The organism is Halorubrum salinarum (assembly GCF_013267195.1).
GTDB classification, from domain to species: Archaea; Halobacteriota; Halobacteria; order Halobacteriales; family Haloferacaceae; genus Halorubrum; species Halorubrum salinarum.
In genome coordinates this window covers 443,204-500,044 of record NZ_CP053941.1, presented here as the reverse complement: position 1 = coordinate 500,044, position 56,841 = coordinate 443,204, and the positions used below count along the sequence as shown (strand labels likewise).

Sequence of the window (56,841 nt, the reverse complement as noted above, 5' to 3'; positions counted from 1 at the left end):
GACTCCAGCGCGGCCGCCGCGGCGTCGGCGTCCCCCCGAGCCAGCGCCAGCCGCCCCCGGACCCGGTCTAGCTCCGCCAGCCGCTTGTGTCCCGCGTGGTCGTCGAGCAGCGACGCGGTCCGGTCGACGCGCCGCTCGGCCGCGCCGAGGTCGCCGCGGTCGATGGCGACCTCCGCCAAGATGGCGGTCACCATCGCGCAGCGCGTGTCGGCGTCGAGCGCGTCGAGGCGGTCCAGCGCGTCCGTGAGGAAGCGCTCCGCCCGGTCGAGGTCGCCGGCGACGTGGGCCGCGCTGCCGAGGTGGCTCAGCGCGAACGCCTCGTACAGCTCCGACCCGACCCGCTCGGCGATTGCCCGCGCCTCCGCCGCGCGGGCGACCGCCTCGCCGACGGCGCCGCGCTGCTCGGCGACCGCCGCGAGGTTCAAAAGCGAGATGGCCTCGCGGTGTTCGTCGCCGACCGTCCGGTAGCCGTCGAGCGCGCGCCGCGCCGTCCGCTCGGCCGCGTCGAGGTCGCCGCGACGCCGCAGCGCGACCGCCTGGTTCGCCCGCACGTTCGCCGCCCCGTGTGTGTCGTCGTAGGCGCGGAACAGGTCGCCGGCCACCCGGTAGTGGGCGAGGACGGCGTCGGTCCCGTCGAGCCCGTCGAGCGCGTTCCCGACGTCCATCAGCGCCTTCGCCTCCCCGATTGGGTCGCCGACCTCGACGGCGATGGCGTACGCCCGCGAGGCCGCCTCGTAGGCCTCCTCGAAATCCCCGTCGAAGTGGGCCGCCTGGGCGCGGCCGCGGACGGCCGCCGCGAGCCCGCCGCGGTCGCCCGCGGCCCCGAACAGCTCCTCGGCCCGCTCGTACCGCTCGCGCGCCGCGTCGTACTCGCCGCGGCGCCGCGCCACGTCGCCGTACCCGCGCTGGCGCTCGGCGGCGCCCGCCTCGTCGCCGGGCCGCCACGCGTCGAGCGCCGCCGTCGCCCCGTCGAGGTCGCCGGCCTCGACGTACATCCGAGTCACCCACTCCGGCGGCCGGTCGCGCAGGCCGTCCGGGCACGCGTCCGGGAGGTCGATCCGGGCGTAGCGAACGCGCCCGTACAGCGGGGCCAGCCGGGGGTACCGGCGGCCCACGCCGTACACCGCCCGGACCGTCTCCGCCGCCCACGCGCCCGGGTCGCGCTCGATCCGATCGACCGTCGGCGCGTCGCCCCCCACGGCCCGCCGGACGCGGGCGCGGCGCGTCGGGTCGTCGGCGAGCGCGAGCACCCGCGAGACGGCCCGCCCCACGCGCCTGGCGACGACCGGCGCCGGCTCCCGCTCCACGAGCCGCTCTAGGAACAGCACCGACCACTCGTCGTGGACCGCGCGGTACCCCTCGTCCCCGGAGCGCACCAGGGCCGTCCCGACGAGGCGGTCGAGCGCGCGCCGCACCCCGTCGACGGTCGGCGACGGGCGGCCGTCGTCTCCGCCGCGGTCGCCCCCCGGTCCCGCCGCCGGCCCGTCGACGAGCGCGTACGCCAAGGTCTCGACCTCGCCCACGCCGGCGACGTTGAGCAGGTTCACGAGCACCGCGACGTCCGCCGTCGGCGGCGGCCGGTTCCGGACCTCCCGGACCGCCTCCGCGACCGCCGCCTCCAGCCCGGACTCGGGACCGGCGTCCCCCGCGCGTCCGGCCGTCCCGTCGCCCGTGCCGTACTCTCCCGAGGCGCCGCCCGCGCTCCCTCTCGGGTCGCCGGCGCCGGTCGCGCCCTCGCCGCTCGCGCGGACGAGGCGGTGGACGAGCGCGAGCAGCTCCCCGACGCGCTCGTCGTCCGCGCGCCGCACGTCGTCGAGCAGGGCGTCCGGGTCGGCCGCCGGCGCCGACCCGGTACAGTCGGCGACGTGGGCGACGAACCGCTCCACCTCGCGCGCGTCGAGCCGGGGCATCCGCACGGTCTCAATCTCCCGGCGGTAGCGGAGGTCGGTCGGGGACAGCGGGAGCCCGTCGGGGTCGTCGTACGGCTCCTCGCGGGCGTCGAACAGGAAGGACACGTCGTCGCGGTCGGCCAGCTCGCGGGCGAGGCCGACCGCCTCGGCGGCCCCGGGGTCGACCGCGTCCTCGACGACCACGAGGTGGTGGCCGTCCCCCGCGGTCACGCGCTCGCGGAGCCGCTCCGTCGCGGCGAACGGGTCGCCGCCGTCGCTCGGCCGGTACGTCACCGGACCGCGTCCCGACCGGTACCACTCGACCGCGACGCTCCGGCACACCGTGCTCTTGCCGCTGCCCGGCGGGCCGACGAGCGCGTGATCGGTGCCCTCGGCGAGCCCGTCGACGAGCAGGCCGGCGATCGACCGCCGCTCGCCGTCGCGCACCGCGGTCCTGTCGAGGACGTACCCCGCGTCGACCTCCGGGAACGACGCGGTGGTGCGGAGCGGTCCGTACGGGTCCGCCTCGCCGGCGAGCCGGTCCTCGTCGACCGCGTGGAACCCCTGCGCCGAGAGCGCGCTCCGCCCGGGGTCGTCGGACCCGGCTCCCCCGAAGAGCCGACCACCGGTGCGTTCCGCCCTCCCGTCAGCTCCGGCGGATCGCTCCCGGCTGTCGGCCTCCTCCTCGGATCGGTCGCCGCCCGTCGACGAGTCGCCCGCGCTTCCTTCGGGTCGGTCGTCGCCGCGCGCGTCGCCCTCGGTCTCGCCCGTCTCGGCGTCGTCCATCGCCGCGAGCGCGTCGCCCGTGTCGCGCCCGCGGTCGATCAGTCCCCGCACCTTCCGTTCCGCCCACTCGACGGCCTCCGGCTCGCTCGACGCCGCCGCCCCGTGGAGCGTCCCGCCGTCGTCGAAGGTGAGAAGCAGCGCGGTTCCGTCGGCCGCGACCACCCCCGCGTCGACGACGTCGACCGCGGCGACGCGGGACCCTTCCCGGCGCGCGACGGCGCCGAGGTCGTCGGCGAAGCGCTCGGCGGCGTGTCGGTACGCCCGGTCCGCGAGCGCGAGGTCGACGGTCCCGCCGCCCGCGGCCGTGCGCCGGAGCCGCTCCGCGACCCGCGGGTAGGGGAACGCGGGCAGCGCCGCCGCGACCGCGTCCGCGTCGGCGAGCGCCCCGTCGAGCACCTCCAGCGGCCGGTAAGGGTCCGGGGCCGCGGCCCGGTACGTCTCCGCCTCGCGGAGGACCGCGGGGTCGACGTCGACGTCCGCGCCGAGCGGGTCCAGCACGTCGCCCGCGGCCGCGAGGTCGTCGGCGGCCGTCAGGAACTCGCGGTACTCGGTCGCGAGGAGGCGCCCGGAGAGCGTCGTCCGATAGCCGTCGGTCTCGCTCGCGACGAGCCCGGCCGCCTCCAGCTCGTCTATCGCCCGGTTCACCGTCGACCGGGAGTGGCCGAGCGCGTCGACGAGCTCGTGCTTGCGCAGCGGCTCCGCGGCGAGCCGTTCGAGGAAGTCGAGGCGGCGCTCGACGGCGCCCACGAGCTCCGACGGCTCCGTCATACGTGCCCCCGCACCACACCCATCGGTATAACTGTTTCTTCGGTGACGGCTCTCGCGCGCGGTGGCACAGTGTTTCACTGGGTGAGAATAAGGGCGTCACCGACACACTCGCTCGCATGAACGAGGACCGCGGGGGCGGGGGCGACGAGGCGGAGGCGTCGGCCCGGCTCGACGAGGCGGAACCGAGCGGCCCGGACGAGGCCCAGCCGGTCGAGTCCGCCGGGCCGACGCCGGACGAGGCGGACGCGCCGGACGACGGCGCCGACACCGACTCCGACGCGGCGGGCGCCGGCGACACGGCGCCCGGCGGGTCCGAGACGGGCGCCGCGGACCTCCCGTGCCGCGCGTCGCGGACCGTCGCGGCGTCGCGGGCGGCCGCGGACGAGCTGGCGGCGTGGGACCCCGGCGACGTCGACGCGCTCGTGCGGTCGGTCGGCGAGCGGCTGGCCGACAGGGAGACGGTCAGCCGGCTCGCCCGGTCGGCGGCAAACGAGACCGGGCGCGGCCACCCGGGGACGAAGGCCGAGAAGATAGCGACCGCGCTCGACGCCGCCCGGCGGACGCTGCGGGACGCGCCGACCGCCGGCGTGGTCGACCGCGACGGCGCGCGGGGGACCGTGACCGTCGCCGGGCCGGTCGGCGTCGTCGGCGCGTCGGTCCCCGCGACCCACCCGGTCGTGATCCCCGCGGTCCTCTCGCTGTACGCGCTCGCCGCCCGGAATTCGGTCGTCTTCGCGCCCTCACCCTCGACCGTCGAGACGTGCGACGTGGTCGTCGAGACCGTCCGGCGCGCGCTCGCCGACGCGGGGGCGCCGACCGGCGCGGTGTCGATGCTGCCGGCGCCCGCAGCGAAGCCCGAGACGGACGCGCTGTTCGAGCGCGCCGACTTCGTCGTCGCGGCCGGCTCCGCGGCGACGGTCGCGGCGGGGCAGCGCTGCGGGACCCCGAACCTCGCCGCCGGCGCCGACGGCGTCGTCGCCGTCGCGGACGGGTCGGTCCCGGCCGAGGCCGTGGCGACGCGGGTCGCGGTCGGCGCGACGTACGACTTCGGCGCGCACCCCGCGGGCGACGCCGCGGTCGTCACGGTGTCGCCGGCGGTCGGATCGCTGTGTTCCGCGCTCGAAGCCGAGGGGGGCTACGTCCTCGACGCGTCCGAGCGCGACCGGCTGCGGTCGCTCCTCGGCGACGCCGAGGACGGGGCGACGGACCCCCGCGGGAACTCGCCGCGGTGGCTGGCGGCCGAGCTCGACCTCCCGAGCGCGGCCCGCGAGGCGGCGTTCCTCGTCGCCGAGCCCGACGGCGTCGACGACCGGCTCGCGGCGCTGCCCGGGGTCCCTGCGGTGGCGGTCCACGGTCGGAGCGGGTTCGACGGCGCGCTCGCGCTCGCCGCGGAGATCGGGTCCCCGCACGCCGCGGCGGTCCACACCACCCAGCAGCGCCGCGCCCGGCGCGCCGCGGAGCGGCTCGCGCCCGGGCGCCTCGTCGTCAATCAGCCGGGGATCGCGGCGACGGGCGCGCGCTCGAACGGGTTCGAGGCGGCGCCCGTGCTGGGGGGCGGCGCCGCCGAGGGGAGCCAGCTCCGCGGCGGGCTCACCCCCGACCGCCTCGCGGAGACGGCGACCGTCGCGGCGACGAGCGTCGCGGACGAGGCGTCCCACCGGAACGGGGCCGGCGACACGCTCCGCGGGCCCTGAGCCGCGTCGTCGGACTCGGACGGACCGGCCGGCTCAGAGCTCGATGCGGTCGACGATCGAGCCGTTCCCGTCCCGGCCGTCGCTGTGGGTGTTGATCGCGACGGTCCGGATCCGGTCTTCGAGGAGCGAGCCCTCTATCTTCGCCTTCAGGAGGGAGTCGACCTGGTAGACGCCGGCGGCGTTGTTCATCCGGATAACGACCTGAACGGGGGTCTCGTCGCCCTCGCGGAGCGAGACGCGCTCGATCGCCTGCGAGGAGACGGTGTTGATCCCGCGCCCGCCCTCCTCGTAGGGGACGCGCGAGCGACCGCGTTCCATGTCGAGGCCGTCGGCGATCCGGACCACTCCCGCCTCCAGCGTGAGCGGCTGCTCCTCCGTGTGGTGACACAGGATCGCGTGGAGCACCTCCGCCTTCACGCGCACCCGGTCGGCAACGCCGTAGAACGTCGGGAGGAGGTCGTCGAGCAGGTCTGCGGCCAGCGGGATCGAGTAGTAGGGGTGGTCGTGGCGGTGGACGACGTGGCCGATGTCGTGGAGCGTCGCCGCCAGCGCGACGATCACGGGCTCGTCCGCCTCGTCGAGGCCCTGCTGGCGGGCGCCGTTGAACTCGACGCCGCCGGACTTGAGCAGGTCGTACAGCCGGAGCGCGCGGTCGCGGACGATCTCGACGTGCTTGGCGCCGTGGTCGTTGTACCCCTTCCGGGCGACCGGGTTGACGTTCTGCGCCTCCAGGTAGGCGACGACCTCCTCGTCCGATTCGAGCCGCGCGAGGACCTCGTTGAGGCGCTCGTCGGGGAACGCGTGCTCGGCGTCCGGGTCGTACTCGTGGCGGGCGGCGTCGGTGTCGGCGCTGACCTCTTCGCCGGCGGTCGGTTCGTCCGCCGGGACCGGGTCGGGGACGTCGTCGCCGTCGGTCGGGTCGGGGGCGTCGTCGGACGGGTCGCTCATGCGTCTCCCAGAGTCGCCCGGCCGGGATAAATGTGCGAGCCCTCGGTCTCCCGCCCGGACCGCCGAGGCCCGGACGGGCCGCGACGGATCCTGCCGGCGTCCCGACCGCTTATCCGGCCGCCGGCTGTGCCACCGCCCATGGCGCTCGACCCGGACCGCGTCTCGACGGTGACGTTCGACTCGTACAGCACGCTCGTGGACGTGGAGGCCGCCGAGGCGGCGCTCGCGGACCGCGTCGCCGACCCCGAGCCGGTGTCGCGGCTGTGGCGGTCGCGGTCGCTGGCGTACACGTTCGTGGCGAACGCGGTCGACGCCTACCAGCCGTTCTACGAGATGAACCGCGACGCGCTGACGTACGCGCTGGCGGCGCACGGCGTCGACCTGTCCGAGGCCGAGCGCGACGAGATCCTCGCGGTGTACCACGAGCTGGAGGTGTTCGACGACGTGCGCGACGCCATCGGGCGGCTCCGCGACGCGGGGTACGACTGCTACGTCCTCTCGAACGGCGATCCCGAGATGCTCGCGTCGCTCGTCGACCACGCCGACATCGCCGATCTCGTCGCGGACACGGTCAGCGCCGACGAGGTGGAGACGTTCAAGCCGGCGGCCGAGCTCTACCGCCACGGCGCGGCCCGGACGGGGACGCCGATCGACGAGGTGGTCCACGCGACCGCCGGCTGGTTCGACGTGCTGGGCGCGCGCCACGCCGGGATGCAGGCCGCGTGGGTCGACCGGAAGGGGACGCCGTGGGAGCCGTTCGGCGGCGACCCGGACGCGACGGTGGAGACGCTCCACGAGCTGGCGGACCTGCTCGGGGCCTGACCGCGTGCGCCTCCGCGGTCGGCACCCCGAGACGCTGGCGCTGATCGCCGTCCTCGCGCAGCTGTCGGTCCGCGCGCTCGTCGGGGGCGCCGCCCTGATCGCCGCGCCGTCCGGTCGAATCGTCGGCCTGTCGCCCGCCGCGCTCGGCCGCACGCCGTTCGGCGACTACCTCGTTCCGGGGATCGTCCTCTTCGCCATCTTCGGGGTCGGGTCAGGGGCCGTCTGCTACGGGCTGTACGCCGGTCGGGAGCGGGCGCCCGCGGCCGCGGCCGCCGTCGGCCTCGCCCTGCTGGGGTGGCTGGCGGTCGAGGCGCTGGCGGGGTTCGACAGGCCGACGCTCTGGCTGAACCTCGCGACCGCGGTCGCGGCGGTCGCGCTCGCGACGCGGCCCGCCGTCCGCGGCGACGACCGCGGAGCGCCCCCGTGACCCGCCACCGCGGCAGTTTCGACCCGAGACACAACGTATAAGCGCGCGACCGATCCATTTGTCGGTGTGACCCGACCCGCGTCCGCACGCGGCCCGCAGTCGACGCCAGCGGCGCGGCTCTTCTCGAAAAAACGCGCGTGAGCCGTCCGCCGGCGGGAGTGGCGACCCCGTCCCGGACGACCCCCGGCTCGCGCGCACCGACCCGTTGACCGACCCGGACTCACCGCAGCACCCATGACAGACACGACCACCACGACGCCCTACGCGACGCACGACGCGACGGACGGAGAAACGACCGACGCGCCCTTCGAGGGCGTGTACCCCGCGATGACCACCCCCTTCACCGACGACGACGCGGTCGACCACGACCAGCTCGCCGCGAACGCTCAGTTCCTCGAACGCGCGGGCGTCGACGGCGTCGTCCCCGTCGGCTCGACCGGCGAGTCGGCGACGATGAGCCACGACGAGCACGTCGCGGTGATCGAGACGGTCCGCGACGCCCTCGACGACATCCCCGTCATCGCCGGCACCGGCTCGAACAACACCGCGGAGGCGCTCTCGCTGTCGCGGCGCGCGGCCGACGCGGGCGCCGACGGCCTCCTCCTGATCTCGCCGTACTACAACAAGCCCGAGCCGCAGGGGTTCCTCGACCACTACCGCACCATCGCGGACGAGGTCGACCTCCCGCAGATCGTCTACAACGTCCCGAGCCGCACGGGCCAGTCGATCCCGGTCGACGTGACCGTCGAGCTCGCCGAACACCCGAACATCCGCGGGTACAAGGCCGCCTCGGGCGACCTCAACCTCATCAGCGAGGTGATCGAGCGCACCCGAGACGAGGCGTTCGCCGTGCTGTCGGGCGACGACGGCCTCACGCTCCCCGTCCTCTCGATCGGGGGGACCGGGACGATCAGCGTGGTCGCCAACGTCGAGCCCGAGCGGACCTGCGCGATGGTCGGCGCCGCGCTCTCGGGCGACTACGACCGCGCGCGGACGCTCCATCACGAGCTGTCGCCGCTCGTCCGCGAGCTGTTCGCCGAGACGAACCCGATCCCGGTGAAGGAGGCGATGCACATCCGCGGCCGGGGCGGCCCCCGCGTCCGCTCGCCGCTCTCGCGGCTCTCCGAGGACCGGCGCGAGTCGCTCCGCGACCTGCTGGCCGCGTACGACGAGCACGCGCCGGGAGCGATCGACCCGACCGCCGTCGACCCCGCGGCGACGGAGGGCGCGGAATGAGCGCGGACGCGCTCTCGCTCGCCGTCACCGGCGCGGGCGGCCGCATGGGCCGCGAGGTGATCGAGGCGGCCGTCGACCGCGAGGGCGTCGCCGTCGCGGTCGCGGTCAACCGCACCGAGACCGACCCGGTCGCGGGCGTCCCGGTCGCCGACGCCGCCGACCTCGACGACCTGCTCGCGAGCGAGGCGCCCGACGCCCTGATCGACTTCACCGGCCCCGACTCCGCGGTCGCGTACGCCGAGACCTGCGCCGACGCCGGCGTCCCGCTCGTCACCGGCACGACGGGGTTCGCAGACGCCCAGATCGACGACCTCCGGGCCGCGAGCGAGGCGGTGCCCGTGCTCAAGGCGTCGAACTTCGCCCGTGGCGTGGCCGCGCTCCGCCGCGCGGTCCGCGAGGCCGCCGCGGCGCTGCCCGGCTACGACGTGGAGCTGACCGAGACGCACCACAACGCGAAGCGCGACGCGCCCTCGGGGACCGCGAAGTCGATACTCGACGACGTGGAGTCGGTCCGCGAGGACCTCGACGAGCGCGTCCACGGCCGCGAGGGCGACGCGCCGCGGGGCCCGGGCGAGGTCGGCGTCCACGCCCGCCGCGCGGGCGACGTGACCGGCGAACACGAGGTGCTGCTGGCCGGGAACCGCGAGACGCTGGAACTCACGCACCGCGCCGGCGACCGCGGGGTGTTCGCAGAGGGCGCGCTCGACGCCGCCGACTGGATCGCCGGCCGCGACCCCGGCTGGTACGGGTTCGGCGACGTGCTGGACGCCGGAGCCGAATAATCACGAGACATCCTCACATCGACGAATAAATACCGACACTCATCCATACACTAGCCAATGACGCTCCGAGCCGACGTATCCGATCTGTGGGACCGCTATCAGGACGGGCTGACCGCCGCCGACGCGACCGACGCGGACGCGGCCGTGATCGACGAGTTCCTCGCCGCCCTGGAGGCGGGCGAGGTCCGCGCCGCCGAGAAGACCGGCGACGACGTGACCTCGTGGGAGGCCAACGAGTGGGTCAAGCGGGGGATCCTGCTGAACTTCGGGCTGCGCGAGACCGAGCCCCGCGAGTACGGCGGCGTCACCTACCACGACGTGCTCCCGCTGCGCGACACGGACGACCTCGCCGAGCGCGGCACGCGGAACACGCCGGACGGGACCGCGATCCGCCGGGGCGCGTACCTCGGCAGCGACTGTATCATGATGAGCCCCTCGTTCGTCAACATGGGCGCGTACGTCGGCGACGGCACGCTCGTCGACTCCTGTGACACGGTCGGCTCCTGCGCGCAGCTCGGCGAGAACGTCAAGCTCGGCGCCAACACGCTGATCGGCGGCGTCCTCGAACCGGTCGAGGACGCGCCGGTGATCATCGAGGACGGCGTCTCGCTGGGCGCGGGCTGCCGGGTCACCAGCGGGTTCCGGGTCGGCGAGAACTCGATCGTCGGGGAGAACACGCTCCTCACCCCCCGGATCCCCGTCTACGACCTCGTCGAGGAGGAGGTCGTCTACGGCCACCTCCCGGCCGAGCGCCGCGCGTTCACCCGGATGGTGGAGTCGTCCGTCGGCGACCACGACCTCTTCGAGGGCGGCGCGTACAAGCCCGCGGTCGTCGCGACGCACGTCGAGGAGGAGACGCTGGAGGCGACGCGGCGGGAGGACGCGCTCCGGGAATGAGCGACGCGGACGCGAGCGCGGCGCCGACCGCCCCCGACGAGAACCCCCAGGTCCGCCGCGTGAGCGACTGGGACGCCGACCGCCTCCGCGACCTCGCGGCCGAGCACGAGACGCCGCTGTACGTCCAGGACATCGACCGCGTCCGCGAGAACTGCGAGCGGCTGCTCGCGGCGTTCCCCGACGCCGACGTGCGGTACGCCGTCAAGGCGCACACCGGCCGCGCCGTCCTGGAGGCGGTCCGCGACGCGGGCCTCGACGCCGAGTGCGCCTCGGCGGGCGAGGTCGACCGCGCACTCGCGGCCGGCTTCGACGGCTCGCGGCTCCACTACACCGCGGTCAACCCGCCGGCCCGCGACCTCGACTACGTCGCCGGCGTCGCCGCGGCGGAGCCGGACCTCACCGTCACCGTCGGCGCGGTCGACACCCTCGACCGGCTCGCGGAGCGTGGCTACGACGGTCGCGTCTGCGTCCGCGTGAACCCCGGCGTGGGTGCGGGCCACCACGAGAAGGTCACCACCGGCGGCGCCGCGAAGTTCGGGATCCCCTATGACCGCGCCGCGGACGCGGCGCGTGACGCGGCCGAGCGCTTCGACGTGGTCGGGATCCACGCCCACGCCGGCTCCGGCATCGACCCGGAGCAGCTGGACAGCCACCGCGAACTGGTCGCGCGGATGGGCGACCTGGCGCGCGAGCTGGCCGACCCGGACGGCGGCGCGGCCCCCGTCGACCTCGACTACGTCGACGTGGGCGGCGGGTTCGGCGTCCCCTACGAGGAGGACGCCCCGCCGCTCGACCTGCCGGCGGTCGCCGAGGCGACGCGCGAGGCGGTCGCGCCGCTGCCCGACGGAACCGACCTCGCCGTCGAGCCCGGGCGCTACGTCGTCGCGGACGCGGGCGTCCTCCTGACCCGGGTGAACACCGTGAAGCCGACGCCGGACGAGACGGTCGTCGGCGTCGACGCGGGGATGACGGACCTCCTGCGGCCGGCGATGTACGACGCCTACCACCCGATCCGCAACCTGGGCGGCGGGCGGGACCGCGACGGGGGCGACGCGCCCCCCGTCGCCGAGCGGGAGGCAACCCCTGTCACGGTCGCCGGACCTATCTGTGAGACCGGCGATACGCTGGGTACGAACCGCGCGCTCGCCGACCCGCGCCGGGGGGACCTCCTCGCGGTCGGGATCGCGGGCGCGTACGGATACGAGATGGCGAGCCAATACAACTCACGACCGCGGCCGGCGGAGGTCGCGCTCGACGACGGGACCGCGACGGTCGTCCGACGCCGGGAGGCGCTCGACGACCTGACGACGGTCGAGCGAGAGGCGGCGCGTGGCCGCGCCGACCGGACGGAGGGCGGCCGATGAGCACCCACGCCGTCCCGGTCGAGAAGTACCACGGCACGGGCAACGACTTCCTCGTCGTCGACGCGGCCGCCGAGAACGTCGGCGACCGCGCGGCGTTCGCCCGGGCGTACTGCGACCGCGAGACGGGCGTCGACGGCGGCGACTTCGCCGACGACCGCGGCGCGCCGTCGGGCCGACGCGGCGCGGACGGCGTCCTCTTCCTGTCGATCGAGGAGCGGTTCGACCCGACTCGCGTCGTGATGACGCTGGTCCAGCCGGACGGCTCAACCGCGACGATGTGCGGCAACGGCGCCCGCGTCGTCGCGCGCTGGGCCCACGACCGCACGGGCGACCGCGAGTTCATGATCGACACGCAGGCGGGCACCCGCCGCGCCACGGTGACCGCGGACGGGAGCGCCGCCACCATCGAGATGGGCGAGCCGACGTTCGACCCCCGCCGCGTCCCGGTCGCCCGCGAGGGCGCGCTCGCGGACGAGCCGCTGGTCGACGAGCCGGTCGAGGGGCTGACCGTCACCGCCGTCAACACCGGCGTGCCGCACGCGGTCGCGTTCGTCGACGGCGGCCGCGACGACCACGACGGGATCGACGCGGTCGACCTCGACGCAGTCGCGCCGCCGGTCCGGCACGCCGGCGTCTTCCCCGAGGGCGCGAACGTCAACCTCGCCGCCGTCGTCGACGACGGCGCCGGCGACGGGCCCGCGGTCCTCGACCAGCGCACCTTCGAGCGCGGCGTCGAGGGCGAGACGCGCTCCTGCGGCACCGGCGCGGTCGCGGTCGTCGCGGCCGCCCGCCGCCTGGGCCTGATCGAGGGCGAGTCGGCCGTGAGTCGGCCGCCGGGCGGCGAACTGGAGATAACGGTGCCGGACCGCGGCCACGCCACGCTCGCCGGGCCCGTCGCCCACGAGTTCTCGGGGGCGCTCCCCGCCGACCCCAGATGAGCGGCGACGGCGATGCCGGCTCGGGTTCGGACGCGGGGCCCGACTTCGACCCGGTCTCGTTCCTCGAAGACGCGGTCCGCACCCCCTCCCACGAGTCGGCCGACGAGATGCGCGAGTCCGTCGTCGACCTCCTCGGCCGACGGGGCGCCGACCCCGCGGTCGTCGCGGACGGCTGCGTCCTCGCGGAGAAGCGCTCGCCGGCGCCCGAGGCGGGGCCGCACCTCGTGTTGAACACGCACCTCGACACGGTGACGCCGCACGTCGCGTTCGAGCGCGGGCCGGCGCGCGACGGCGAGCGCGGCGCTCCGACGGGAGCCGGAGACGACCCGGACGAGGTGATCCGCGGCCGGGGTGCCTGCGACGCGAAGGGGCCGCTCGCGGCGCTGCTCGCGGGCTTCCTCGCCGCCGACCCCGACCGCGGGCGGATCACGCTCGCGCTCACGCCCGACGAGGAGTCGCTGTCGCTCGGCGCAGCGGCGCTGACCGGGCGGCTGCCGGGGACCGACGACCGGCTCGACGGCGACCTGTTCCTCGTCGGCGAGCCGACGGGGCTCGACGCGTGTACCGCCGCGAAGGGGCGGTTCCAGGCGACCGTCGAGCTGTCCGGGACCGCCGCGCACGCCGCCGAGTTCGCGGGCGCGAACGCGGTCGCGGCGGCCGAGGACGCGCTCGCGGCGATCCGCACGTTCGACGCGGAGGCGACCGCCCACCCGCAGTTGGGGCCGCCGAAGCTCACCCCTACGGTCGTCGAGGGCGGCGCGGCGACGAACCAGGTGCCGGCGGACTGCGAGATAACGGTCGACCGGCGGAGCGTCCCGCCGGAGACAGCCGAGGAGTTCCGGTCGGCGCTCGCGGACGCGGTGCGGGAGTCGCTCGCGAGCGGCCCGGCCGGCGACCGCGGGGTCGACGCCGCGGTCGCGCTCACCGACCGCGAGTCGCCGTTCCTGGAGGCGTTCGCGACGGACCCGGACCACGACCTCGTCCGAACTGTCGCCGACGCGGCGCGAGAGGCGAGCGACGCGGTCGGCCTCCCCGACGGTCGCGGCGGCGGCGTCCGGCCGTTCGGCGCGGCGACCGAGGCCTCCTACTTCGCGCCGGCGCCGACGGTCGTGTTCGGGCCCGGCGACCTCGCCGACGAGTCGGGCGCGGTCGCGCACGCCGAGCGGGAGTACGTCCGGGTGCGCGAGGTCGAGGCGGCGGCGGCGACGGTCGAGGAGACGGTCGCCGCGCTGCTCGGGTGAGCGCGGCCGCGCTCGGGCGCCCGCTCGCAACGCCGGGCGGGTCGTTCGCCGGCTACAGCAGGAACGTCTCCTCCTCCTCCGCGAGGTCGACGAAGTCGTCGGCGGCCTCGATCAGTTCGTCGGCCGCGGAGTTGCCGAACCCCATCGCCTCCACGCGGACGCCCTCGTGGCGGAGGTGCGAGCAGAGCCGGGCGAAGTCGCCGTCGCCGGTGCAGAGGACGACCGTGTCGACGTGGCTCGCCAGCGAGACGGCGTCGAGGCTCATCCCGAGGTCCCAGTCGGCCTTCTTCGAGCCGTCGGCGAACGTCTTGATCTCCTTGATCTTCGTCTCGAAACCGATGTCGCGGAGCGCCTCGAAGAAGCTCTCCTCCTCGGGCGAGTCGGCGCGGATGACGTACGCGATGGCGCGCACGAGCGACCGGTCCGCGACGGCCTCCTCGAGGAGGCCGGAGTAGTCGATGTTCCGCGAGTAGACGCTCTGCGCGGAGTGGTACAGGTTCTGCGAGTCCGCCAACACCGCGACGCGCTGGTCCGGGTGAATGTCGTTCATAGGCTCTCCTTCACCGCCCGCCGTTAGGGGCTTTGGGATCCGCGCGGCCGCGGGTTCCGGGCGCGGGCGAGTCGCGGCGACCACCATGGTTTATGTCAGCCGATGGCGACCGTGGCCCATGGACGAAAAGCGGTTCGTCGTCGCCCTCTTCGGCCTCGCGGTCGCGCTCGTCGCCGGCTACGTGGCCTACCGGTTCGTCGCCCCGCTCACGGTCGCCGTCTTCCTCTACTACTCGACGCGGCGGTTCTACCACCGGCTCGAACGCTTCCGGCTGCCGGCCCGGGTGCGCGCGGTGGTGTCGCTGTCGCTCATCGGCGTGCCGCTCATCGGCCTGGTGAGCTACACCCTGGTGCTGCTGATCTTGGAGGCGCGCCGGTTCATCGAGACGTACCCGGTGGCCGACACCATCGGCGCGGAGAACTCGGTGATCGGCGACCTCGCGGAGCTGTCGAACCCGACGGCCGACGAGCTGCTCGCGGCGTACCGGTCCGGGCAGTTCGACCCCCTCATCGACCTCGTTTCCGAGCAGGCGTCGCTGCTGGCGAGCACCCTCTCGGGGCTCGCCCTGAACCTCCTCATCACCATCGTCGTGACCTACTACCTGCTCATCGACGGGTCCCGGTTCCACAGCTGGCTCCTCTCGTTCGACGACGACGCGGTCGTCCGCGAGTACCTCGAGGCCGCCGACGACGAACTGGAGGCGGTGCTGTACGGGAACCTGCTCAACGTCATCGCGATCGGCATCATCGCCGTCGTCACCTACCTCGGGTACAACGCGGTCGCCCCGGCCGCCGTCGAGATCCCGTACCCCACGCTCGCCGGCGCGCTCACCGGCGTCGCCAGCCTGATCCCCGTGATCGGGATGAAGATCGTCTACGTCCCGATCGCGGCGGCGATGTCGGTCCCGCTCGCGCTCGACGGCGACCTCTCGCTGCTCGTGTACGTCGCGGGGTTCCTCGCGGTCGCGGCCGTGGTCGTCGACACCATCCCCGACATCGTCCTGCGGCCGTACTTCAGCGGCAAGACCACCCACGTCGGGCTGCTGATGCTCGCGTACATCTTCGGCCCGGTCGTGTTCGGCTTCCACGGGCTGTTCCTCGCGCCGATCATCCTCGTGCTGGCGCTGACGTTCGCGGACACCGCGCTGTTGCGCCTGCTCGGGGTGGAGCCGGACCCGGGGCCCGAGATCCCCGCCGGACAGCGTCAGCTCGACGAGTTCTGAGCCGTCGCGGGCGCAGGGCGGTTCGGTAACGGTTCGCGCCGAGCCGAAGTCATATATCCCCGGTCGACGACCGGGCCACGTATGCGACTCCACGTCATCGGACTCGGCGGGGCCGGCGGGCGGGTCGCCGACCGGCTCGCCGCGGCGCACGGCGACGACCCGTTCCTCGGGGGCGTCAACGCCTTCGACACCGACATGGACGCGCTCGGGGCGCTGGACGCGCTCGGCGAGGAGCGCCGGTACCGGTTCGGCGACGCCGCGGGCGGGGACGGGCTCGGCGGCGACCTCCACGCCGGGCGCCGCCTGGGAGACGCGCACGCGAGCGAGCTCGGCCGGGCCATGGACGACCAGCGGCCGTCGCTCGCGGAGGCGTTCCTGCTCGTCGTCGGCCTCGGCGGCGCGGCCGGCGCGGGCGCGGCCCCCGCGCTCGCCGCGGAGCTCTCGCGCCTGTACGACGCCCCCGTCTACGCCTTCGGCCTCCTTCCCACCCGCGCCGAGACCGAGGAACCGGACGACGACGGGCCGCGGAGCGCGTCCGCCGGCGGGGCGAGCGGCGCGGGGCCGGGCGCGGGAGCCGGCGACGGGTCGGCGGCGCCGACGCCGCACCGCCCGCTCGCCGAGCGGAACGCGGCGCGGACGCTCGACGCGCTCTCCGAGGAGTGCGCGGCGGTCTTCCCGTTCGACAACGCGGCGTGGCTCCGTCCGAGCGAGACGATCGGCGGGGCGCGCGACCGGCTCAACGGGGTCGCCGTCGAGCGGATCGCGGCGCTGTTCGGCGCGGGCGAGACGCCGGAGGGCACGGAGACGCCCCAGCAGGTGCTCGACGCGAGCGACGTCGCCCGCGCGGCGGGCGGTGACGGCGAAATCGCGGCGATCGGTCACGCGACGCAGGCAGTCGAGGCGCCCGACTCGGGCTCGAAGTTCGGGCTCGGGCTGTTCGGCTCCTCGGAGCCGACCGAGGTCGACACCAGCGCCGCGGTGTCGGCCATCGAGACGGTGATCCGGAAGGCGACCCGCGGCAAGAACACGATTGAGGTCCCCGACGGGCGCGCCGACCGGACCCTGCTCGTTGTCGGCGGCCCGCCGGCGTGGCTCAACCGCGAGGCGATCGCCGACGGGCGCCGCTGGCTCGCCGAGGAGGCCGGCTCGGACGCGATCCTGAGCGGCGACGCGCCGGTCCCGGAGGGCGACGAGGTGTTCGCCGTCGTGATCCGGTCGGGCATCGACGAGCCGGACCGGGTCCGCGAGATCCGCGAGACGATCGAGTGACTGCGCCGCCGCGGACCGGCCGCCGACGCCCGGCGGGCGACCCGAATCGATTAACCCGGTGGCGCGCCCAGTGATCTCGTGACGACGCAGGCAGATCTCGGGATCGACCTCGACGTGCGCGACGCCGCGGCCGTCGCGGAGCGGCGCGACGAGCTCGTCGCCGCCGTGCGCGACCACGCGGGGGCGATCGCCTATCAGCTCGCGCGGCTCCAGGGCGGCGACTACGGCCGTGAGACGCTGTCGACGCCCGGCGGCGAGTGGACGGTGAAACACGAGGCGGGCGAGCTGGAGTTCCTCCTGTTCTCGCCGAAGTCGGGGTCGGACACGTACGTCATCTCGACGAAGCAGCCGCCCGACCCCGCCGACCTCGCGGTCGCGCTCGACGACTACGCGGCGTTCGTGGCGGCGTGGAACGACCACGTCGACTCGCTGTCCGGCGTCCTCGACGGCGTGAGCGCCGAGTTCCCGGAGCCGGCGACAACCGACGGCGTGGTGGCGGAGCGCGACCGCGTCCTCGACGCGATCCGCGAGACCTGCGCGGTCATCGCGGGGGAGATCCACCGGTACGAGGGCGACGACTACGGGACCTTCACGGCGCGCGTGGAGGGCGACCGCTGGGAGCTGAAGTACGACGAGGGGAGCGTCTCGTACCTCCGGATCGGCGGGTCGGGCGGCCTCTACCTCCTCTCGCAGTACGGCGCGCCCTCCGCGGCCGACGTCCGGGAGTACGCGGACGGGTTCCGCGGCTTCGTCGCGGCGTACAACGAGTTCGTCGACGGTCTCGAGAGCGACCTCGAACGGATTTCCGTCTGACGCTCCGTCCCGGCCGACCGGCCGGCCTCTTCACGCTCACCGGTCGGCCCCTTCACACTCACCGGTCGGTCCCGTCCGCGGCGCTCAGGAGGTCGCCGAGCCGGACGGGGTACCGGCGCGAGACGACCACCGCGTACACGGCGGCGGAGACTCCGACGCTCACCGCGACGGCGACCCCGAACCCGACCGGAGAGAGGGCGGCGAGTCCCGGTGCGTTCAGGGCCCACCCGACGCCGACGAGGCCCGCGGCGGCGGCGAGCGCGCCCGCGACTGACCGACTGATCCGTGTTCGTGTCTATCTGCTTCGCATTTTGGCAATACTTATTCATCTCTGTTCAGTACCGACTCGCACATGTCGATCACCCTTCCGGGGCCGACGCTCGGCGTCGTCGGCGGCGGACAGCTGGGCCGGATGCTGGGCGAAGCCGCGGCGCCGCTCGGCGTCGACCTCGTCGTGTTGGACCCGACGCCGGACTGCCCGGCGGCGCCGGTCGCGACCGACCAGGTCGTCGGCGACTTCGACGACCTGGACGCGATAGACGAGCTCGCCGCTCGCGTCGACGCCTTGACCTTCGAGATCGAGCTCGCGGACCCGGCCGTCCTCGCGGCCGCGAGCGAGGACCACGGCGTGCCGGTCCATCCCGACCCTGCCACCTTGGAGACGATTCAGGACAAGCTGGTCCAGAAGGAGGCGCTCGCGGACGCCGGGATCCCCGTCCCCGAGTTCGTCGCGGTCGCGACCGCCGAGGGGCTCGAACGCGTCGTTGAGGAGTTCGGCGGCGTCATGCTGAAGGCCCGCGAGGGGGGCTACGACGGCCGCGGGAACGTCCCGGTCGAGACGCCCGACGGGGCCGCGGACGCGCTCGACCAGGTCGGCGGCGCCGCGATGGCCGAGGAGTTCCTCGACTTCGAGCGCGAGGTCGCCGTGATGGGCCTGAAAGGCGCGGACGCCGAGACGCGGACCTACCCCGTCACGGAGACGATCCACCGGGAAGAGATCCTCCGCGAGAGCGTCAGCCCGGCCCGGGCCGACGACGCGGTCGTCGCCGAGGCGGAGTCCGTCGCCCGCGACGTGCTGGAGGTCCTCGACGGCCGGGGCGTCTACGGGATCGAGCTGTTCGAGACCCGCGAGGGGGAGGTGCTGGTCAACGAGATCGCGCCGCGCCCGCACAACTCCGGCCACTGGACGATCGAGGGCGCCCGCACCTCGCAGTTCGAGAACCACGTCCGCGCCGTCCTCGGCTGGCCGCTCGGCCCGACCGACCTCGTCGCGCCCGCGGTCACGGCGAACGTGCTCGGCGATGTGGACAAACGGGAGGCGGCCACGCTGCGGAACGTCGAGACGGTCCTCGGCGCGCCCGACGCCGACCTCCACTGGTACGGCAAGGACGACGTGTACCCGCTCCGGAAGATGGGCCACCTGACGGTGACGGACCGGGGCGCGACCGACGAAGTCGACCCCGACGCGCTGCTCTCGCGGGCGCGAGAACTCCGCGACGGGCTGACGTTCCGAGACGCGTAGATCTCGGGGGTAACGGCGACGACTGTTCATGAACGAACTGCGGTGGCGCGTGCCTGCGAGCGGCCGCCCTCGGCGGTCGCGAGTCCGCACGCGCGAGGGAGTCGGTGGCGGCGCCAGCCGCCAGCGACGAGGCTGGGGAGGCGTGTGGTGCGGTCGCGGTGTGGTCGGGTGGGACTCAAAGGGGCAGTCGCGAGGGCGAAGCACGACGACGCAAGGACCGGAACGAGGGAGCGATAGCGACCGAGTGAGGACCGCAGCAAGGCGCGCGAGCCCTCGCGACTGGGGCTTTGGAGGTATTCGCTCCCGATCCGCCGTCAGCCATCTATCAGTAAGTGGCCGGGGCTTCGGCGGCGTCGACCGCAACGATAACCAGGGCTACCCACTGATCCACGTAGTCGCCGCATCCGGGAGTTCCTTGTAGCCCTCCGCCGAACCGCCGTGTATGACCACGGTGGACGACCTGATCGACCGGCTCGAAGCGGAGGCGGCGGCCGACGCGGACCCGGCGACCACCCCGGACGTGGGGATCGTCATGGGCTCGGACTCGGACCTCCCCGTCATGGAGGACGCCTACGAGGCGCTCGACGACCTCGGCTTCGCGGAGCAGACCGACTTCGACGAGGCGCCGGACGCCCGGTTCACCTACGAGAGCTACGTCGTCTCCGCGCACCGCACCCCGGAGCTGATGTACGCGTACGGGGAGACGGCGACCGACCGCGGCCTCGACGTGATCATCGCCGGGGCCGGGGGGAAGTCCGCGGACCTCCCGAACATGACCGCCTCGATCGCCTACCCGGTGCCCGTCATCGGCGTGCCGGTCCAGGAGAAGTCGGTCGACTCCGTCATCGGGATGCCGACCGGCGCGCCGATCGTCGCCGTCGACGCCGGGAAGTCGTACAACGCCGCGCTGTCGGCCGCTCAGGTGCTCGCGCGCGAACACGACGAGGTCGAGGAGCGACTGGTCGAGCTCCACGACGAGCAGAAGGGAGGCGTCGCGGACGTCTCCGCGGCCCTCCACGACCTCGGACTCGACGGGTTCCGCGAGCGGTAGCGGGACGGCGTCGCGTCCGGCCGTCCTGTTCCCGACGCGCCACCCCTTTTCGCCCCGCGACGAACCCGTTCGGCGGCTCTCGGTGACATTTCCGGCGCTTCGACCGCGAACGGCCGGCACCGGCCCGCACGCACGCGGACGCACAAGACTCAACGCTTATGAGGGGGCGGTCCAAACGCCAGCACGTTACGGAGACCTATATGAGCGATTGGATAGCGATTGGCGCCTTGGCGGCCGTCGGCCTGCTCATTCCGATAGGGATGATGACAGTGTCGGCGCTGCTCCGTCCGAGCGTGCCTGAGACCGGTAAAAGTACCACCTACGAGTCCGGCGAGACCCCGACGGGCGGGACGCGGATCCGGTTCAACATCCAGTACTACATGGTCGCGTTGTTGTTCGTCGTGTTCGACATCGAGACCGTGTTGCTGTTCCCGTGGGCGGTCATCTACCGTCCGGCCGTCCAGGCCGGCGTGCCGATGGCCGACCTGCTGTGGCCGATGTTGGCGTTCGTCGGAATCTTGGCCGTCGGACTCGTCTGGGCGTGGCGGTCGGGGGCGATCAGCTGGGCCCGCAGCCCCCGCGCGACCAGCAGAAAGACGACGGAGGACCTCAACTAATGAGCAGCGATCAACCGTTTATCACCGACGATTCGCAAGTCGTAACCGAGACCCGAGACGCCCGGATGACCGGGCAGGGAGACCGGTTCAACTCCCGCCTGCGTGAGGCGTTCGGCTCCTCGCCGTTCATCCTCACCAAGTTCGACAAGTTCCTGAACTGGTGTCGGGGATCCTCGATGTTTATGCTGCAGTTCGGCATCGCCTGCTGTAGCATCGAGATGATGCACACCTACGCGGTGAAACACGACCTCGACCGCTTCGGGTCGGGCGTCCCCCGCGCCTCGCCGCGCCAGGCCGACGTGATGATCGTCCCCGGGACGATCGTCTCCAAGTTCGCCCCGCGGATGAAGCGCGTCTACGACCAGATGCCCGAGCCGAAGTTCGTCGTCGGCATGGGCTCGTGTACCATCTCCGGCGGCCCGTTCCAGGAGGGGTACAACGTGATCAAAGGCGCCGAGGAGGTCATCCCGATCGACATCCACGTCCCCGGCTGCCCGCCCCGTCCCGAGGCGCTCGTCTACGGCGTCGTGAAGCTGCAGGAGCGCGTCGCCAACGGCGAGGCCGCGCCCGTCACGGTCAAGCCGTACGAGCTGGAGGAGTTCTCGGACCTCGAACGCGACGAACTCGTCGACAAGCTGGCCGACCAGATCGACGACGACGAGCTCGTCATGCGGTACAACTTCGCTGATTCGCCATGAGCCTCGAACGACCAGACGCAGTCGACGACGGCGCCGTCGAGCAGACGCCCGACGAGCTGGAGGCCCTGCTCGGCGACCTCGTCGTCGACCGCGACGACCACCTGAACGCGCCCGGCTTCGTCATCCGCCCGGACACCGTCCAAGAGACGCTCCGGACCCTGAAACAGCAGGCCGGGTACGACCACCTCTCCGTCGTCTCCGCACAGGAGTACGAGAACCGTTACGAGTCGATCTACCACCTGAAGAAGTACGACGACCCGACCCAGGAGGTGAGCGTCGTCGTTCCCGCGGACAAGGATAATCCCGTCTCCGAGTCCGCAGAGCCCGTCTTCCGCACGGCCGACTGGCACGAGCGGGAGGCGTACGACCTGATCGGGATCGAGTACGACGACCACCCCGACCTGCGTCGGATCCTGCTGCCGGAGACCTGGCAGGGCCACCCCCTGTCGATGGACTACGACAAGGACCGGCCGCAGATCGCAACGCTCCCGGAGCACGCGAACCCGCTCGAGGACCACCACAAGGACGCCGAGTCCGACACGATGTTCCTCAACATCGGGCCGCACCACCCGGCGACCCACGGGGTCCTCCACCTGAAGACGGTCCTCGACGGCGAGCAGGTCGCCGACGTCGAGCCCGACATCGGCTACCTCCACCGCAGCGAGGAGCAGATGGCGCAGTCCGGGACGTACCGCCACCAGATCATGCCGTACCCGGACCGCTGGGACTACATCTCGGCGGGGCTGCTCAACGAGTGGGCGTACGCCCGCGCGGCCGAGGACCTCGCGGACATCGAGGTGCCCGAGTACGCGCAGGTCATCCGGACGATGGGCGCTGAGATGTGCCGGATCGCGGCGCACATGCTCGCGCTCGCCACGTTCGCGCTCGACATCAACGGCGACTTCACGGCGACGTTCATGTACGCCATCAACGACCGCGAGCGCGTCCAGAACCTCTTGGAGGACCTGACGGGCCAGCGGCTGATGTTCAACTACTTCCGCCTCGGCGGGGTCGTCTGGGACCTGCCCGAGCCCCGCGAGGAGTTCTTCTCGAAGACCCGCGACTTCCTCGATCAGCTGCCGGAGTCGATCGAGGAGTACCACAACCTGATCACCTCGAACGAGGTGTTCCAGATGCGGACCATCGACACCGGCATCCTGCCGCCGGAGGTCGCGAAGAACTACGGCGCGACCGGCCCCGTCGCCCGCGGGTCGGGCGTCGACTACGACCTGCGCCGCGACGACCCGTACGGCTACTACGACGAGCTCGACTGGGACGTGGTGACCGAGGACGGCTGCGACAACTTCAGCCGCCTGCTCGTCCGGATGCGCGAGGTCGAGGAGTCCGCGAAGATCATCGAGCAGTGCGTCGACCTGCTCGAGGACTGGCCGGAGGACGAGCGGACGATCCAGGCGAACGTGCCGCGCACGCTGCGCCCGGACGACGACACGGAGATCTACCGCGCCGTCGAGGGCGCCAAGGGCGAGCTCGGCATCTACATCCGGTCGGACGGGACGGACAAGCCCGCCCGGTTCAAGATCCGGTCGCCGTGCTTCTCGAACCTCCAGACGCTGCCGGAGATGGCGAACGGGGAGTACATCCCCGACGTGATCGCCGCGCTCGGTAGCCTCGACGTCGTTCTCGGGGAGGTGGACCGCTGATGGGCACGGCGCCCGCGCAGCTGTTCCCCGAGTTCATCACCGACACGCTCGGTCTCGACAGCGTGATCGGCGACGTCGCGGCCTCGCTCGTCGCCGCGTTCGTCGTCGGGAACATCATCCTCGCGTTCACGGGCGTCGCGGGCCCGTGGGCGAAACGGAAGATCACGGCCGCGTTCACCGACCGGATCGCGGTCGACCGGATCGGTCCCTACGGGCTGCTCATCATCCCGGCGGCCGCGGTCCAGCTCCTCGCGAAGGAGCTCATCATCCCCGAGGGCGTCGACCGCCCCTCGTGGGACATCGCGCCGATCCTCCTGCCGGCGTCGGCGCTCCTCGGCTTCTCCGTCATCCCGATGGGGCAGCTCGGCCCGATCAACCTCCACCTCGCGGACCCGGAGGTCGGGTTCGCGCTGGTGTTCGCGTTCGCGTCGATCGCGTCCGTCTCGCTGGTGATGGCCGGCTACGCGTCGAACAACAAGTACTCGCTGCTCGGCGGGCTCCGCGCGGTCGCGCAGAACCTCGCGTACGAGATCCCGCTCATCGTCACGGCGATGTCGGTCGTGATCTTCGCCGGTACGCTCCAGATGAGCGGCGTCGTCGGCGCGCAGACGGAGACGCTCGTGACGATCGCCGGGGTCTCGATCCCGTCGTGGTACGCGTTCGTCAACCCGTTCGCGTTCGTGCTGTTCCTCACCGCGAACATGGCCGAGATCGGCCGGAACCCGTTCGACATCCCCGAGGCGCCGACGGAGATCGTCGCGGGGTACCAGACCGAGTACTCCTCGGCGTACTTCGTCCTGTTCTACCTCGGGGAGTTCGTCCACATCTTCCTGGGCGGCGCGATCCTCGCCGTGACGTTCCTCGGCGGGGCGTCCGGCCCGGGCCCGGAGAGCATCGGCTTCATCTGGTTCGTGGTGAAGATCTGGGGCTTCTTCCTGTTCACGCAGTGGGCCCGCGCGGCGCTGCCGCGCGTCCGTATCGACCAGCTGATCGAGATCGGCTGGAAGGGAATGCTGGTGCTGTCGTTCGCGAACCTGGTGCTCACGGCCGTAATCGTGGGGGTGATCGCCTGATATGATCGGACTCATGAAATCGATGGCGACGACGATGAAACACGCGCTGGACGGGTCGACGTTCACGGTGGAATACCCGGAGGACGCGCCCGAGGTGAGCCCGCGGTTCCGCGGGGTCCACAAGTTCAGCCAGGAGCGGTGTATCTGGTGCCGCCAGTGCGAGAACGTCTGTCCGAACGACACGATCCAGATCGTTCAGGACGACCAGCGCAACGGCGAGCAGTACAACCTCCACATCGGGCAGTGTATCTACTGCCGGCTCTGCGAGGAGGTCTGCCCCGTCGACGCCATCCTGCTGACGCAGAACTTCGAGTTCACGGCGGACACGAAAGACGACTTCGTGTTCAACAAAGAACAGCTCAAGAACGTCCCGTGGTACAAGGGAATCGACCCGCTGGAGTCCCGCAACCCCGATCGCGGCGCGTGGATCGGGGAGGGCGACGGCGAGGTCGACTACCAGTAGCGGGCACGTCTCGAAATCTTCAAAGGGGTTCTCATAGGAGACAAACACAATGGTTTATGCTACCATCGCGTTCGGGCTGTTCGCCGCGGTCACGCTGGCGTTCGCCCTCGGGGTCGTCCTGGCGCGCGACGTGTTCCACGCCGCGCTGCTTCTGGGCGGAGCCCTCACGAGCGTCGCGGTGCACTACGTGATGCTGCGGGCGGAGTTTATCGCCGCCATGCAGATCCTCGTCTACGTGGGCGGGGTCCTCATCCTGGTCACGTTCGCCGTGATGCTCACGCGATCGGATTCAGAAACGGAGGTGAGTAGCGCGTGAGCAGCGACGAGAGCCGCGGCTCCCGGATCGCGCCCGCGATCGCCGTGGGCGGACTGTTCGCGGTGTTGGCCGCGACCGTCAACGGGGCGACGTTCGGCTTCGAGGAGGTCGGCTTCCCGGCCGACGCCTCGGTCGTCCACAACATCGGGTACGCCCTCTTCAACCTCGCCGAGTACGACCTCGGCGCGGTGCCGTCCGAGGGGTTCCTCGCGGCGTTCCTGATCGCCGCGGTCGCGCTCGACGTGGCGGTCGACGGCGCCGTCTACCTGGCCAAGCGCGAGGAGGACGGCTCGGTCGTCGCTGCGGTCGGGCAGGCGTTCACCGACGGCGGACGCGACGGAGGTGACCGCCGATGACGGCGCTCGCGTCCTCGATCCCGCCGTCGTGGTACCTGCTGTTGGCGTCGGCCATCTTCTGTATCGGCCTGTTCGGCGTGTTGACGCGGCGGAGCGCCCTGTACTTCCTCATGAGCGTCGAGCTCATGATGAACGCGGCCAACATCAACTTCGTCGCGTTCGCGCTGTACTACGGCGACCTCACGGGGCAGGTGTTCGCGCTGTTCGTCATCGCGCTCGCCGCCGCCGAGGTCGCGATCGGTATCGGCATCATACTCGTGTTATACCGCAACTTCGGCACGACCGACGTGACTGTTCCCGCGGAGATGAGGTGGTAAGATGGTGAACGCATTCGCATACGTTCCGGCGATCGTACTCCTCCCGTTCTTCTCGTTCCTGGTCGCGCTCGGCGCGGGCAGGTACCTCCCGAAGGGCGGCGCCTTCGGCGGCATCGCGGCGACGGCCGGCTCGTTCCTGCTGTCGATCTGGGTCGCCGCGACCGTCGCGGGCGGACGGGCATACAACGAGACGCTGTACCACTGGGCGAGCGAGGGCGGCGCGGGCATCGGCCCGACGGACATCGAACTCACGTTCGGCGTCCTGATCGACCCGCTGTCGGCGCTCATGCTGGTCATCGTGACCCTCGTGGCGCTGCTCGTCCACGTGTTCTCGCTCGGTTACATGAACGACGAGGGCGAGACCGGGCTGCCGCGCTACTACGCCGGGCTCGGCCTCTTCACGGCGTCGATGCTCGGCTTCGTCGTCGCCGACAACCTGCTGATGGCGTTCATGTTCTTCGAGCTGGTCGGGCTCTGCTCGTACCTGCTCATCGGCTTCCACTTCCGGGAGCCCGGCCCGCCGTCGGCCGCGAAGAAGGCGTTCCTCGTCACCCGCTTCGGTGACTACTTCTTCCTCGTCGGCGTCGTCGCGGTGTTCGCCACCTTCGGCACGGCGCAGTTCGCCGGTCCCGAGTCGTTCCCGGCGCTGGCCGAGGCCGGTGAGGTCGTGTGGACCCCCGGCGGAGTCGGGGTCCAGACGTGGTTCACGGTCGTCGGCCTGCTCGTGCTCGGCGGCGTCGTCGGGAAGTCGGCGCAGTTCCCGCTCCACACGTGGCTCCCCGACGCGATGGAGGGCCCGACGCCCGTCTCCGCGCTCATCCACGCCGCGACGATGGTCGCGGCCGGCGTCTACCTCGTCGCGCGGATGTACGGGTTCTACGTGCTGACGCCGACGACGATGGCGGTCATCGCCTTCGTCGGCGGCTTCACGGCCCTGTTCGCGGCGACGATGGGGCTCGTGAAAGACGAGCTGAAGCAGGTGCTCGCGTACTCGACCATCTCGCAGTACGGCTACATGATGCTCGCGCTCGGCGCGGGCGGGTACGTGGCCGCCGTCTTCCACCTGACCACCCACGCCTTCTTCAAGGCGCTGCTGTTCCTCGGCGCCGGGTCGGTCATCATCGCGATGCACCACAACGAGGACATGTGGGACATGGGCGGGCTGAAGTCGAAGCTCCCCGTCACCTACTACACGTTCCTCGCCGGCTCGCTGGCGCTGGCGGGCATCTTCCCGTTCGCCGGCTTCTGGTCGAAAGACGAGATCCTCTACGAGGCGCTCGTCCACGGGCTCAACGACCCGCTGCTGCTCGGCGGCTACCTGATGGGACTGCTCGCGGTGCCGGTCACCGCGTTCTACACCTTCCGGATGGTGTTCCTGACGTTCCACGGCGAGCCCCGCAGCGACACCGCCCGCGACCCCGAGTCCGTCCGGTGGAACGTGAAGGGGCCGCTGACGGTCCTCGGCTCGCTCGCGGTCGTCACCGGCTTCATCAACATGGTCCCCGTGAAGAAGGTGCTCGGAATCAAGGGGATCGACGTGCTTCACCGCTGGCTCGACAACGAGTGGGGCGGCATCGAGGGGCTCTCCTCGCACCACTACGCCGACATCGGTCCGTACAGCAGCGCGTACCTCGTCGGCGGTGAGGCCGGAACCGTTCTCGTCGGCGCGGCCGTCTCGCTCGGCCTCGCGCTGCTCGGACTCGGACTCGCCTGGCGGCTGTACAACGTGCCGTCGCCGACGGAACACACCGCCAAGCTCGGCGGGATCAAAGACGTGCTGTACAACAACTACTACCTCGACGAACTGCAGGTCTGGCTCGCGTATCGGACGGAAGACGTCGCGGGCGGCGCGAACACCTTCGACCAGGGGATCATCGACGGCGTCGTGAACGGCGTCTCCTCGGTGAGCCTGACCGGCGGCGGCCGGATCCGCAAGCTCCAGTCGGGGGTCGTCTCGCAGTACGCCGCGCTGCTCACCTTCGGACTCGTCGCGCTGTTGCTCGTGCTCGGCGCGACCGGGGGGTGGTTCCTGTGATACTCGAAGCGCTCATGGCGGCCGCGTTCGTCGGCGCGCTGACGGTGTTCCTCGCGCCCGACGAGTGGGCCGGCAGGCTGGCGTTCGCGATCAGCCTCATCCCGTTCGTCGGCAGCCTCTACCTCTGGTCCGGCTTCGAGGCCGGCGGCAACGCGCTGCTCGGCGGCGAGATCGCGTACGCGACCCAGATAGAGTGGCTCGAAGTCGGCGGCCGCACCGTCTCGTGGTTCGTCGGGCTCGACGGGATCAGCCTCCCGCTGTTCGTGCTCACGACGTTCCTGGTGCCGCTGGCGATCCTCAGCGCGTGGACGCCCGTCGACACGCGACAGAGCCAGTTCTACGGGCTCATGCTGTTCATGGAGGCGAACCTGCTCGGCGTCTTCGCCGCGCTCGACTTCTTCCTGTGGTTCGTCTTCTGGGAGGCCGTGCTGGTCCCGATGTACTTCCTCATCGGTATCTGGGGCGGTCCGCGCCGCAAGTACGCCGCGATCAAGTTCTTCGTCTACACAAACGCGGCGTCGCTGCTGATGTTCATCGGCTTCATGAGCCTCGTGTTCGCGCTCGGCGACTCGGTGTCGTCGTTCGCCCTGCCGGAGATCGCCCAGGCGATCGCCGCGGGCGACCTGAGCGCCTGGTTCGGCATCCCGGCCGACCGCATCGCGATGGTTGCGTTCCTCGCGATGTTCCTCGGGTTCGCCGTGAAGGTCCCGATCGTGCCGTTCCACACGTGGCTGCCGGACGCCCACGTTCAGGCGCCGACCCCCGCGTCGGTGCTGTTAGCGGGCGTCCTCCTGAAGATGGGGACGTACGCGCTGCTCCGGTTCAACTTCACGATGCTCCCCGAGCAGGCGTCGATGCTCGCGGTCCCGATCGCGGCGATAGCCGTCATCAGCGTCATCTACGGCGCGATGCTGGCGCTGGCGCAGAAGGACCTCAAGCGGATCGTCGCCTACTCGTCCGTCTCGTCGATGGGCTATGTCATCCTCGGACTCATCGTCTTCACCGAGTACGGGATCGGCGGGGCGACGTTCCAGATGGTCGCGCACGGCCTCATCTCGGGGCTGATGTTCATGGCGGTCGGCGTCATCTACAACGCGACCCACACCCGGATGGTCGGCGACATGGCCGGCATGGCCGACCGGATGCCGGTCACCGTCGGCATCCTCGTCGCCGGCGCCTTCGGCTACATGGGGCTCCCGCTGATGGCCGGCTTCGCCGGCGAGTTCTTCATCTTCGTCGGCTCGCTGTCCGCGCCGGCGCTCCCGTACGCTCCGGTGTTCACGGCGCTCGCGATGTTCGGTATCGTCATCGTCGCCGGCTACCTGCTGTCGGCGATGCAGAGCACGCTGTTCGGTCCCTTCGAACTGGAGACCGACTACGACGTCGGGCCCGCGGCGTTCCACGACGTCGCCCCGCTCGCGGTGCTCCTGGTGGCGATCATCGTGCTGGGCGTCGCGCCCGACATCTTCTTCGAGATGATCCGTGACGCTGCCCTGCCGGTCGTCGAGGGGGTGACCATCGATGGTTAACGGACTGCCCGCCGTGACGGCGCTGCTGCCGGCGCTGCTGTTGGCCGTTACCGGACTCGCGCTGCTGCTGGTCGACACGATTCGGCCGGACGCGCGCTCGAACACGTCGATGGCGGTCGTCGGCGCGGTCGGATCGCTCGCCGCGCTGGCGGCGACCGTCTGGCTCACCGCCAGCGGCGGCGTGAGCCCCGACGGCGGCGCGGTGCTGCTGTTCGCCGACACGGTGAAGGTGGACACGCTGGCGCTGTTCTTCACCGCCATCTTCGCGTCGGTGACCGCGCTGGTGTTAGTCGCCGCGCACGACTACTTCCACGACCACGCCAACCCGGCGGCGTTCTACTCGCTCGTGACGTTCGCGGCGACCGGGATGGCGCTGCTCGCGGTCGCGAACTCGCTCGCGGTCGTGTTCGTCGCATTAGAGATGGTGTCGCTGCCGTCGTACGTGCTCGTCGCGTACCTCAAGCAGGACCGCGGCAGCGTCGAGGCGGGGATGAAGTACTTCCTCGTCGGGGCGCTCTCGTCGGCGGTCTTCCTGTTCGGCATCTCGCTCGTGTACGCCGCGACCGGGTCGCTCATCCTCGCCGACATCGCGTCGGCGTCGATCGACGGCCTGGCCGGCGTCCTCGGCGTCGGCGTCGTGATGATGATCGGCGGCGTCGCGTTCAAGACCGCGTCCGTCCCGTTCCACTTCTGGGCGCCGGAGGCGTACGAGGGCGCGCCCGCGCCGGTGAGCGCCTTCCTCTCGTCGGCCTCGAAGGCCGCCGGGTTCGTCGTCGCGTTCCGCGTGTTCACCGAGGCGTTCCCGCTGGAGATGGCGGTGTCCGCGAACGTCGACTGGATGCTCTCCTTCGCGGTCCTCGCGGCCGTCACGATGACGCTCGGTAACTTCGCGGCCGCGGTCCAGGAGGAGGTCAAGCGGATGCTCGCGTACTCCTCTATCGGGCACGCCGGGTACGCGCTCATCGGCGTCGCCGCGCTCACGGTCGACGGGCCCGCCAACGGCACGGTCATGGGCGCCGCGATGGCGCACCTGCTCGTCTACGGGTTCATGAACACCGGCGCGTTCCTCTTCGTCGCGATGGCGGAGCGGTGGGGCGTCGGTCGGACCTTCGCGGACTACGCGGGGCTCTGGCGGCGCGCGCCGGTCGCCTCCGTCGCGATGGCCGTGTTCATGTTCTCGCTCGCGGGGCTCCCGCCGTTCGCCGGGTTCTTCTCGAAGTACTTCCTGTTCCAGGCGGCCATCGACAACGGCTTCCTGTGGCTGGCCGGTCTTGGCGCGATCAACAGCGTCGTGTCGCTGTACTACTACAGCCGGGTCGTGAAGGCGCTGTTCCTCGACGACCCCGAGTCGCCGAGCGCGCTCGACGCGATCGACGTGCGGCCGACGGCGCTGTACGCCGCGGTCGTCTTCGCGGCGGTCGCGACGGTGCTGCTCCTACCCGGATTCGGCCCCGTCATCGAGACGGCCGAGGCGGCGGCGTCGGCGCTGTTCTGAGCGCCCGCCGGACTTCCCCGTTTTCGACGTGCCTCACCCTCCTAGCGACGGCGCCGACCGCCTCGGCGGCCGACGGGCCGACGCGGCGGCTTTCGGTCGCCAACCCCCACGCCGGCGCCCACAGATACTCATTCGTTCGGTCCCTCGGTACGCGTGTGTCCCGGACTCGCACCTACCGGTGTCTGAACTGCCTCGACGAGGCCGTCACGCGCTCGTTCGACACCTCGCACCTCTCGATGACCTGTCCGAGCTGCGGGTCGTTCGAGCGGTTCGCGAACGAGGCGGTGATCGAGCAGTTCGAGTCGCTCGAGGCGTCGCCGCCGTCGGAGTTCGACTGGGACCGGCTGGAACGCCGGGAGAAGCTGCTGGTCGCGGAGCGGATCGCTCGCACGGACAAGACGCTCGCTGACTTCGACGTGACCGACGCGACGGAGGCGTAGCGCCGCGCGGGCGCTACCGCGCGTACAGCTTGCCGCCGACGAGGTCGGGGAGCCCGACGCCGTCGCCGGGCGTGACGGCCACGTAGGGGCGATCGACCGGCCCGAACACGTCGACGACCCGGCCGACCGTCGAGAGGGACTCGTCGACGACGCTCGCGCCGATCCGCGGGGGCTCGGCGCCGGCGTCGCCGCGGGCGATCGCGAGCCCGCCGGCGGTGCGGACGACGGTACCGACGCGCCGCACGGTTACTCCCGGAGCACGCCGAGGTACGCGGCGATCGCCTGGACGAGGTCGTTCTTCGCGGTGTCCTCGGTGCCCTGGACCGCCACGTACCCGCGGGCCTCGAACTCCCGGGAGTACGTCGCGTCGCGCTCGACGACCGCGTCGTAGCCGACCTGCTGGACGGCCTTCGCTATCTCGTCGACGGTCGGCGCTTCGACCGCCAGATCCGTCGGGACGCGGCGCCCCTCCGAGCGGGACAGCTCGGCGTCGAAGTAGGCGGGGTAGACGACGTTCTCGACCATACCGTGATCCCCTCGCGCGCGGCGTAAGGTCGTTTCGGACCGCCGCGCGCCCGGCGCCGCTCAGTCGGTGCGGAACTCGAACCGCGCGCCGCCGTCCGCGCCGGTCGTCGCCTCGACGGTCCAGCCGTGCGCCTCGGCGATGCGTTCGCTGATCGCGAGCCCGAGCCCCGTGCCCGACTCGTCGGTCGTGAACCCGCTCTCGAACACCCGGTCGCGGTCCGCCTCCGGGAGCCCGGCGCCGTCGTCCTCGACGTAGAAGCCGCTCGCGGGGCTCCCGTCGTCCCCCTCGAAGGTACCCGCCCCGACCCGGACCGAGAGCGGCTCGTCGGGGGCGTCGCGGCCGTGTTCCACGCTGTTCCGGAAGACGTTCTCGAACAGTTCGCGCAGCCGCGTGCGGTTCGCCTCCAGGGTCGCGTCGGACTCGACCGTCAGCGTCGCGACGTCCGTGTCGACGCCCTCCCAGGCCTCGCGCGCGACCGCGGCCAGCGAGACCGGCTCCGTCTCGCCCACCGACCGCCCCTCCCTGGCCAGCGAGAGGAGGTCCTCGACGAGCTCGTCCATGCGCGCGATGGCGTCCGCGACCCTGTCGAGGTGGTCCACGTCGCCCGTCTCACGGGCGAGGTCGACGTACCCGTCCGCGACCGACAGCGGGTTCCGGAGGTCGTGGGAGACGATGGAGGCGAACTCGTCGAGCCGCTCGTTCTGTCGCCGCAGCGTCTCCTCGCGCTCGCGCCGGTCGGTGACGTCGGTGTAGATGGCGTACCCGGCCGCGTTGGCGGCGTCGAGGTGGATCGGGATGACGTGGAGGATGAAGTGTCGCGGCCCGTCGGCGGTGACCCGCGTGACCTCCCGCCGAACGTTCTCGCCGCGCTGGAGTTGTTCGTTGAGCTCCTCCGCCTCCGCGTCGGCCTCCGGGGGGACGATGTAGTCGTCGATGGACTCGCCGATCACCGTGTCCGGGTCGTATCCGAACGTCGCCTCGAACGCCTCGTTCACCTGTCGGACGACCGGGTCGCCGTCGGTGTAGTCGTAGGCGATGGCGGGGTCCGGCACGTTCGTGAACAGCGCGAGCAGGCGGTCACGCTCGGCCCTGAGCGTCTCGGTGACGTCGATCCGGTCGAGGGTCTCTTCGAGGTGGGAGCCGAGCAGTTCCGCCAGCCGGCGGTCGGCGTCGTCGAACTCGTCGGCGCCGTCGCTCGCGTCGGTCGCGAGCTGGAAGACCACGTCCTCGCCCACGGGGACGGTGAGCAGCGTGTCGAACTGGCTCTCGGGGTTCGGGTTCGGCGCGATGGAGACGTCGCCGGTCTGGACCGCCTGCCCCGCCACGCCGGTCCCGACGCGGACGCGGTTACAGTCCTCGACGGGCGTCCCGCTGGAGGTGACCACGGGCTCGACCCACTCGCCGTCGCGGACCGCGACCACGCTCTGGTACTCCGGGAACACCAGCTCGGCGACGGCGATCGCGGCCCGGTACGCCTTGTCGACCGACCTAACGGCCGCGAGCTCCGTCATCCCGGCGTTGAGCTGTTCGATCCGCGACGGGGTCCGCGTCGGCTCCGTCCGGACGATGGACCGCCGCTCCCGGGCGAGCAGCCACGACACCGTCTCCGAGAGCGACGCCGGCGTCCGCGCGACCGCGTCCACGAGCGGGTCGGTCGCGACCCGGCCGGCCGGATCGTCGACGAAGGCGACGACGGAGCCGACGCGGTCGGCGGACCGGACCCGTTCGAGCCCCGCCTCGTCGGCGACGACCGTCACGTCGGCCCCGGCGATGCGCGAGCCGTCGACGGTGGCCGCATCGGCAGTGTAGGCTTCGACCGCCTCGTCGTCCTCGCCGCCGGGGGCGTCGGCGCCGAGGCGTGCCTCGAGGTCGTCGGCGAGTCCCGAGGCGCCGCCGAGGACGAGAACCGATGCGCGCTCGCCCAGCGCAGAAGTCACAATTGTACGTGATAGGTACCGCCGAGAGTATAAATCTTCTTACCGGTCAGCCGACTCCGGCGTGGCCGCCCGTTTCGGCCCGCAACGCGGCCTTCTCGGCGGTCCGCGAGATCGACCCGCGGCGCTCCGTCCGAGCGCCGTCGATCGAGGCCGGCTCGCGGCGGCGAACGGCGCGTCGCGGTCGACGAGCGACCCCGGAACCCTTTTGGAGCAACACGGGCCACGTTCGTGTAATGAGCGATCTCGAAGCGGAGTACCGTCTCGATTACTTCGAGGAGGAGGGGTTCGAGCGCAAGGAGTGTACCTCCTGTGGCGCGCACTTCTGGACCCGCGACGCGGAGCGAGAACTCTGCGGCGAGCCGCCCTGTGAGGACTACAGCTTCATCGACGACCCCGGCTTCCCGGAGGCCCGGTCGCTGTCGGAGATGCGCGAGGCGTTCCTCTCCTTTTTCGAGGAGCACGGCCACGAGCGGATCGACCCGTACCCCGTCGCCGCCAACCGCTGGCGCGACGACGTCCTCCTGACGCAGGCGTCCATCTACGACTTCCAGCCGCTCGTCACCTCCGGGCAGACGCCGCCGCCGGCGAACCCGCTGACGATCTCGCAGCCGTGTATCCGGATGCAGGACATCGACAACGTCGGCAAGACGGGCCGTCACACGATGGCGTTCGAGATGATGGCCCACCACGCGTTCAACACGCGCGAGGAGGTCGAGGAGGACGAGTACGCCTACCACGGCGAGGTGTACTGGAAAGACGAGACGGTCCGGTACTGCGACGAGCTGTTCGAGAGCCTCGGGGCGAACCTCGAGGAGATCACCTACATCGAGGACCCGTGGGTCGGCGGCGGCAACGCCGGCCCCGCCATCGAGGTCATCTATAAGGGCGCCGAGCTGGCGACGCTCGTCTTCATGTGTATGGAACAGGACCCCGAGGGCGACTACGAGATGAAAGACGGGAACTCGTACTCGTTCATGGACACGTACATCGTCGACACCGGGTACGGGTTAGAGCGGTGGACCTGGATGAGTCAGGGGACCGCGACGGTGTACGAGGCCGTCTACCCCGACGCCATCGAATTCCTGAAGGACAACGCCGGGATCGAACACACCGAGGCGGAACGCGAGATCGTCCACCGCGCCGCGAAGCTCTCCGGCCGCCTCGACATCGACGACGTCGACGACGTGGAGGCGGCCCGCGGCGAGATCGCCGACCGGCTCGACGTCGACGTCGACCGGCTGCGCGAGCTGGTGGAGCCGCTCGAATCGATCTACGCCATCGCCGACCACTCGCGGACGCTCGCGTACATGTTCGGCGACGAGATCGTCCCCTCGAACGTCGGCACGGGCTACCTCGCCCGCATGGTGTTGCGCCGGATGAAGCGGCTCGTCGACGAGGTGGGCGTCGACGCGCCCCTCGACGAGTTGGTCGACATGCAGGCCGACCGGCTCGGCTACGAGAACCGCGACACGATCCGCGAGATCGTCCGCAGCGAGGAGCGCAAGTACGAACGGACCCTGGAGCGCGGCGCCCGGAAGGTCGAGCAGCTCGCCGACGAGTACGCCGGCACCGGCGAGCCGATCCCGACCGAGGAGCTGCTGGAGCTGTACGACTCCCACGGGATCCAGCCCGACATGGTCGCCGACATCGCCGACGAGCGCGGCGCGACCGTCGACGTGCCGGACGACTTCTACGCGCTCGTCGCCGACCGCCACGAGGAGGGCGACGCCGCGGCGGCGGCCGACGAGCGCGACGAGCGGCTCGCCGACCTCCCCGAGACGGAGAAGCTGTTCTACGACGACCAGGGCCGCACCGAGTTCGAGGCGGTCGTCCTCGACGTGCTCGACGCCGAGGAGGGGTACGACGTGGTCCTGGACCAGACGATGTTCTACCCCGAGGGCGGCGGCCAGCCGGCCGACAGGGGGCACCTCACGGTCGGCGAGACGACGGTCGACGTCGACGACGTCCAGGAGGTCGACGGCGTCGTCCTCCACCGCACGGACGCGGACCCCGGGAAAGGCGAGTTCGTCACGGGACAGGTCGACGGCGACCGCCGCGAGCGGCTCCGCGCGCACCACACCGCGACCCACCTCATCGGCCACGCCGCCCGGCAGGTGCTCGGTGACCACGTCCGACAGGCGGGCGCCCAGAAGGGCACGGACTCGGCGCGGCTCGACGTGCGCCACTTCGAGCGCATCACCCGCGAGGACGTGAAGGCGATCGAGCGCGTCGCGAACGAGCTGATCCGGGACGACGTGCCCGTCCGGCAGGAGTGGCCCGACCGTAACGAGGCCGAGGCCGAACACGGCTTCGACCTGTACCAGGGCGGCGTCCCGCCGGGAACGAACGTCCGCCTGATCCACGTCGGCGACGCGGACGTCCAGGCCTGCGCCGGCACCCACGTCGACCGGACCGGCGAGATCGGCGCCGTAAAGGTGCTGAAGACGGAGCCCGTCCAGGACGGCGTCGAGCGGATCGCCTTCGCGGCCGGCGCCGCGGCGGTCGAGGCGACCCAGCGCACCGAGGACGCGCTGTACGACGCGGCAGAGGTGTTAGACGTCGACCCCCTCGACGTGCCCGACACCGCCGAGCGCTTCTTCGAGGAGTGGAAGGCGCGGGGGAAGGAGATCGAGTCGCTCAAAGAGGAGCTGGCGACCGCGCGCGCGTCGGGCGGCGCCGACGCCGAGGAGGTCGAGGTCGCCGGGACGACGGCGGTGATCCAGCGGCTCGACGGCGACGCCGACGAGCTGCGCGCGACCGCGAACGCCCACGTCGACGACGGGAAGGTCGCGGTGATCGGCAGCGGCGCCGACGGCTCCGCGAGCTTCGTCGTCGGCGTCCCGGACGGCGTCGACGTGAACGCCGGACAGGTCGTCTCGGAGCTCGCCGGCCGCGTGGGCGGCGGGGGCGGCGGCCCGCCGGACTTCGCGCAGGGCGGCGGTCCGGACGCGGACGCGCTGGACGACGCGCTCGACGCGGCGCCGGACGTCCTCCGCAACCTCCAGGAGGCCTGACGGCCCGCACGGACACCCATATGCCCCACGCGACCAACGCCGGCGTCGAGATCCGCTACGAGGTCGACGCGCCCGACGCGGGCGACTCCGACGAGGCGGTCGTGTTCTGCGGCGACGTCGGCCTCGGCGCGTGGCAGTTCGGCTGGCAACACGCCGCGCTGGCGGGGCCGCACACGGCGATCACGCCGGAGACGCGCGGCGTCGGCCGGTCGGACGCCCCGCCCGGCCCCTACGGGGTCGAGGCGCTCGCGGCCGACCTCGACGCGGTCTGTGCGGCCGAGGGGATCCGCAACGCCCACCTCGTCGGCTACGGCCTCGGCGGGATGGTCGCGCTGACGGCGGCGCTGGCCTCCTCGCGGCCGGCGAGCCTCGCCCTGATCGGGACGCCGCCCGCGGGCGACGCGTACAACCCCGCCGGCGTCTGGGCCGACCCGAGCGACCCGGCCGCGGTCGAGGGGTCGCTCTCCGGGCTGCTCTCGCCCGACTTCCGGCAGGCGCACCCGGACGCGGTCTCGCGGATCGCGGAGTGGCGCCTCACCGAAGACGCCGACCGCGAGACGTACGCGGCCCACCGCGCCGCGGTCGAGGGGTTCGACCTGACCGACGGGCTCTTCGAGGTGACGACGCCGGCGTTGGTCGTCCACGGCACCGACGACACCGCCTGTCCGGTCACGGCCGGCGAGACGCTCGCCGAGGGGCTCCCGCGCGGGGAGTTCCACTCGATCGAGGGCGCCCGACACCTCGTCGGCGTCGAGGCGTCGGCCGCCGTCAACGACCTGCTCGTCGGGTGGCTCGCCGAGCACGCGGGCGACCCGTTCGCGTAGGGCGGCGGGCGAACGCCGCGGTGCGGGCGGCGCGGGCGCGTCCGCGTCGGCGGCCGGCACGTCCGGCGCCGCAACCGTTTTGTGACTCTCGGCTCTCCGTTCGGTCGATGACTCGCCTCCGGTTCGCCCTGTTGAACGCCGCCCACGACGGCGCGAACACCCGTCGGAACTTCCGCCGCGAGATCGACGCCGACCTCGTCGAGTTCGACGCCGTCGACGGCGACCTCCCCGACCACACCGAGTTCGACGGCGTCGTCGTGACCGGATCGCGCTCGTCGGTCTACTGGGACGAGGCGTGGATCCCCCCGCTCGTCGACTACGTCGCCGAAGCGGCCGACGCCGGCGTCCCGGTCCTCGGCGTCTGCTACGGCCACCAGGTGCTCGCGGAGGCGCTCGGCGGCCGCGTCGCCGGCATGGACGGCTTCGAGATCGGCTACAACGAGATCCGACGGGTGCGCGACGACCCGCTGTTCGAGGGGATCGGCGAGACGTTCACGGCCTTCACGACTCACGGCGACGCGGTGGTCGAACTCCCGCCGTCCGCGACGCTGCTGGCCGAGAACGACCGCGGCGTCCACGCGTTCCGCGACGGCCACTGCTGGGGCGTCCAGTTCCACCCCGAGTACGACGCCGAGACCGCCCGCGACGTGACGGACGGCAAGCGCGACCAGATCGGCGACGCGCGCGTGGACGCCGTCCTGGAATCGATCACGCCCGAGGCGTACGACGCCGCCTGCGAGGCGAAGGCGCTGTTCGAGAACTTCACCGCCTACGCCGAGCGGCTGGCGGCCGAGCGGGCGGACGCCGCCGCCGCTGACGACTGAGCGGGACCGGCGGCCGCGGTCGGTCCCTTTCCGCCGTCGCCGGCGCGGCCCCCGGTCGAACACGCTTATACGGTTCCCGTCCCGAACCTCGGTATGAACGTAGTACCGGACACGAGCGCGGTCGTCGACGGCCGCGTGTCCGAACGCGTCGCGGACGGGACCTACGAGTCGGTCACCGTGTTCGTCCCGGAGGCGGTCGTCGGCGAGCTCGAGTCGCAGGCCAACGACGGGCTCGAATCGGGCTGGGACGGGCTGAGCGAGCTGAAGCGGCTCGCCGACTACGCCGACGACGGCCGGATCGAGCTGCGGTACGTCGGCGAGCGCGCGAGCGGCGACGCCCGCTCGAACGCCCACGAGGGCGACGTGGACGCGCTGATCCGCGACCTGGCCGCCGACCACGACGCGACGCTGCTGTCGAGCGACGTGGTCCAGGCCGAGGTCGCCCGCGCGAAGGGGCTCGACGTCGAGTACGTCGAGCCGGTCGCCCGCGGCGTCGTCGACGAGCTCCCGATCCAGGACTTCTTCACCGACGAGACGATGTCCGTCCACCTCAAGACGGGGACCGTCCCGAAGGCGAAGCGCGGGAGCCTCGGCGAGATGCGCTACGTCGAGATCGCCGACGAGCCGACCGACGAGGCCCAGATGCGCGAGTGGGCCAACTCGATCGTCGACCTCGCCCGCCAGTCGAACGAGGGGTTCATCGAGCTCTCGGACGACGGGATGGACATCGTCCAGTTCCGCAACTACCGGATCGCGGTCGCCCGACCGCCGTTCGCGGACGGCATCGAGATCACCGCGGTCAGGCCGATCGCGAAGACGAGCCTTGACGACTACGAGTTCGCCGACGAGCTCCGCGAGCGGTTCCAAGAGCGCAAGCGCGGCGTGCTCATCTCCGGGTCGCCCGGGGCGGGGAAGTCGACGTTCGCGCAGGCGGTCGCCGAGTTCCTGAACGACAGCGACTACGCGGTGAAGACGATGGAGAAGCCGCGCGACCTCCAGGTCGGCCCGGAGATCACGCAGTACGGCGCGCTCGGCGGCGCAATGGAGAACACCGCCGACTCGCTCCTCTTAGTCCGCCCCGACTACACCATCTACGACGAGGTCCGGAAGACGGACGACTTCGAGGTGTTCTCGGACATGCGGATGGCCGGCGTCGGGATGGTCGGCGTCGTCCACGCCTCCCGCGCCATCGACGCGCTCCAGCGGCTGGTCGGCCGCGTCGAGCTCGGGATGATCCCCCAGATCGTCGACACCGTCGTCTACATCGAGGCCGGCGAGGTCCACACCGTCTACGACGTGACCACCGAGGTGAAGGTGCCCGCCGGACTCACGGCCGAGGACCTCGCTCGCCCGGTCATCCAAGTCTCGAACTTCGAGACGGGGCGGCCCGAGTACGAGATCTACACGTTCAACCGGCAGGTCGTCACGGTGCCGCTGAACGAGGACGGCGGCGAGGCGGACGGCGACTCCGGCGTCGGCCGCATCGCCAAGAAGGAGATCGAACGCGAGATCAAGTCGGTCGCGCACGGCCACGTCGACGTGGAGCTCAACGGCGATGACGAGGCGGTCGTCTACGTCACCGAGGGCGACATCGGCACGGTGATCGGGAAAGGCGGCGGCCGTATCGCCGACATCGAGAGCCGACTCGGGATCGACATCGACGTCCGGACGCACGACGAGAAGCCCGGCGGGTCGGGCCCGGGCGCCCCGGGCGGCGCCGCCGACAACGGCCGCGGCGACGGACAGGTCGGGGCCGAGCGCGGGACGGTGGTCGCGCCGGAGATCACCTCGCGGCACGTCGTCATCGACGTCGACGACGGCGTCGGCGAGACGGTGGAGGTGCGCGCCGACGGCGAGTACCTCTTCACCGCCACCGTCGGCCGCGGCGGCGAGGTCCAGGTCTCCCGCGGCTCCGCCATCGCCGAGGAGCTGGAGGACGCGATCGACCGGAACCGCACGGTGACGGTCGTTCCGGCGCGGTAAGCGAGACCGTCTCCGGTCGGCCGCGCCGCGAGCCAGACGCTTCAGAACCCCGCCACGCCGTCGGACGACGCGGCGGGGTACCACGATCGTCGTAACGTATCCCTCCTGAAAGATAACGCTTTTTTGACGGCCTTGACAACTCGGGGTATGGCAGATGAGTTAAAGCGCGGGCTCGAAGGCGTCCTCGTCGCGGAGTCGGATCTGAGCTACGTCGACGGCGAGGTCGGCAAGCTCGTGTATCGCGGGTACGACATCGAGGACCTCGCGCGCGGGGCGACGTACGAGGAGGTGCTGTACCTGCTGTGGCACGGCTCCCTACCCAACGCCGCGGAGCTCGACTCGTTCGCCGCCGACCTCGCGGCGGAGCGCGAGGTGAACGACGACGTCATCGAGACGGTCCGCGCCCTGGCGGACGCGGGCGAGCGGCCGATGGCCGCGCTCCGCACCGCGACGTCGATGCTGTCGGCGTACGACGCCGACGCCGAGGGCGACGCCGGCGAGGCCACCCTCCGTCAGGGCCGCCGGATCACGGCGAAGATCCCGACGGTCCTCGCCGCGTTCGAGCGCGTCCGTCAGGGCGAGGAGCCGGTCGCCCCCGACCCGGACCTCTCGCACGCCGGGAACTTCCTCTACATGCTCACCGGGACCGAGCCCGACGCCGTGAGCGAGGAGACGTTCGACATGGCGCTCACGCTCCACGCCGACCACGGGCTCAACGCCTCCACGTTCACCGCGATGGTGATCGGCTCGACGATGGCCGACGTCTACTCCGGCGTCACCGGCGGCATCGGCGCGCTCTCCGGTCCCCTCCACGGCGGAGCCAACCAGGACGTGATGGAGGTGCTCCACGAGATCGACGCCTCCGCGAAGGACCCCGTCCAGTGGGTGAAAGACCGGCAGGACGACGGCGGGCGCATCCCCGGGTTCGGGCACCGCGTCTACAAGGTGAAAGACCCCCGGGCGAAGATCCTCGAAGAGAAGCTCCGCGACCTCGCCGAGTCGTCCGGCGACACGAAGTGGCTCGACTACACCACCGCCATCGAGGAGTACCTCACCGACCAGGGGCTCGTCGAGAAGGGGATCGCCCCGAACGTCGACTTCTACTCCGGCTCCGTCTACGACTCGCTCGGCATCCCGCTCGACATGTACACGCCCATCTTCGCGATGAGCCGCGTCGGCGGGTGGATCGCCCACGTCGCAGAGTACCAGGAGGACAACCGCCTCATCCGCCCGCGCGCGCGGTACACCGGCCCCGAGGACGCCGAGTTCGTCCCCATCGACGAGCGATAGCCACCGCGACCGACGCGGTCCGTCACCCGGCGCGTTTTCTCTCCTTCGGCGTCGCGACGCTTCGACGCGGTCTCAGACGTCGAGTCGCTCGCGGGCGAACTTCGTGAGCAGCGGGATGTCGTCGAGGTGAAGCAGCTTCGCCATCGCGCGCTTGTCGCCCTGGTTCGCCCGTTCGAGGGTGTTCTCCTCCGCCTCCTTGAGGTCGCGCATGAACCGGTCGTAGCGCTCGTTGGGCGCGAGGTACAGCAGCCGCGTGAGCATCAGCCGCGCCTTCATCCGCGGGGCCACGTCGCGGTGCCACAGCCGCTCGTACACCGCAAGGCTTTCGGCGTCGAGGCGGCGCTCCGAGTCCGTGAGACACCGGTCGACGGTGGCCGCCGCGGCGCGGGCGGACTTCATGCCCTTGTGGATCCCCTCGCCCCACAGCGGGTCGATGGTCGGCACGGTATCGCCGATCGCGAGGAAGCGGTCCGTGTGCATCTCGTCGGGCATCTGGATGTGCGCGGAGCCGCGGTGGACCTTCCCGTCGATGCGCTCGGCGTCGGCGAACCGCGGGTCGCGGCTCACCCAGTCGTCGAGGTAGCCGTCGACGGTCTTGCCCGCCTCGGCGAACTCGCGGTGGCGGTCGTTCTGGATGTAACAGATGCCCACCTTCGCGGTGTCCTCGCCGGTCGCGAAGATCCACGAGTAGCCGCCCGGCGCGATGTCGTGGTCCAGACGGAGCATCATCGCCCGTCGGAGGTCCGCGTACTCCGGGTGGTTCATCTCGACGCCCTCCATCTCGTACTCGATGCCGATCGCCTGGTTCTCGCGTTCGAGGTCGACGACGTCGAGCGCGCTCGCGAGCGGCGCGGCCGGGCCGGTCGCGTCGATCACCACGTCGGCGTACACCTCCTCGTCGCCGTTGTACCGCATCCCCTCGATGACGCCGTCGTCGTCGAGGATCGGTCGGGAGACGCGCGCGTCGAAGCGGTACTCGGCGCCGTTCTCGCGGCCGTCCTCGACGAGGAACCGCTTGAACTCCGCGAACTCCAACACCGCTCCGGGCTGGTAGCTCTCGTAGTACTCGTTTGGCGACTCCAGCACCACGTCGTCGGTGTAGGACATCACGACGTCGTCGGGGATCCCGAACGAGGACATCATCGACGGGAACGTGCCGGCGGTCGACTTGTTGCTCTGTCGCGGGAACTCGTCTTCCGACTCCGTCTCCAAGACGACGACGTCGTAGTCGCGCGTCGCCAGGTCGCGGGCGCACTGCGCGCCCGCCGGCCCGGCGCCGGCGATAGCGACGTCGTAGCGATCAACCATACACGCCAGTTGCGGACCCTCCTAATTAGGCTTGCTGAAACCCGACGGAAAATACGTGCGAACCCCCTCGTTCGCCCGGTTTTGGCCGTCGAGAGAGGTCGGAATGCGGGCGGGTTGGTTCGGCGTTCGGGGTCGGCTCTCGGCCTCCGAGCGCAGGCGAATTATAGGCCTTTGCGCGAGAGTCGATCCGGGCCCAGCGGCGGACCCGCGATCTGGTTCAGTAGAACTCGCGGACGAGGTCGGTCGCGCCCTCGGGGGCGCCGTCCGGGAGCACGGACATGTCCTCGTCGACGCCGTGCTGCTCGTGGTACGGCACCGACGACTCGTCCTTGTAGATGACGCCCTGGTGTTCCTTCTCGTTGTCGAGGATGACGTCCTTCGCCGCCTCGCGGTCGGTCGGGTCGTGGTCCGCCTCCTTCAGGTCGACCAGCGAGTCGCGGAAGTAGTCGTAGGTGTCGACGTCGTTGAAGGTGACGCACGGCGAGTAGACGTTGACGAAGCCGAACCCGTCGTGCTCGATGGCCTCCTGGATGATCTCCTGGTGGCGGAGCGCGTCCGAGGAGAACGACTGCGCGATGAACGTCGCGCCCGAGGCGAGCGCGAGCGCGTGCGGGTTGACCGGGGGCTGCTTCGGCCCCTCGGGGCTCGTGGAGGTCTCGAAGTCCTCGCGGGAGGTCGGGGAGGCCTGTCCCTTCGTCAGCCCGTAGATGCGGTTGTCCATCACGACGTACGTCATGTCGACGTTGCGCCGGACGGCGTGGACGAAGTGGCCCGCGCCGATGGAGTAGCCGTCGCCGTCGCCGCCGGCGACCATCACTTCGATGTCGGGCCGGGCCATCTTGACGCCGGTCCCGACGGGGAGCGCGCGCCCGTGAACGCCGTGGAGCGCGTAGCTGTGCATGTACGTGCCGATCTTCCCGGAACAGCCGATGCCGGCGACGACGAAGGTGTTGTCGGGGTCGTTCCCCGTCTCCGCGAGCGCCTTCATCATCCCGTTCATCGTCCCGAAGTCGCCGCATCCCGGGCACCACGTCGGCTGCTTGTCGGACTTGAAGTCGGTGAATCGAATGTCTGAGCTCATTGGTTACGCCTCCACCCCCGCTTCGAGGGTCGACTTGATCTCCGCTGCGAGTTCGTCGGCCTTGAACCGCACGCCGTTGTACTTGTTCACGCGGTCGACCCGTTCGAGCACGTCGTGCTCGACGAGGTCCGCGAACTGCCCCTGCTCGTTACACTCGACGACGACCGTCGTCTCGGCCGCCGCCACGTCCTCCGAGAGGTCCGGCCGCGGGAAGATGTACGGGACCGAGAGGACCCGAACGTCCTGGCCCTCCTCGTCGAGGATGTCGACCGCCTCGGCGAGCGCGCCCTCGTTCGACCCCCAGGTGATGACGAGGTCGTCGGCGTCCGCGTCGCCGAACTCGCGCGGGCTCCAGTCCTCGCGCTCGCGGGCCGTCTCCACTTTCCGGTTGCGCTTGTCGACCTGCGCGACGCGCATGTCGGTGTCCTCGGTCCGGCGGCCCTGCTCGTCGTGTTCGAGGCCGGTGGACATGTGCGCGCCGTCGGCCGTGCCGGGGAACGCCCGCGGCGAGATCCCGTCGTCGGTGATCTCGTGGGGCTGGAAGCCGCCCGACTCGCTCATGTGGTCGTCGATCGTCGTCTCGTCGACGACGTTCCCGCGGTCGACCTCCACCTCGTCCATGTCGAAGGTGTCCGGGGAGAACGTCTGCTCGGTGACCGCCATCGAGAGGTCGGCGGTGAGGTAGACGGGGACCTGGTACTTCTCGGCGAGGTTGAACGCCTCGACCGTCTTCCAGAAGCACTCGTCGATGGTGGTCGGCGCGAGGACGAACCGCGGCACCTCGCCGTGGCCGCCGTACAGCATCTGGTTCAAGTCGCCCTGCTCCTGTTTCGTCGGCATCCCCGTCGAGGGGCCCGAGCGCATCACGTTACAGATGACGAGCGGCGTCTCGGAGGTGGCGATGAGCCCGAACGTCTCGGTCATCAGGTCGATCCCCGGCCCGGAGGTCGCCGTCATCGCGCGGGCGCCGCCGCGGGCCGCGCCGAGCGCCATGTTGATCGCCGACAGCTCGTCTTCCGCCTGGACGACGTGGCCGCCGTACCGCTCGATGCGGCCGGTGAGGTACGTCATCACGTCGGTCGCGGGCGTGATCGGGTAGCCGGCGTAGAAGCGGCAGCCGGCCGCGATGGCGCCCATGCCGATCGCCTCGTCCCCGTTGAGGAGGACGTAGTCCTCGTCGGTGGTCTCCAGCGAGTAGTCGAACTCGTGGTCGTACTCCTCGGCGACGTACGACTGCCCCGCGCGGGCCGCCTCCTTGTTGTTGTCGACGAGCTTCTGTCCCTTGTCCTTGAACCGCTTCTCCAGCGCCGAGTCGAGGTTCTCGATGGGGAACTCCGCCACCTCGCAGGCGGCGCCGAGCGCGACGACGTTCCGCATGATCGCCCCGCCGGCCTCCTCGGCCAGGCTCTTGAGCGGCACGTCGAGGCCGATCATCCCCTCGGGGATCTCGACGTCCTGCATCGTCGTCCGCTCGCCGTCGTAGATGATCACCGACCCCTCGTGGAGCTCGTCGAGGTTCTCCTCGATCGTCCGGGGCGTCAACGCGATGAGCACGTCGAGCCGGTCAACGACGCTCTGTACCTTGTCGACGGAGGTCCGCACCTTGTAGGCGGTGTACCCGCCTCGGATCCGCGATGCGAAGTCCTTCGACGTGAACACGTGCCGACCCGCGCGGGAAAGCGCCTGTGCGAAGATCTTCCCCGTCGAGTCGATGCCGTCGCCGGCCTCCCCGCCGACAGCCCAGTTGAAATCCGCAGCCATGTGCTATGGGCAAGGTTCCGGCGGACTCATCAAAAGGCTTCTGGAAGGAGCCACCGACACGTTTCTGGACGAACGTGTCCAATCTCGCGAATATTGTCGCCTCTAAGCTGCTATATCGGGTCTAAATGGAGAATAATCAAACGCACGTTCACCAAATTCCTCACGATCGACCCCTCGCGTCGGTCCGGTTTTCGACGACCGTCGAATACTCACGGTCGGGAACGGCCCCGCGACGCGGCGACGGGCGCGTCGAGTCGACGGGGTGAGCGCGTCGCGTCGGCGCGGCGGGAACGTCGGCTCGACGGACGAGCGCGTCCGAACTGCCCCGGAGGCATCGGTTGAGCCGCCCCGTGGGAACCGGTTTCGACACGGGCAGGACCGACGCCGACGGGAAGGCGTTTGTGTCTCCCCCGCCGATCCGGGGTATGGACACGACAGCGACGGTCGAGTCGGTCGAGGCGGTCGGGCCCGACACGTACGCCCTCCGCTTCACCGCGCCCGAGGGGTTCGCGGCCGAACCCGGACAGTTCGTGAAGCTCGGCACCGAGATCGACGGCGAGTCGGTCGCCCGCTTCTACACCCTCTCGTCGCCCCGCGTCGGCGAGACGTTCGAGGTCACGGTCGGGATCGACCCCGACGAGGGCGGCGACTTCTCGGCGTTCCTCTCGGACGCCGAGGCCGGCACCGAGATGACCCTCTCCGGGCCGTTCGGCGACCAGCACTACGACGGCGAGCCCCGCGCCGTCGTGATCGCGGGGGGTCCCGGGGTCGGCCCCGCGGTCGCCATCGCGGAACGCGCGCTCGACGAGGGCGCCGAGGCCGCGGTCGTCTACCGCGACGACGACGTCGCCCACGCCGACCGGATCGACGCGCTCCGCGAGCGCGGCGCCGCGGTCCGCCTCTTGGACGCGGACGAGCCCCTGACCGACGCCGTCGCCGACGCGCTCACCGGGGCGGACGGAGAGACCGTCTTCGTCTACGGGTTCGCCGACCTCGTAGCCGACGCGGAGGCCGCGGTCGACGCGGCCGGCGGCGACGCCGACGCCGCGAAGGTCGAGAACTTCGGGTAGTCGCGGCTTTCCGGACGGCGCCCTCTCGCGCTCCCCGCCGGTGCCGCCACGCTTTACCCACCCCGCGCGAGAGTGGCGCGTATGGATTACCGACGGCTCGGGAACACCGGACTCAGCGTCTCGGAGCTCTGCTTCGGCACGTGGCGGTTCGGGCGCGAGACGAACGGCGTCGTGGAGACCGGTCGCGAGGAGTCGCACGAGCTCCTCGACGCGGCCGCGGACCGCGGCATCAACTTCATCGACACGGCCAACGTGTACGGGACGCCGAACGGGAAAAGCGAGACGTACATCGGCGAGTGGCTCGCCGACCGCGACCGCGAGGACTACGTCATCGCCTCGAAGGTGTACTTCCCGTTCGACGGCCGCGGCGAGCCCGGCCCCAACGACTCGGGGCTCGGCCGCAAGCACATCCGCGCGCAGGTCGAGGGCACCCTCGACCGGCTCGACACCGACTACCTCGACGTCTACTACATCCACCGCTGGGACGACGAGACGCCCATCGAGGAGACGATGCGCGCGCTCGACGAGCTGGTCGCCGAGGGGAAGGTCCACCACCTCGGCGCCTCGACGATGGCGGCCTGGCAGCTGACGAAGGCGCAGTGGACCGCCGACGTCAACGGCTACGCCTCCTTCGACGTGGTCCAGCCGCTCCACCACGCGGGCTACTACGAGGACGTGAAGGAGTACCTCGATGTCTGTATCGACCAGGACTTGGCGGTCTGCCCGTACTCCCCGCTCGCGGGCGGGTTCCTCACCGGGAAGTACGAGCGCGCCGACCCCGACGACCCGGAGCAGGTGGTCGCGCCCGACGGCTCGCGCGCGAGCTTCGACGATCGCTTCGAGCGCTTCTACCTCTCCGAGCGCGGCTGGAAGGTGCTCGACGCGGTCCGGGAGGTCGCCGACGAGCTCGACGCGACGCCCGCGCAGGTCGCGCTGGCGTGGCTGACCGAGTGGGACGAGTTCACCTGCGTCCCCATCGTTGGCGCGCGGACGGTCGACCAGCTCGACGAGAACGTCGCGGCCGCCGACCTCGACCTCTCCGACGAGCAGTGGGACCGGATCATGGACGCGCGCTACGACCCCGACGGGAACCTCTGGGGCCACTGACCGGTCCGCGGATGTAGGGCGGGTCCGACGACTCCGCGCGAGCGCGCCGCCGGCTACGCCTCGAAGTCGGGCAGGTCGTCCGGCGCCTCGAAGTCGGCCTCCCAGTCGATGTACTCCTCTTTGAGCGTCTCGCAGACGATCTGTCCCAGCTCCGTGAGCCCGGCGTTGATCGCGGAGACGGTGCCCCACGAGTCGAGGTCGGGGTGGAGGTCGCGCTCCTTCCAGTCCTCGGGGAGCCCCGGCGCGTGGTAGCCGACGCGGTCGGCGAAGTCGTCCCAGAAGAAGTCGAACCGGGAGACTAACCCGAGGTCGACGGCGATCCGCCAGTCGTCTTCGTCCATGTCGCTGCCGGCGGCCCACTCCCCGAACGCCTCCTCCCACGCGCCCTCGCGCAGGAACGCTTCGAGCTCGTCGCGGCGGTACTCGCCGCCCGCCACCTCGGCGTCCTCGTACTCGTTCGGGTCGACGGCGGCGAGTTCGGGGGGGTCCGGCGGCTCGACGTCGAGTGTCATGCCCTACGATGGGCGCCGATGAGGCAAAACCCTACGGGAACGGGGCGCACCGTGCCACCCTCCCCGATCGCGCGACTGCTTGCCCGTCCCGCCCGCCCGCCGCATCCGATCCGGTCCTTTTACCGCGGCGCCGTCCCGAGGGCCGGTATGGACCTCCGCGCCGTCTCGCGTCGCGTCGGGATCGCCGCCGCCGTGGTCACCGTCGTCGCGCTCGTCGCGCCGTACGCGGTCATCACGGGGCCGGAGTACACGGCCCAGCTGGCGACGTACTACGCCTCCGGCGTCGTCGGCTGGGGCGGCATCGCGCTGTTCGCGCTGCTGTCCGCGGTCGTCATCGCCTCCGTCGAACGCGGGAACGTCGACCCCGGAACCCTCGCGGGCGTGGCGGTCGTCCTCGGCGTCGCCACGACCGCGAGCGCCGCGAGCTGGGCGCTGGCCGTCGAGCCGAGCCCGGTGTTCCGCGACCACCTCTGGCTCGTGTGGCACGCGCGCGTCGTCGTCGCGCTCTCCGTTCCCGTCCCGCTCGCCGCCGCGGCGTACGCTCGGGGCCTCCTGACGTAGTCGCGCCCTCCCCTCCGCGACGCTTCGCTCTGTCTCGCCTCGCCCCGCCCTGACCCGCCTCGACGGCGCCCGCCGAACGAAAGGCCCTTATGCCGCACCCGAATATCGTCGAACGGACTAGGTCGGGCGGTTAGGCCCCGCTCGTAACCCGTGAGGCAGTCTTCAGCGGGGACCGAACAGCGGGCACGTCCGGTCAGACCGGCACGGGCCCCGAGAGCCAACGTGGAAGCCTCGTCCGCCGGGGACAGCGGTCCGTGGCGCCCGCTCGCAGGAGCGGTCCGTCGCGGTTCGTCGGCGACACCGGGTCAGGCGCGGAAGCGAGCAGCCCACCGCCGGACGCCCGTCGCTCGTCGGGTCGCGGGGTGGAGGAGGCAATCGGGATACCCCGTGACGGAACGTCGGGCTACCCCGCCTGTCCGCCATTCATACTTCGTTTCGTTCGAGGAGTGGTGACGCTGTGGCGTTCCGTTCGTCGGTGTGAGCGTCGAACTCGCGAGCGGTTATTTATAAATGGATCCCGTCTGCGCGGAGTTCTGTTTATAAACAATCGACATCGCCCCCGCGAACACCGCCGAAGCCCCAGTCGCGCGGCCGCCGTACGCTCGCTGTGCTCCTCGGTCGCTCACTCCGTTCGCTCCCTGTGGTGCTTGCGTCGCCATCAGAACGCTCCGCGTTCTGATTGGCTCACGAGAGCTTTGCTCTCGTGAACGCCTACGCCGGCCGCGCAGCTGCCCCTTCGAGTCCCGCCCCCGCACCGCACGGCACCTCACGCCTCCCCAGCCTCGCGGCTCCCTACGGTCGCCGCGTCCCTCGCGCGTGCTCCTCGCGGCCGCCGAGGGCGGCCGCTCGCCGGCACGCGCCACCGCGACCTCAAAAGCAGTTGTATCGCGACTCAGCGACCGGTGTCGTACTTGTACGTCGCGGAGTCCGGGTCGATGCCGAAGTCCTCGGCAGACTCCTCGGGCTCGTCGTCGCCGGTCGGCTCGGCGTCTTTGAACGCCTTCCGGAGGGAACTCGGCATCTCGAAGGCGTCGACGGCCAGTTCGAGGCCGACGACCCCGCCGCCGAGGAACTCTCGCTTCTCAGTCAGGCGGTCAGAGAGCGCGGGCGGGAGATCGTCGGTGTCGACGCGCTCGAAGCCGAACTGCGCGAGGTAGTCGGGCTGGTCGGTGAGGACGTACACCGTCTCGAACCCGTCCGCGGCCGCGGTGTCGACGAGGCGCTCGACGACGTGCGCCCCGACGCCGCGCCGGCGCCACTCCGGGAGGACGCCGATGCCGGTGAGTTCGATCCGGTTGGCCTCGTCCCCGTCGCCGCGGTGGAGCCGGAGGCGGCCGAACCCCGCCCGGTCGCCGGACTCCTCGTCGACCGCGATCACGTAGTCCCGTGACCGGAAGGCGACGTCGTCGAGCCCCAACTGCTCGATGGCGTCCAACAACCACGCCTCGTCACGGTTTTTGGCGTCGCGGACGTACATGAACGCTCGTACGAGACCGGAGGTGAAAAGCGGTTCCCCGCCGCCCCGGTCCGCCGGCGTCCCCCGCCGCGACGCGGATCCGCTCGCCCACCGCGCCCCGCCGCGCACGGCGCATCGGGCCGCTTTTGCCCCCCGCCCGCCGACCGGACGCGTATGGAGTTCGCCGCGCTGGCTGAACGGGCGGAACGGGTGGCCGCGAACGACGGCGACATCGAGACCACGCTCGCGGTCGCCGACCTGCTCGCGGACGCCGGCGGCGCCGCCGACGACGGCTCGACCGACGACCTCCCGGTCGTCGTCCGGTTCCTCCTCGGTCGCGTCTTCCCCGCCCACGACACCCGGACCCTCGACGTCGGGCCCGCGCTCTGTCGCGAGGCGATCGCCCGCGCCGCGGGGCAGAACGTCTCCGCCGCCGACGTGGAGGACCGCCTCGCCGAGCGCGGCGAGATCGGCGCCGTCGCGGCCGAGTACGACCTCGGCGGCCAGCGGGGGCTCGCGGCGTTCGGGAGCGGCCGCGACGCGCTCACCGTGGCCGCGCTCGACGAGGAGCTGCGCGACCTCGCGGCCGCGAGCGGGGAGGGGAGCGAGTCGCGCAAGCGGGACGCGCTGTTCGGCCTGTTCACGCGCTGTTCGCCGAGCGAGGCGGCGTTCCTCGCGCGCCTCGTCCTCGGCGAGATGCGGCTCGGCGTCGGCGAGGGGACGGTCCGCGACGCGGTCGCGGAGGCGTTCCTCGCGTCGCCCGCGCCGCCTGGAGAGGACGGAGCGACCGGAGAGGAACCCGAACTCGCCGCGCCCGAGGACGCGGTCGGGGCCGTCGAGCGGGCGCTCCAGGTGACGAACGACTACGGCCGCGTCGCGGTCCGCGCCCGCGACGAGGGGGTCGCGGGGCTCCGCGAGGAGTCGCTGCGCGTCGGCCGCCCGGTCCAGGCGATGCTCGCGCAGGCGGGCACCGCGACCGACGCGGTCGACGCCTTCGGCGAGGTCGCCGTCGAGACCAAGTTCGACGGCGCCCGCGTTCAGGTCCACTACGACCCCGGAGGCGACGACGGAGCGGGCGGCGCCGACGCCGCGGCCGGCGGCGACGGGGCGCTCGGACCGAGGCTCTACTCGCGGAACATGGACGACGTGACCGAGGCGCTCCCGGAGATCGTCGAGTACGTCGCCGAGCGGGTCGACGTCCCGGTCATCCTCGACGGCGAGGTCGTCGCGGTCGACGACGACGGCGACCCGCTCCCGTTCCAGGAGGTGTTGCGCCGGTTCCGCCGGAAGCACGACGTCGACCGCATGCGCGAGGCGGTCTCGCTGCGGCTCCACGCGTTCGACTGCCTCCACGCCGACGGCGACGACCTGCTCGACCGCCCGCTCCGCGAGCGGCACGACCGGCTCCGGGCGGTCCTCCCGGACGCCGCCGCGGACCTCACGCTCGCGGACGACCCCGAGGCGATCGCGGCCGCGGAGCGGGCCGCCCTCGACGCGGGCCACGAGGGCGTCATGCTGAAGAACCCGGATGCGGCGTACACTCCGGGCGACCGCGGACGCGACTGGCTGAAGCGCAAGCCCGACGTGGAGACGCTCGACGCCGTCGTCGTCGGCGCCGAGTGGGGCGAGGGGCGCCGCGCGGAGCTGTTCGGCACGTTCCTCCTCGCCGTCCGCGACGACGAGGGGGACGTGAGCGACGCAGCGGGACGTGACGTAGCGGACAGTGACGCGGCCGACCGCGACGCCGACGCCCCCGTGCCGGCGGGGTACGCGACGGTCGGCAAGGTGGCCACGGGGATCACCGACGAGGCGCTGGCGGACCTCACCGAGCGGCTGGAGCCGCACGTCGTCGACGAGACGGGGACGACGGTCGCGTTCGACCCCGAACTCGTGGTCGAGGTCGGCTACGAGGAGATCCAGACCTCGCCGACGTACTCGGCCGGCTACGCCCTCCGGTTCCCGCGGTTCGTCGGCGTCCGCGAGGACAAGGGGGTCGACGATGTCGACTCGCTCGCCAGGGTCTGCCGGCTCGCCGGCGACGAGTGAGCCGCGGCAGATGGGCCGGCGGCGACGCGACCGCGCCCGGCGTTCCGCCACGCGAAACCCCTTGACCCCTCGGCGCGTAGTGACGCCCATGCCAGGCCCGCTCGGCGACGCGACGCGGCGCGACCTCACCGACGCGGCCGCCGCCCGGCTCGCCGCCGACGGGTTCGCGGTCGACCGCCCGGAGAGCGGCGCCGAGCCCCCGGCGGTCGCGACCCGCGGCGACGAGCGGATCGCGGTCGAGCCGCTCGCGCCCGACGACGCGACGCCGACCGTGATCGTCTCGCGGCTCGGTCACGCGCTCGACCGCGACCGCAGCGTCCTGTTCGTCGCCCGCGACGACGCCACCGCGGCCGCCGTGCGCGACCTCCTCGCCGACCCGCCGCTGCTGGCCGCGCGCCGCGACGGCCGGCGAACCTTCCACCTCGGCCCCGACCGGATCCCGGTCGCCGGCGGCGGCTACGCCTGCGTCCGCGCCCAGGGGCTCGGCGACCCGACGTTCGCGTGGCGCGAGACGGACACCCCGGTCGGCCCGGTGACGGCGGACTCGGGGGTCGACGCCGCCGCGGTCGACGAGGCGGGCCGCCCGGTCGTCCCGCGGCTCGTCTGCGAGGTCGACGGCGCTCCGGTCGCGGTCCTCGCCGGCGTCGAGAGCCTCCGGACGCCGCCGGACGCGGCGTTCCCGTTCGCCTACCGCCGCGACCCGGACGACAAGCGGTTCCGCGTCCGCCGGGGCGACGACGGGGCCGTCGTCGAGACGCTCGGCGGTTTCGGGGCGATGCGCGACGCCGGGTACGTCCCGGTCCCGATGCCGCTCGTCCCCGAGCACGCGCTGGGGCGCTCGCTCGGCGACGACGCGCTCGCGGCGGCGTGGGACCTGGTCGTGATCGACGACGGGGCCGACGCGGCCGGCGGGACGCGCGGCGCGGGCGACGACGCCGGCGACCGCGACCGATAGCCACCCTCAAGGCGCCCGCGGCCGGACCCGGTGACATGACGGTTCGATTCGAGGAGCTCACCGTGGAGTGGCTCGGCTACGCGACGGCGCGGCTGGAGACGGACGGGGGGCCGGTCGCCTACACCGACCCCGGCCGCTACGGCGTCCTCGACGACTACTGGGCGCGCGACGGTGACCTCGTCGTCGTCACCCACGATCACCACTACGACAGCGACGGCATCCGGTCGGTCGCGAGCGAGGACGCGACGCTGGTCATCTACGAGGCGGTCGACCCCGCGGGCATCGACCGCGACGTGGAGCCGATCGACGCGCTCGCGGCCGACTACGACGTGGTCCGCGTCGGCGAGGAGGGCCGCGTCGACGTCGAGACCCCGGCCGGCGACGTGCGGGTGTGGTCCGTCCCCGCACACAACGACCCCGAGGGACCGAACGCCGACGCGGACGGCTCGGTCGCGCACCCGCCCGGCTTCGGCTGCGGCTTCCTGCTGTCGCTCGGGGGCCGCACCGTCTTCTGGCCCGGCGACTCGGACGCGCTCGACGGGTTCGCCGAGCTGGACGTCTCAGTCTTCCTCGCGAACATCGGCGGGGGCGGCATCGTCGCCGACCGGCGCGCCGCGGCCGACCTCGCCGAGGCGATGGGCCCGGACCTCGTCGTCCCGATCCACTACGATACCTTCGACCTGCTGGAAGCCGACGGCGAGGCGTTCGCGGGCGACGTGGCGAGCCGGTCGATCCCCGTCGCGCTCGACGCGCGCTCGGCGAACCAGTAGGCGCGGGAGCCGGCCGGCGCCGTCGTGGGAACCCGACCCGAACGCTCTCGCGGCCGGTGACCTTTTCACCTCGCCGACTCCTTCCCCGGTCGCATGACCACCGAGTCCGCGCTCGCCGACGGGGTCCGGGAGGCGCTTTCGGTCGACGCCGAGGCGTTCGCCGAGCGCGCGGCCGAGGAGGCCGAGATCGTCAAACAGGAGCTCCGCGACGGCTCCTTCGACAACCACCAGTCGATCGTCGGCTTCGAGTACGAGTTCTACGCGGTCGGCGACGGGCGGTGGAGCGAGGAGTCGCGGGCGGGCGAGTACGCGCTGATGCGCGTGCCCCGCCGCCTGCTGGAGCTGATGGGCTTCGAGAAGGAGCTCGGGCTCCACAACGCCGAGATGTGCACGAGCCCGCAGCCGCTCTCCGACCACGGGCTCCGCGCCCAGCTCGCCGAGGTCCGGGCGCGCCTGGAGGCCGCGGAGAACACCGCCGGCGTCGAGGGGATGCGGCTCGTCTCCGACGGCCTCTGGACCATCCCGCCCGCCGGCGAGACCGCGGAGGGCTACCTCACCGACAGCGTCGAGGTCGACGGCGTCGTCGTCGCGGTCAACATGAGCGACGCGGTCCGCTACCACGCGATGGCGAACGCGGACCCCGACGCGGCGGACGGGAAGAGCGTCGACGACGCGCGGTCTGAGGGAGGTCGCGTCGAGCTCTCCGCTCCCGGCGTGTCGCTGACGGCGGACACGGTGATGCCCGAGAGCCTCATCACGTCGATCCAGCCGCACTACCAGGTGGCGCACGCCGAGACGCTGCCGCGGCACTTCCGGTACGCGCTCCGGATCGCCGGGCCCCTGCTCGCGCTCGGCGTCAACTCCCCCTTCTTCCCGCCGGACCTGTACGACGACGGCTGGGACGGCGAGCAGATCCTCGCGGAGGGGGCGACCGAGAACCGCGTCCACGTGTTCGAGTCCGTCCTCAACGCCCGCACCGACGCGGACAAGGTGCGGTTCCCGCGCGACTTCCGCGACGTCGAGACCGCCGTCGACCGCATCGCGGCCGACGAGACGCTGATCCCGATGCCCGACCCGGGCGGCAGCGACCGGTTCGACGACGACTTCGCGACGTTCCGGACCAAACACGGCAGCTACTGGCGCTGGGTTCGCCCCGTCTTCGAGGGGGCGAGCCGCTCGGCGGCGAACGCGCGGATCGAGTTCCGCCCGATCCCCGGCCAGCCCACGGTCCGCGACTCCATCGCGTTCCAGGGGGCGTTCGCGGGCCTGCTGCAGTCGCTCGCCCAGCGTGAGCACCCGGTCATCGGGCTCGACTGGGAGACCGCCCGCGACAACTTCTACGCGGCGGTCGCCGACGGGCTCGACGCCGAGATGGAGTGGATCGGTCCGGACGGCCAGCACACGACCGACACCGACGCGCTGTACGAGGACTTACTCGACCACGCGGAGGCCGGGCTCCGGACCGCCGGCTGCGCCGCCGACGAGGCCGCCGAGTGGATCGCGCCGCTCCGCTGGCGCGTCGCGAACCGCACGACCCCGGCGAGCTGGAAGCGCGACCGCGTCCGCGCCCGCCTCGACGACGGCGACGACTTCGAGACGGCCGTGGTCGACACCCAGCGCGAGTACATCCGCCAGCAGGCCGACACGCTCATCGACGGCGGCTTCTCGGCGTGGGTCGACCGCGCCTGACCGGACCGGGGGCCGCCCGCGACCGCGACACAGTACAGTTATCGGCCCGCCGCGTCACGCGCCGGTATGGACGACCTGATCGCCGCGGCGCGCGAGGCCCTCGAGGCCGCCCACGTCCCGTACTCCGAGTACCGCGTCGGCGCCGCGCTGCGGACCGCCGACGGCACCGTGTACACCGGCTGTAACATCGAGAACGCGAACTACTCGAACAGCCTCCACGCCGAGGAGGTCGCGCTCGCGGAGGCAGTGAAGAACGGTCACCGCGAGTTCGACCGGATCGTGGTCTCGTCGGGCGTCCGCGACGGCGTCACCCCCTGCGGGATGTGCCGGCAGACGCTCGCGGAGTTCGCGGCCGACGACCTCGTCGTCGCCTGCGACGAGGGCGGCGACGCCGTGACCGAGTACACCCTCGGCGAACTCCTCCCGAACACGATCAGCGAGGGGACGCTCGACGACGCGGCGGCGACCGCCGCCGACGCCGGCGACGGGGACTGACGCGGCCGGCGCCGCCCGTCACTCCGATGCCGACACCGGGTCCGCCGTCCCGCCCCCCGCCTCGCGGCCCTCGTCGCCCTCGGCGTCCCACTCGCCGACGCGCTCGGCGACCCGCCGCCGGTTCACCTCGCCGACGCGGTCCGCGACGGAATCGACCATCTCGAAGAGGTCCTCGCGGACCGGGCTGTCGGGGTCGCGCACCGAGGGGCCGTCCGAGCCGGCCGAGTCGAAGTCCGGGTGGACGGGGAGCCGCGAGAGGACGGGCACGCCGTAGTCGTCACGGATCTCGTCGCCCCCGCTCTCGCCGAAGACGGCGTGGTCGTCGCCGCACTCGGGACAGCGGAACGCGCTCATGTTCTCGACGACGCCCAGCACCGGCGCGTCGTGCTCGTCGAACAGGCGGAGCCCCTTGC

The 56,841-nt window shown here is 71.9% G+C and carries 51 protein-coding genes and 1 other RNA gene (2 of these 52 only partly in view); 40 read left to right on the top strand and 12 right to left on the bottom strand.

All coding sequences use genetic code 11. The features are described 5' to 3' along the window. Positions 1-3,443: the 5' portion of a transcriptional regulator FilR1 domain-containing protein gene (locus HPS36_RS02615; RefSeq protein WP_173228402.1), read on the bottom strand. The gene continues 376 nt to the left of window position 1, outside the view; the window shows 3,443 of its 3,819 coding nt (coding positions 1-3,443); the start codon lies at positions 3,441-3,443; the stop codon falls past the left edge of the window. A 116-nt stretch (positions 3,444-3,559) separates the two neighbouring features. On the opposite strand from HPS36_RS02615, the gene HPS36_RS02610 reads away from it, so the two are divergent. Beyond that, on the top strand, positions 3,560-5,137 hold the full coding sequence (locus HPS36_RS02610) for an aldehyde dehydrogenase family protein (RefSeq protein WP_173228401.1): 1,578 nt from the start codon (positions 3,560-3,562) through the stop codon (positions 5,135-5,137). Positions 5,138-5,170: 33 nt separating this feature from the next. Here HPS36_RS02610 and HPS36_RS02605 read toward each other — a convergent pair whose 3' ends face one another. After that, entirely contained in the window at positions 5,171-6,085 is a 915-nt protein-coding gene (locus tag HPS36_RS02605; RefSeq protein ID WP_173228400.1) for an HD domain-containing protein, read from the bottom strand. A gap of 138 nt (positions 6,086-6,223) precedes the next feature. Here HPS36_RS02605 and HPS36_RS02600 point away from each other — a divergent pair, with 138 nt between their 5' ends. The 8 genes from HPS36_RS02600 to HPS36_RS02565 all read left to right on the top strand — a co-directional run bounded on the left by HPS36_RS02600 (position 6,224) and on the right by HPS36_RS02565 (position 13,792). Then, positions 6,224-6,907 (top strand): haloacid dehalogenase type II, encoded by a 684-nt coding sequence (locus HPS36_RS02600; RefSeq protein WP_137717776.1) that lies wholly within the window; start codon positions 6,224-6,226, stop codon positions 6,905-6,907. A gap of 4 nt (positions 6,908-6,911) precedes the next feature. Beyond that, a complete protein-coding gene (locus HPS36_RS02595; protein ID WP_173228399.1) occupies positions 6,912-7,334 on the top strand; it encodes a hypothetical protein in 423 nt (140 codons plus the stop codon). 234 nt (positions 7,335-7,568) lie between these two features. Beyond that, positions 7,569-8,570: a 4-hydroxy-tetrahydrodipicolinate synthase gene (gene dapA, locus HPS36_RS02590; RefSeq protein WP_173228398.1), complete on the top strand. Its 1,002-nt coding sequence runs from the start codon at positions 7,569-7,571 to the stop codon at positions 8,568-8,570. After that, a complete protein-coding gene (gene dapB / locus HPS36_RS02585) occupies positions 8,567-9,352 on the top strand; it encodes a 4-hydroxy-tetrahydrodipicolinate reductase (protein WP_173228397.1) in 786 nt (261 codons plus the stop codon). The genes dapA and dapB overlap by 4 nt, the downstream gene beginning before the upstream one ends. A gap of 57 nt (positions 9,353-9,409) precedes the next feature. After that, positions 9,410-10,249: a 2,3,4,5-tetrahydropyridine-2,6-dicarboxylate N-succinyltransferase gene (locus HPS36_RS02580; RefSeq protein ID WP_173228396.1), complete on the top strand. Its 840-nt coding sequence runs from the start codon at positions 9,410-9,412 to the stop codon at positions 10,247-10,249. After that, complete coding sequence (gene lysA, locus HPS36_RS02575; RefSeq protein ID WP_173228395.1) at positions 10,246-11,613, top strand: diaminopimelate decarboxylase; 1,368 nt, start codon at positions 10,246-10,248, stop codon at positions 11,611-11,613. Before HPS36_RS02580 ends, lysA begins: the two co-directional genes overlap by 4 nt. Next, positions 11,610-12,551 (top strand): diaminopimelate epimerase, encoded by a 942-nt coding sequence (gene dapF, locus HPS36_RS02570; protein WP_173228394.1) that lies wholly within the window; start codon positions 11,610-11,612, stop codon positions 12,549-12,551. Before lysA ends, dapF begins: the two co-directional genes overlap by 4 nt. Next, positions 12,548-13,792, top strand: a complete 1,245-nt coding sequence (locus HPS36_RS02565) for a M20/M25/M40 family metallo-hydrolase (protein WP_173228393.1) — start codon at positions 12,548-12,550, stop codon at positions 13,790-13,792. The genes dapF and HPS36_RS02565 overlap by 4 nt, the downstream gene beginning before the upstream one ends. 52 nt (positions 13,793-13,844) lie before the next feature. Here the strand turns inward: HPS36_RS02565 and HPS36_RS02560 are convergent, their stop codons facing one another. Continuing rightward, complete coding sequence (locus HPS36_RS02560) at positions 13,845-14,342, bottom strand: LabA-like NYN domain-containing protein (protein WP_137717768.1); 498 nt, start codon at positions 14,340-14,342, stop codon at positions 13,845-13,847. Positions 14,343-14,460: 118 nt separating this feature from the next. On the opposite strand from HPS36_RS02560, the gene HPS36_RS02555 reads away from it, so the two are divergent. The 17 genes from HPS36_RS02555 to HPS36_RS02470 all read left to right on the top strand — a co-directional run bounded on the left by HPS36_RS02555 (position 14,461) and on the right by HPS36_RS02470 (position 31,219). After that, positions 14,461-15,564 (top strand): AI-2E family transporter, encoded by a 1,104-nt coding sequence (locus HPS36_RS02555; protein WP_173228392.1) that lies wholly within the window; start codon positions 14,461-14,463, stop codon positions 15,562-15,564. A gap of 81 nt (positions 15,565-15,645) precedes the next feature. Continuing rightward, positions 15,646-16,833 carry an FtsZ/tubulin family protein gene (locus HPS36_RS02550; protein WP_173228391.1) on the top strand — a complete coding sequence of 396 codons (1,188 nt, stop codon included), beginning with the start codon at positions 15,646-15,648 and terminating at the stop codon, positions 16,831-16,833. A 78-nt stretch (positions 16,834-16,911) separates the two neighbouring features. Beyond that, positions 16,912-17,646 carry a hypothetical protein gene (locus HPS36_RS02545; protein ID WP_173228390.1) on the top strand — a complete coding sequence of 245 codons (735 nt, stop codon included), beginning with the start codon at positions 16,912-16,914 and terminating at the stop codon, positions 17,644-17,646. A gap of 352 nt (positions 17,647-17,998) precedes the next feature. Next, positions 17,999-19,168 carry a 5-(carboxyamino)imidazole ribonucleotide synthase gene (locus HPS36_RS02535; protein WP_173228389.1) on the top strand — a complete coding sequence of 390 codons (1,170 nt, stop codon included), beginning with the start codon at positions 17,999-18,001 and terminating at the stop codon, positions 19,166-19,168. 442 nt (positions 19,169-19,610) lie between these two features. Continuing rightward, entirely contained in the window at positions 19,611-20,219 is a 609-nt protein-coding gene (purE, locus tag HPS36_RS02530) for a 5-(carboxyamino)imidazole ribonucleotide mutase (protein WP_173228388.1), read from the top strand. A gap of 200 nt (positions 20,220-20,419) precedes the next feature. After that, positions 20,420-20,836: an NADH-quinone oxidoreductase subunit A gene (locus HPS36_RS02525; protein WP_121562442.1), complete on the top strand. Its 417-nt coding sequence runs from the start codon at positions 20,420-20,422 to the stop codon at positions 20,834-20,836. Further along, entirely contained in the window at positions 20,836-21,534 is a 699-nt protein-coding gene (locus HPS36_RS02520; RefSeq protein WP_053771566.1) for an NADH-quinone oxidoreductase subunit B, read from the top strand. Before HPS36_RS02525 ends, HPS36_RS02520 begins: the two co-directional genes overlap by 1 nt. Further along, positions 21,531-23,195, top strand: coding sequence for an NADH-quinone oxidoreductase subunit D (locus HPS36_RS02515; protein ID WP_173228387.1), 1,665 nt, complete (start codon positions 21,531-21,533; stop codon positions 23,193-23,195). Before HPS36_RS02520 ends, HPS36_RS02515 begins: the two co-directional genes overlap by 4 nt. Then, complete coding sequence (locus HPS36_RS02510; protein WP_121561872.1) at positions 23,195-24,268, top strand: complex I subunit 1/NuoH family protein; 1,074 nt, start codon at positions 23,195-23,197, stop codon at positions 24,266-24,268. The genes HPS36_RS02515 and HPS36_RS02510 overlap by 1 nt, the downstream gene beginning before the upstream one ends. A 1-nt stretch (position 24,269) precedes the next feature. Continuing rightward, entirely contained in the window at positions 24,270-24,731 is a 462-nt protein-coding gene (locus HPS36_RS02505) for a NuoI/complex I 23 kDa subunit family protein (RefSeq protein WP_004596401.1), read from the top strand. Between the two features lie 49 nt (positions 24,732-24,780). Further along, positions 24,781-25,047 (top strand): NADH-quinone oxidoreductase subunit J, encoded by a 267-nt coding sequence (locus tag HPS36_RS02500; protein ID WP_017342604.1) that lies wholly within the window; start codon positions 24,781-24,783, stop codon positions 25,045-25,047. Further along, the gene (locus HPS36_RS02495; protein WP_053771563.1) at positions 25,044-25,403 is read left to right on the top strand and encodes a hypothetical protein; all 360 of its coding nucleotides are present in this window, start codon (positions 25,044-25,046) and stop codon (positions 25,401-25,403) included. The genes HPS36_RS02500 and HPS36_RS02495 overlap by 4 nt, the downstream gene beginning before the upstream one ends. Next, on the top strand, positions 25,400-25,720 hold the full coding sequence (nuoK, locus tag HPS36_RS02490; protein WP_053771562.1) for an NADH-quinone oxidoreductase subunit NuoK: 321 nt from the start codon (positions 25,400-25,402) through the stop codon (positions 25,718-25,720). The genes HPS36_RS02495 and nuoK overlap by 4 nt, the downstream gene beginning before the upstream one ends. Position 25,721: 1 nt before the next feature. After that, entirely contained in the window at positions 25,722-27,755 is a 2,034-nt protein-coding gene (nuoL, locus tag HPS36_RS02485) for an NADH-quinone oxidoreductase subunit L (protein ID WP_173228386.1), read from the top strand. Positions 27,756-27,769: 14 nt separating this feature from the next. After that, complete coding sequence (locus HPS36_RS02480; RefSeq protein ID WP_137717778.1) at positions 27,770-29,284, top strand: complex I subunit 4 family protein; 1,515 nt, start codon at positions 27,770-27,772, stop codon at positions 29,282-29,284. After that, positions 29,277-30,779 (top strand): NADH-quinone oxidoreductase subunit N, encoded by a 1,503-nt coding sequence (locus HPS36_RS02475; protein ID WP_173228385.1) that lies wholly within the window; start codon positions 29,277-29,279, stop codon positions 30,777-30,779. The genes HPS36_RS02480 and HPS36_RS02475 overlap by 8 nt, the downstream gene beginning before the upstream one ends. 155 nt (positions 30,780-30,934) lie before the next feature. Continuing rightward, a complete protein-coding gene (locus HPS36_RS02470) occupies positions 30,935-31,219 on the top strand; it encodes a hypothetical protein (protein ID WP_173228384.1) in 285 nt (94 codons plus the stop codon). 13 nt (positions 31,220-31,232) lie between these two features. Here HPS36_RS02470 and HPS36_RS02465 read toward each other — a convergent pair whose 3' ends face one another. The 3 genes from HPS36_RS02465 to HPS36_RS02455 are packed head-to-tail and all read right to left on the bottom strand — an operon-like array spanning position 31,233 to position 33,682. Continuing rightward, positions 31,233-31,463: an H/ACA ribonucleoprotein complex subunit GAR1 gene (locus HPS36_RS02465; protein WP_137717757.1), complete on the bottom strand. Its 231-nt coding sequence runs from the start codon at positions 31,461-31,463 to the stop codon at positions 31,233-31,235. A gap of 2 nt (positions 31,464-31,465) precedes the next feature. Beyond that, positions 31,466-31,744, bottom strand: coding sequence for a signal recognition particle subunit SRP19 (srp19, locus tag HPS36_RS02460; protein ID WP_173228383.1), 279 nt, complete (start codon positions 31,742-31,744; stop codon positions 31,466-31,468). Between the two features lie 60 nt (positions 31,745-31,804). Further along, complete coding sequence (locus tag HPS36_RS02455) at positions 31,805-33,682, bottom strand: PAS domain-containing sensor histidine kinase (protein ID WP_173228382.1); 1,878 nt, start codon at positions 33,680-33,682, stop codon at positions 31,805-31,807. Positions 33,683-33,915: 233 nt separating this feature from the next. Between HPS36_RS02455 and alaS the strand changes: the two genes are divergently transcribed. The 5 genes from alaS to citZ all read left to right on the top strand — a co-directional run bounded on the left by alaS (position 33,916) and on the right by citZ (position 41,617). Further along, complete coding sequence (gene alaS, locus HPS36_RS02450) at positions 33,916-36,696, top strand: alanine--tRNA ligase (RefSeq protein ID WP_173228381.1); 2,781 nt, start codon at positions 33,916-33,918, stop codon at positions 36,694-36,696. 20 nt (positions 36,697-36,716) lie between these two features. Next, positions 36,717-37,520, top strand: coding sequence for an alpha/beta fold hydrolase (locus HPS36_RS02445; RefSeq protein WP_173228380.1), 804 nt, complete (start codon positions 36,717-36,719; stop codon positions 37,518-37,520). 107 nt (positions 37,521-37,627) lie between these two features. Then, the gene (locus HPS36_RS02440; RefSeq protein ID WP_173228379.1) at positions 37,628-38,344 is read left to right on the top strand and encodes a type 1 glutamine amidotransferase; all 717 of its coding nucleotides are present in this window, start codon (positions 37,628-37,630) and stop codon (positions 38,342-38,344) included. 93 nt (positions 38,345-38,437) lie between these two features. After that, a complete protein-coding gene (locus tag HPS36_RS02435; RefSeq protein WP_173228378.1) occupies positions 38,438-40,327 on the top strand; it encodes a PINc/VapC family ATPase in 1,890 nt (629 codons plus the stop codon). 147 nt (positions 40,328-40,474) lie between these two features. Next, complete coding sequence (gene citZ / locus HPS36_RS02430) at positions 40,475-41,617, top strand: citrate synthase (protein WP_173228377.1); 1,143 nt, start codon at positions 40,475-40,477, stop codon at positions 41,615-41,617. 72 nt (positions 41,618-41,689) lie between these two features. Here the strand turns inward: citZ and HPS36_RS02425 are convergent, their stop codons facing one another. From HPS36_RS02425 to HPS36_RS02415, 3 genes are all read right to left on the bottom strand, one after another. After that, a complete protein-coding gene (locus HPS36_RS02425) occupies positions 41,690-42,925 on the bottom strand; it encodes a digeranylgeranylglycerophospholipid reductase (RefSeq protein WP_173228376.1) in 1,236 nt (411 codons plus the stop codon). A 217-nt stretch (positions 42,926-43,142) separates the two neighbouring features. Beyond that, a complete protein-coding gene (locus tag HPS36_RS02420; RefSeq protein ID WP_121561884.1) occupies positions 43,143-44,006 on the bottom strand; it encodes a 2-oxoacid:ferredoxin oxidoreductase subunit beta in 864 nt (287 codons plus the stop codon). Positions 44,007-44,009: 3 nt separating this feature from the next. Beyond that, a complete protein-coding gene (locus HPS36_RS02415) occupies positions 44,010-45,767 on the bottom strand; it encodes a 2-oxoacid:acceptor oxidoreductase subunit alpha (protein WP_121561885.1) in 1,758 nt (585 codons plus the stop codon). Between the two features lie 425 nt (positions 45,768-46,192). Here HPS36_RS02415 and HPS36_RS02410 point away from each other — a divergent pair, with 425 nt between their 5' ends. Continuing rightward, positions 46,193-46,837 carry an FAD-dependent oxidoreductase gene (locus HPS36_RS02410; RefSeq protein ID WP_173228375.1) on the top strand — a complete coding sequence of 215 codons (645 nt, stop codon included), beginning with the start codon at positions 46,193-46,195 and terminating at the stop codon, positions 46,835-46,837. 81 nt (positions 46,838-46,918) lie between these two features. Beyond that, on the top strand, positions 46,919-47,944 hold the full coding sequence (locus tag HPS36_RS02405; protein ID WP_173228374.1) for an aldo/keto reductase: 1,026 nt from the start codon (positions 46,919-46,921) through the stop codon (positions 47,942-47,944). Positions 47,945-47,997: 53 nt separating this feature from the next. Here HPS36_RS02405 and HPS36_RS02400 read toward each other — a convergent pair whose 3' ends face one another. Further along, a complete protein-coding gene (locus tag HPS36_RS02400) occupies positions 47,998-48,456 on the bottom strand; it encodes a hypothetical protein (protein WP_137717746.1) in 459 nt (152 codons plus the stop codon). Positions 48,457-48,603: 147 nt separating this feature from the next. On the opposite strand from HPS36_RS02400, the gene HPS36_RS02395 reads away from it, so the two are divergent. Together HPS36_RS02395 and ffs are read left to right on the top strand one after the other, a co-directional pair. Further along, complete coding sequence (locus HPS36_RS02395; RefSeq protein ID WP_121561889.1) at positions 48,604-49,017, top strand: DUF7548 family protein; 414 nt, start codon at positions 48,604-48,606, stop codon at positions 49,015-49,017. A gap of 110 nt (positions 49,018-49,127) precedes the next feature. Next, positions 49,128-49,439, top strand: an RNA gene (gene ffs, locus HPS36_RS02390) — signal recognition particle sRNA. A 470-nt stretch (positions 49,440-49,909) separates the two neighbouring features. Here the strand turns inward: ffs and HPS36_RS02385 are convergent. Next, positions 49,910-50,494: a GNAT family N-acetyltransferase gene (locus HPS36_RS02385; RefSeq protein ID WP_173228373.1), complete on the bottom strand. Its 585-nt coding sequence runs from the start codon at positions 50,492-50,494 to the stop codon at positions 49,910-49,912. Positions 50,495-50,647: 153 nt separating this feature from the next. Between HPS36_RS02385 and ligA the strand changes: the two genes are divergently transcribed. The 5 genes from ligA (at position 50,648) to cdd (ending at position 56,428) form a co-directional block, all read left to right on the top strand. Continuing rightward, complete coding sequence (ligA, locus tag HPS36_RS02380) at positions 50,648-52,519, top strand: ATP-dependent DNA ligase LigA (protein WP_173228372.1); 1,872 nt, start codon at positions 50,648-50,650, stop codon at positions 52,517-52,519. Between the two features lie 88 nt (positions 52,520-52,607). Next, positions 52,608-53,474 (top strand): hypothetical protein, encoded by an 867-nt coding sequence (locus tag HPS36_RS02375; protein ID WP_173228371.1) that lies wholly within the window; start codon positions 52,608-52,610, stop codon positions 53,472-53,474. A 35-nt stretch (positions 53,475-53,509) separates the two neighbouring features. Continuing rightward, complete coding sequence (locus HPS36_RS02370) at positions 53,510-54,244, top strand: MBL fold metallo-hydrolase (RefSeq protein ID WP_173228370.1); 735 nt, start codon at positions 53,510-53,512, stop codon at positions 54,242-54,244. Between the two features lie 93 nt (positions 54,245-54,337). Further along, positions 54,338-55,933 carry a hypothetical protein gene (locus tag HPS36_RS02365; RefSeq protein ID WP_173228369.1) on the top strand — a complete coding sequence of 532 codons (1,596 nt, stop codon included), beginning with the start codon at positions 54,338-54,340 and terminating at the stop codon, positions 55,931-55,933. A gap of 66 nt (positions 55,934-55,999) precedes the next feature. Next, positions 56,000-56,428, top strand: coding sequence for a cytidine deaminase (gene cdd / locus HPS36_RS02360; protein WP_173228368.1), 429 nt, complete (start codon positions 56,000-56,002; stop codon positions 56,426-56,428). An 18-nt stretch (positions 56,429-56,446) separates the two neighbouring features. Here the strand turns inward: cdd and HPS36_RS02355 are convergent, their stop codons facing one another. Further along, positions 56,447-56,841, bottom strand: the final stretch of a protein-coding gene (locus HPS36_RS02355; protein ID WP_173228367.1) for an Mrp/NBP35 family ATP-binding protein. 730 nt of this gene lie beyond the right edge of the window; the window shows 395 of its 1,125 coding nt (coding positions 731-1,125); its start codon lies off the right edge, out of view — the gene reads right to left on this strand; it ends in the stop codon at positions 56,447-56,449.

Bases quoted from the DNA above. Each gene is read 5' to 3' on its own strand.
- ligA (WP_173228372.1), top strand. From the start codon at position 50,648: ATGGAGTTCGCCGCGCTGGCTGAACGGGCGGAACGGGTGGCCGCGAAC.
- HPS36_RS02415 (WP_121561885.1), bottom strand. From the start codon at position 45,767: ATGGCTGCGGATTTCAACTGGGCTGTCGGCGGGGAGGCCGGCGACGGC.
- dapB (WP_173228397.1), top strand. From the start codon at position 8,567: ATGAGCGCGGACGCGCTCTCGCTCGCCGTCACCGGCGCGGGCGGCCGC.
- HPS36_RS02505 (WP_004596401.1), top strand. From the start codon at position 24,270: ATGATCGGACTCATGAAATCGATGGCGACGACGATGAAACACGCGCTG.
- dapA (WP_173228398.1), top strand. From the start codon at position 7,569: ATGACAGACACGACCACCACGACGCCCTACGCGACGCACGACGCGACG.
- srp19 (WP_173228383.1), bottom strand. From the start codon at position 31,744: ATGGTCGAGAACGTCGTCTACCCCGCCTACTTCGACGCCGAGCTGTCC.
- HPS36_RS02480 (WP_137717778.1), top strand. From the start codon at position 27,770: ATGGCGGCCGCGTTCGTCGGCGCGCTGACGGTGTTCCTCGCGCCCGAC.
- HPS36_RS02425 (WP_173228376.1), bottom strand. From the start codon at position 42,925: ATGGTTGATCGCTACGACGTCGCTATCGCCGGCGCCGGGCCGGCGGGC.
- HPS36_RS02565 (WP_173228393.1), top strand. From the start codon at position 12,548: ATGAGCGGCGACGGCGATGCCGGCTCGGGTTCGGACGCGGGGCCCGAC.
- HPS36_RS02520 (WP_053771566.1), top strand. From the start codon at position 20,836: ATGAGCAGCGATCAACCGTTTATCACCGACGATTCGCAAGTCGTAACC.
- nuoL (WP_173228386.1), top strand. From the start codon at position 25,722: ATGGTGAACGCATTCGCATACGTTCCGGCGATCGTACTCCTCCCGTTC.
- HPS36_RS02555 (WP_173228392.1), top strand. From the start codon at position 14,461: ATGGACGAAAAGCGGTTCGTCGTCGCCCTCTTCGGCCTCGCGGTCGCG.
- HPS36_RS02405 (WP_173228374.1), top strand. From the start codon at position 46,919: ATGGATTACCGACGGCTCGGGAACACCGGACTCAGCGTCTCGGAGCTC.
- nuoK (WP_053771562.1), top strand. From the start codon at position 25,400: ATGACGGCGCTCGCGTCCTCGATCCCGCCGTCGTGGTACCTGCTGTTG.
- alaS (WP_173228381.1), top strand. From the start codon at position 33,916: ATGAGCGATCTCGAAGCGGAGTACCGTCTCGATTACTTCGAGGAGGAG.
- lysA (WP_173228395.1), top strand. From the start codon at position 10,246: ATGAGCGACGCGGACGCGAGCGCGGCGCCGACCGCCCCCGACGAGAAC.
- HPS36_RS02410 (WP_173228375.1), top strand. From the start codon at position 46,193: ATGGACACGACAGCGACGGTCGAGTCGGTCGAGGCGGTCGGGCCCGAC.
- HPS36_RS02375 (WP_173228371.1), top strand. From the start codon at position 52,608: ATGCCAGGCCCGCTCGGCGACGCGACGCGGCGCGACCTCACCGACGCG.
- HPS36_RS02580 (WP_173228396.1), top strand. From the start codon at position 9,410: ATGACGCTCCGAGCCGACGTATCCGATCTGTGGGACCGCTATCAGGAC.
- dapF (WP_173228394.1), top strand. From the start codon at position 11,610: ATGAGCACCCACGCCGTCCCGGTCGAGAAGTACCACGGCACGGGCAAC.
- HPS36_RS02535 (WP_173228389.1), top strand. From the start codon at position 17,999: ATGTCGATCACCCTTCCGGGGCCGACGCTCGGCGTCGTCGGCGGCGGA.
- cdd (WP_173228368.1), top strand. From the start codon at position 56,000: ATGGACGACCTGATCGCCGCGGCGCGCGAGGCCCTCGAGGCCGCCCAC.
- HPS36_RS02440 (WP_173228379.1), top strand. From the start codon at position 37,628: ATGACTCGCCTCCGGTTCGCCCTGTTGAACGCCGCCCACGACGGCGCG.
- HPS36_RS02370 (WP_173228370.1), top strand. From the start codon at position 53,510: ATGACGGTTCGATTCGAGGAGCTCACCGTGGAGTGGCTCGGCTACGCG.
- HPS36_RS02395 (WP_121561889.1), top strand. From the start codon at position 48,604: ATGGACCTCCGCGCCGTCTCGCGTCGCGTCGGGATCGCCGCCGCCGTG.
- HPS36_RS02445 (WP_173228380.1), top strand. From the start codon at position 36,717: ATGCCCCACGCGACCAACGCCGGCGTCGAGATCCGCTACGAGGTCGAC.
- HPS36_RS02515 (WP_173228387.1), top strand. From the start codon at position 21,531: ATGAGCCTCGAACGACCAGACGCAGTCGACGACGGCGCCGTCGAGCAG.
- citZ (WP_173228377.1), top strand. From the start codon at position 40,475: ATGGCAGATGAGTTAAAGCGCGGGCTCGAAGGCGTCCTCGTCGCGGAG.
- HPS36_RS02400 (WP_137717746.1), bottom strand. From the start codon at position 48,456: ATGACACTCGACGTCGAGCCGCCGGACCCCCCCGAACTCGCCGCCGTC.
- HPS36_RS02605 (WP_173228400.1), bottom strand. From the start codon at position 6,085: ATGAGCGACCCGTCCGACGACGCCCCCGACCCGACCGACGGCGACGAC.
- HPS36_RS02385 (WP_173228373.1), bottom strand. From the start codon at position 50,494: ATGTACGTCCGCGACGCCAAAAACCGTGACGAGGCGTGGTTGTTGGAC.
- HPS36_RS02365 (WP_173228369.1), top strand. From the start codon at position 54,338: ATGACCACCGAGTCCGCGCTCGCCGACGGGGTCCGGGAGGCGCTTTCG.
- HPS36_RS02510 (WP_121561872.1), top strand. From the start codon at position 23,195: ATGGGCACGGCGCCCGCGCAGCTGTTCCCCGAGTTCATCACCGACACG.
- HPS36_RS02560 (WP_137717768.1), bottom strand. From the start codon at position 14,342: ATGAACGACATTCACCCGGACCAGCGCGTCGCGGTGTTGGCGGACTCG.
- HPS36_RS02600 (WP_137717776.1), top strand. From the start codon at position 6,224: ATGGCGCTCGACCCGGACCGCGTCTCGACGGTGACGTTCGACTCGTAC.
- HPS36_RS02525 (WP_121562442.1), top strand. From the start codon at position 20,420: ATGAGCGATTGGATAGCGATTGGCGCCTTGGCGGCCGTCGGCCTGCTC.
- HPS36_RS02420 (WP_121561884.1), bottom strand. From the start codon at position 44,006: ATGAGCTCAGACATTCGATTCACCGACTTCAAGTCCGACAAGCAGCCG.
- HPS36_RS02435 (WP_173228378.1), top strand. From the start codon at position 38,438: ATGAACGTAGTACCGGACACGAGCGCGGTCGTCGACGGCCGCGTGTCC.
- purE (WP_173228388.1), top strand. From the start codon at position 19,611: ATGACCACGGTGGACGACCTGATCGACCGGCTCGAAGCGGAGGCGGCG.
- HPS36_RS02500 (WP_017342604.1), top strand. From the start codon at position 24,781: ATGGTTTATGCTACCATCGCGTTCGGGCTGTTCGCCGCGGTCACGCTG.
- HPS36_RS02475 (WP_173228385.1), top strand. From the start codon at position 29,277: ATGGTTAACGGACTGCCCGCCGTGACGGCGCTGCTGCCGGCGCTGCTG.
- HPS36_RS02550 (WP_173228391.1), top strand. From the start codon at position 15,646: ATGCGACTCCACGTCATCGGACTCGGCGGGGCCGGCGGGCGGGTCGCC.
- HPS36_RS02610 (WP_173228401.1), top strand. From the start codon at position 3,560: ATGAACGAGGACCGCGGGGGCGGGGGCGACGAGGCGGAGGCGTCGGCC.